Consider the following 56364-nt stretch of genomic DNA (forward strand, 5'->3'; position numbering starts at 1 on the left):
TCGTCCCGGAGTCATCCGCGCGTGCGGCGAGCGCCTCCGTGGAGTCACCGCACCCAGGAGCCACCTCCGCGACGCCGGGGGCGCCACGTCGTACCCACACCCTGGATTCAGCTCCCAGGGCCATCCCGGAAGCCTCCACACGTGCGGCGAGCGCGCCCACGGAGTTGCTCCACTCCGACTCCGTTACCTCGCTGCCGCCACGTCGCACGCACACCCTGGGCCCGGCGCCGATGGGGGCTCCAGCGGCCGCGCCACGCGCCGCGAGCGCGCCCACGGAGGTGCTTCGCTCGGACGCCGTGCCGACCCCGCCTTTCCCCGCGTCGCCGCCTCCGCGTCGCACGCTGCCCGCGGGGATGGCGCCCATGTCGAATCAGGAGGCCTCGGCGCGCGCCGCGAACGCGCCCACCGTGGTGCTGAACTCGGTTCCCGCCGGGAGCGCGCCCACGGTCCGGCTCGCCTCCATCTCCATCCCGAGGCGTCATCGTCGAACCCTCATCGCCGCGGGCGCCGCCCTGCTGCTGCTCTCCGCGGTGGCCATCCCCTTCCTCGTATCGAGGCGGTCCGAGCCCGGGGAGATCTCCCCGACCCAGCCCATTCCCGCTCCGAAGGAAGCCGGTGGGGCGAGCCCCCTCCGTCCGCGGGCGCGACCCCAGCCAGCCCCCGATGGACCGACCGCCGCGTCCCCGGACGCACGGCCGCCCGTGGTCGTCGCGCCCCACGGTTCGCCAGGAGCCGACGGCACCGAGCCCACCGATGAGCCCGAGTCCGTGGGCGAGTACCCGAAGGAGACGGCCTTCGTGCTCGACTCGAAGCGCCACGTCCTGCGCGTGCCGCTCGACCTGGTCGCCTTCTCCCGCCTCGATGCCTCGGCCAGCTACAGCTTCTGGGGGATGACGCAGGCGAAGTGGATGGCCGACCCGCTCATCCAGGAGCCCACGCCGCGCAGGGAGCCCCTCGTCTTCTTCCTGCTCTCCGGAGACGCGGTCCGTCCCGAGGTCCGCGAGGGCATCGTGTCCCGCCACCCCATCACCCTCCAGGGCGTCCGCGCCATCTCGCTGTTCACCCTCGGCGAGCCCACGCGAGAGGACCTCTCGCCCCAGTCCGTCTACCTCCGCAAGGTCAACACCGAGGACCAACAGCGCTTCACCTTCCACCCCGAGCCCATGCGCCTCTCCGCTCGCAAGGGCTTCCTCATCAAGGGGCTCGACGTCCGGCAGACCTATGCCCTCTCACTCGTGCCCCGAGGGGAGGGCGTGTTCCTCCGAGGCCGCGCGCACGGCCCGGCCGCCCAGGTGGCCTGCCTCGAATGGTCCCCCCACGAGTCCGCCCCGGGCCCCCGCGAGCCGGGTGCCCATGCCGAGCAGCCCCTGCAGGTCCTCATCTCCGAGTGGCGAGAGGCCCGCGTCCGCGGCATCCAGGGCCTGCGCTGCGCCTTCATCGACGACGCCAGCTTCGACAACGAGGGCGAGGCCGAGGTCCACGTCACCCCATGGGAGAAGGCGCGCCGGCCCTCCACTCCGAATCACGAGGAGGCCGAGCGTCTGGCCCTCCAGGCGCAACGGCTGGCGCGCTCCGGTCAGCACCACGACGCCTTCCTGCTCGCCGAGGACTGTCTGCGCATGGCTCCCGAGCAGCCCGACTGCCTCGTCCTCTCCGGCGCCATGCAGCTCTTGCTCGGGAGGACCGAGGGCGCCCTCGAGCGCTACCGGACCTTCGTCAAGCGCCACCCCCACCACCCCGAGGCGCGCTCGGTGAATGGCATCCTCCAGACGTATGGCCAGACAAATTCAGGGAAAACGCCCCCGCCCCTCGGGAGATGAGAGGTCACGGGTATTCCCTGACGACCCTTTTTGAACGGGATGCCCCGGGATACCCTACGCCGCAATGGCGAATCCGCAGCACGAACAGTTTGGCCGGTACGAGCTCCAGTCGCGAATCGGCCGCGGGGGGATGGCGGAGACCTGGAGGGCCCAGCTGTTGGGGGCCGCGGGGGTCACCAAGCCCGTCCTCATCAAGAAGGTGTTGCCGGAGTACGCCAACGACGAGGCGTTCGTCTCCATGTTCATCAGCGAGGCGCGCATCTCCGCCTCGCTGTCGCACGGCGCCATCGCCCAGGTCTTCGACTTCGGGCAGGTGGATGGCGAGTACTTCCTGGCCATGGAGTTCGTGGACGGGCAGCCGCTCAACAAGGTGATGAAGCGCGCGCTGCGCTCGCAGTTCGCCAGCCTTCCGGTGCCCATCGCCACGTACATCGCCCTGGAGATGTGCCGGGGGCTGCACTACGCGCACACGCGCACGGACGACAAGGGTGAGCTGCTGCACATCGTGCACCGGGACATCTCCCCGGACAACGTGCTCATCAGCTACGAGGGCCAGGTCAAGATCGTCGACTTCGGCATCGCCAAGGCGCGCTCGCTGCGCAGCTTCGACACCGCGCCCGGCGTGGTGAAGGGCAAGTACCTGTTCTTCTCCCCCGAGCAGGCCCGGGGCGAGGAGGTGGACGCGCGCACGGACGTGTGGGCCACGGCGGTGGTGTTGTTCGAGATGGTGTGCGGCCGGCTGCCCCTGGAGGGGCCCGAGTACGCGGTGCTGCACAAGCTGCACACGCGCCAGCCGATGCCTCGCGCGCGGGACGTGCGGCCGGACGTGCCGGTGCGCCTGGACGCCATCCTCCACAAGGCGCTCGCGGTGCGGAAGGAGGACCGCTTCGAGTCCGCGCATGCCTTCGGCGACGCGCTCGCGGGGTTCCTCTTCAAGGCCGCGCCACGCTTCTCCGCGATGTCCGCCGCCTACCTGCTGCGCGAGCTGTTCCGTCCCGACATGACGGAGCTGGGCAAGGACACCAAGGTCCCCGCCTCGTTCGTGGAGGAGCTGTCCGTCTGGCGCGCCACCACCAACCTGCTGCCCCGGCCCACGGAGCTGTCGGCCCCGGAGCTGCGCACCGAGCCCGCGACGCAGGAGAGCCACCCGAGCGAGCTGCCCGACGGCGGTCAGAGCCTGGCGGAGGACGAGGACGACACGGACGGCAACTCGCCGGACCGGGGCGGCTTCTTCGAGAACGGCTTCCGCATCTCCACGCACCACGTCGTGGTGGGCACGGGGCTGCTCATCCTGCTGGCGCTCCTGTGGTCGTCCTTCGACCGGCTCAAGGCGGACTGGATGCCGCCGGAAAAGCCCGCGAGCGCGGGGCCGGCGAGGCCCCCGCTGCCCGGCCCGCAGCTCAAGGACGCGGACGCGCCGCGCGTGGCGCCGGGGCCGCCCGTCGTGAAGCCGGCGCAGCAGGCGGTGGTGACGCCCAGGAAGGAGGGCGTGGACTCCGCCCGGATGCCCGTCGCCTCGTTCCGGCTGGACGCGGCCCGGCACCTGTTCGCGGTGTCCTCCGGGCGCGCGGCGCTGGGCGCGATGGATCCGGCGCACACCTACCGCGTCACGGAGTCGACGTCGCTGACCGCGGCGGACCGGGCCAAGCCCCTGCCGAGCCTCTTCTACCTGCTGACGGGCAAGAACGTCGCGGCGGACGCGGCGGTGGGCATGGTCGGTCGCGACACGCCGCCGGCGGGCGCCGCGTCGGTGATGGTCTTCACGGTGGGTGGGCCCACGCCCCAGGACGACCTTCCCGAGCGCATCGTCTCCGTGGTGAACACCCGCACCCATCAGGAGCGCAAGCTGCTCATCCACCCGGAGTGGATGGTCACCGACGTGGGCCGCAGCTTCCTGCTCGACGGGATGGACCCCTCGGACAGCTACACGCTGTCGCTGTCGTCGGTGGGCACGGGCGCCTTCACCCGCGGCCCGGAGCAGGGGCCGGTGGTGACGGTGGCCTGTGTCCAGCAGGTCTCCCTGGAGCGCGACGGCCCCGGGACGCCTCCGGCCCGCGCCAGGCGCTTCCTCCTGTCCCAGGGCGCGGACGTCCCGCTCACCGGCGTCCACGGGCTCCACTGCGGCTTCGTGGACGATGACCCCTCGGACAACCAGGGCCAGGTGGAGGTCCGAATCACGTCCGCCAAGGGCGCGCTGGACCAGGACTTCGCCGACTCGGCCCGCGCGACGGAGCCTCCTCCGCCGCCCCAGCGCCAGGGGACCGCGAAGGCTCCCTCCGGGCCCCGGCCGGCGGCTTCGCTGGTCATCGACGAGACGCCCGAGGCCGAGACCCCGGGCCAGAAGCTGCTGACCGAGGTGCGTGAGCTGCTCAGGTCGAAGCAGTACGAGCCGGCCAGGGCGAAGGCCCGCGAGTGCATCTCCGTGGAGTCTGGGAACTACGAGTGCCACCTGCTGCTGGGCTCGGTGGAGGCCCGGCTCGGGCGCAAGGAGGAGGGGGCGAAGCACTACCGCCTCTTCCTGGACCTGGCGCCCAGCAGCCACCCCCAGGCGAGCAAGGTGCTGCGCGCGCTGCAGGAGTACGAGGGCGTGACGGGCGCCTCCCAGCAATAGGAAGGCCCGAGACGGCCGGGTGTCCGGTGCCGGTCAATCCCGGGGCGTGATGCGGCGAGTCAAAAAGGCGCCGGGTGGGGGCTTGGAAAACCGAGCGGGCCTCCCGTAGAAAGGCGCTCGCATGACGCACTCCCGCATGGTCCGTTCGCTCGCGCTGCCGGTGTTGCTCCTCTCCGCGGCTTGTGGTGACTCCGAAGACTCCATCCCCGTCCGGACCTGCGAGGTGGTGCTGACGTACGCGCCGCAGCAGTCGCTCGTGGGCGCGGTGTCGGTCGCGGGGGAATGGAATGGCTTCTCCTCCTCCGCGCTGCGCATGGCGGACCGGGGTGACGGGGTCTACACCGCGCGCCTGGAGGGGCTGGAGCCGCGCGACTACGGCTACCGCTTCGTCATCGGCCAGCAGCAGGTGATGGACCCGCAGAACCCGTACTCCCGCTGGGTGCGCGCGGAGGAGTACTCGCGCCTGACGGTGCCCGACTGCCGGCAGCCCATGCTGGAGCTGCGCCGCTTCACCGCGACACCCGAGGGCGTGCTGGACGTGGAGGTCGCGTACGTCGACGGCACCGACGAGGCCGGCCCCGACACGGGCAAGGTGGTGGTGACGCTGGATGGCCAGCCGCGCCCCGACGCGTTCGACGCGAAGACGGGCCGCATCACCCTGCGCGAGGAGGCGCTGGGGCAGGGCAAGCACCACGTGAAGGTGGTGGCCACGGACAAGGCGGGCCGCTCGGCCGAGCCGCTCTACCTGCCGTTCTGGGTGGAGCCCCAGAAGTTCCGGTGGGAGTCCGGGCTGATGTACTTCGCGTTCACGGACCGCTTCCTCAACGCCCGCCCGGACAATGACGGGCCGGTGGCGGACGTGGACCCCATCGCCAACTACCAGGGCGGCGACTTCGCCGGCATCACCCGCAAGCTGGAGGACGGCTACTTCGACTCGCTGGGCGTCAAGGTGCTGTGGATCTCGCCGGTGGACCAGAACCCCGAGGGCCGCTTCATCGGCACGGGCGGCAAGTACTACTCGGGCTACCACGGCTACTGGCCCACCCGGCCGCGCACCACGCAGCACCGCTTCGGCTCGCTCGAGGAGCTGCGCGCGCTCACCGCCGCGGCCCACAAGAAGGGCATCCGCGTCATCGCCGACCTGGTGCTCAACCACGTGCACCAGGAGCACCCGTACTGGGTCACCCACCGCGAGGACGACTGGTTCAACACCTCCGCCAGCTGCGTGTGCGGCAGCCAGGACTGCGATTGGGAGGAGAAGCGGCTGACGTGCAAGTTCACCGACTACCTGCCCGACTTCAACTGGCGCTCGTCGAACATGGTGGACCAGTTCATCGCGGACACGCTGTGGTGGCTGGAGGAGGCGGACTTCGACGGCTTCCGCATGGACGCGGTGAAGCACATGGACCAGGTGGCGGGCCGCACCCTGCGCGGGCGCCTGCGCGACCTCACCGCGATGACGGGCACCGAGTTCTACCTGGTGGGTGAGACCTTCGTGGGCGCGGATGGCCGCTCGCAGATCGCCCGCTACATCAGCCCCCGCGAGCTGGATGGCCAGTTCGACTTCCCGCTGTACTGGCCGGTGCGCGAGGCCTTCGCGGACGGCCAGAGCCTGGAGCGCGTGGACCAGGCCGTGCGCGAGAACGAGGTCTACTACGCGCCCGGCACGCTCAACTCGCCCTTCCTGGGCAACCACGACGTGGCCCGCTTCATGTCCCAGGCCGCGAAGCAGCTGGACGGGGAGGGCGGAGACCCCTGGAGCAGCGCGCGCCCGGCGGCCACGGTGACGGACGCGGCCGCGTTCGAGAAGGCGAAGTACGGCTTCACCTTCGTGCTCACCCAGCCCGGCGTGCCGCTCATCTACTACGGCGACGAGGTGGGACTGCCCGGCGCGGGAGACCCGGACAACCGCCGGCTGATGCGCTTCGATTCCACGCTCACCGCGCTGGAGGCGGACCTGCTCGAGCACGTGCGCAAGCTGGGTCAGGCGCGGCGGGCGTCACCGGCGCTGCAGACGGGCTCGCGGAACACCCTGCGCGTGGAGAAGGACCTGTACGTGTACCAGCGCTCGCTGCCGGACGGGCAGGGCGCGGTGGTGGCCATCAACCGGAGCGACGTGGAGCGCCCGCTGGTGGTGGAGCCCCTGGGGAGCCTGGCGGCCAGCGCCGCGACGTACGTGGACGTCTTCAGCGGAAGGACGCTCCAGCTCGCCGGCACGGAGACCCAGCTGGTCGTCCCCGCGCGCAGCGTCGCCGTGTACGTGCCTCGCGCCGAATAGGCCGCTCGGGATGAGGGAGGAGGGGGGCCGCCCCCTTCCGGACCGCGGACCCGGCAAGGGCCGCGGGGACTGCCTGAGACTACGGCTGCGACGGCTGCTGCTGCTTCCCGTGCCGGTAGAAGAGCACGAGGGTGTAGCAGTGGAATTCGTTATCGGACGACTGGCACACCACGCGATCCACGATCTCCAGATCGGAGTTGCTCTTCATCCAACGGGTGACGTTCTCACCCAGCTCCTCGCGCTCCTTCGCCTTGGTGGCGGAGAAGACCTTCACGCCCGTGAACATCGCCTGCCACTCCTTGTGCGGTCCCGACACAGGACAAGGGGGCTTTATCGCACGGGGTGTTCAGAGGTGTCAAAAACCCGGCTTCCTGGCGGGGGGTGTGGGGGTGGCCTCGTGGCGGGGGTTTGCAGCGCGGGGGACATGCCTAGATTGTCCTGGTCGCACCCGGTTGGGGGCGCTCGCGGCAGGGGCCACGAGTGGCGGCGTGTTGGGGAAGGGGGCAGGCCCGTGGACGTGAAGACCAAGAAGGATCTGGCGGTTGATTTCATCAACACCATCCGGACGATGGAGCCCACCGCGCTGAACGCGCTCATCGTCAAGGAGGCGGGGGAGGAACTGGCGCAGTTCTTCCTCAACTACAGCGCCAATCTCATCTCGAAGGACCCGTCCCGGGTGCTGGAGAACACGTCCTCGCTGATGCTGATGGGCTACCTCATCCGCACCTACGAGGAGAAGAACACGCAGGCCAAGCAGGGGACCTTCCAGTCCTACGCCTTCGCCTGAGAGGGGCGGGGCGGGCAGCACGGGCTCGACAGCCCCGGGGGAGCCTGTTAGGGAGCGGCGCCCATGCTCATCGACCTGCACGCCCATTCCCACCTGTCCAAGGGGTGCGAGCTGGACCCTCGCGCCGTGCTGGAACGGGCCGCGATGTTCGGCCTGGACGGGGTGGCCTTCACCGAGACGAACACCCAGGACGGCTGCGACGAGCTGTTCGAGATTGGTGCGAAGGCGAAGGTGAAGGTCTTCGTCGGGCTGGAGCTGGTCACGGACCGAGGCCAATACCTGTGCTTCTTCCCGAAGCCGGAGCTGGCCCCGGAGCCCGTGCAGATGTGGGGCAGCAACCGCGAGAAGCCCTGGAGCGCCGCGGAGTGTCTGCCCAAGGTGAAGGCCCTGGGTGCGGCCATTGTCGCCGCCCGGCCCTTCGACAGGGATTCTCCGAACCCGGCCATGGATTACGTCCGCTCGCTCAACGTGCTGTGCGCGGTGGAGGGCTACAACGCCCGGGTGAAGCAGACGTCCAATGATCTGGCCGTGGAGGCCGCCGAGGCGCTCAAGCTGCCGTGCACCGGTGGCAGCGACGCGCGGGGCTCGCTGGACGAGGTGGGCCGGGGCGCCACGTTCTTCAAGAACCCGGTGACGTCGCAGGCCCAGTTGATCACCGAGCTGCTCAAGGGCGAGTTCTGGCCGGTGATGGCCGGCGAGCTGCCCCGGCTGACGCGCCCGGGGGAGGCCCAGGCGGCCCGCAAGCAGGGCGGCGGTGGGGGTGGCAAGCGCCGCCGCGGTGGTGGCGGCGGTCGCCGGTAGGGCCTCGGCGGCTCAGGGCGGCACGCAGGCCCCGGCCTCGTCTCAAGGCAGAACGGAGGCCCCGGCCTCCTCGGCGCGAGCGAGCCGGCCGTCCGACAGGAAGGCCTTGCGGCGCCCGCCCGGGTACGTCCACTCCTCGTTCTTGGCGGCGCCCTCCAGCGAGCGGCGCACCAGCTCCGGCGGGCCCCAGGCCATGCGCACCGCGTCCGCCGACATGTTGGCGACCAGGCGCTTCTCCCGGATGGCGTCGCGCACGGGGGCGGCGAACGCCTCCATCAGGGCCTTGGGGTTCTGCGGGGAGAGGTACTTCTCCAGCTCCGCGCGGAAGTCGTTGGGCTGATCCAGGTTGGGCGGCAGCACGAGGATGAGGGGCGGGGCGTCGGGCTTCGCGCCGTCCTCGGCCAGGTACACCCAGGGCCAGGTGCGCGGGGTGTAGAGGACGCGCTCGGCCACCACCCACGCGGTGGGGAACTCCACCTTGGTGATGCGCAGCTTCGTGCCCACCGGCAGGGTGCGCTCCACCGCGCCGGGGGAGATGGGCTTGCCGCTGCTGTCGTCCAGGAGGCGCACGTCCTCGGGCGCGTAGGGCGTCAGCAGGCGCTTGGAGCCGTCGCCGAAGAAGGGCGTGACGTTGCCGGACAGGCGCAGGTACTGCTCCGCGTCGGGGCCGGTGAGGGTCCGATGGAGGGACGTGCGGGCGTCCGGCGCCATGCGGGTGTAGTTGCCGCAGCCGGCCGCGAGCGCGGTCAGCACGAGGACTGTCAGGAGGGAGTGGGGGCGTCGAGCGAGCATCGGGGCACCTTCCGCGACAGGGCGCGCGGGAGGTCCCGGTTTAGCTCAGCGCGAGGCCTGCGTCAGCGTGGACTCGGCCGCGCTGTCCCGCTTGCCGCCACGGCAGCCGCGCTGCGACGGACACACGGGGCCTCGGCCATGCGGGTCCGGAACGAGCAGGAAGCGGCCGAGCCCGCGCGTATCCGTGAGCTCCGGATGGCCACACAGGGCGCAGCGACGGGGAGGACGCTTGGAGGGAGGGAAGGGCACGGGGAGCGAGTGTGCGTCGCTCCCGGACCCCGCGCGAATTTTCAGCCCCTCCCGCCCGGGCGGCTACTTCTTGTCGCTGGAGGCCGCCGCCGGCGTGGAGGCGGCGGGACTCGACGCGGCGGGCGTGCTGCTCGACGACGAGCTGCTGCTGGACGACGCGCTGCTCGACGAGGACGAGCTGCTGCTCGAGGACGAGCTGGAGGAGGACGACGAGTCGCCGTCCTTCTTCGTGGAGCTGTACAGGTCCGAGTACCAGCCTCCGCCCTTGAGGACGAAGCTGGAGCGGCTGACCACCTTGGTCAGCGAGCCTTCCGCGCCGCAGGCGGTGCAGGCCGCGGGCGTCGGGTCGGAGATCTTCTGCAGCACGTCGATGATCTTTCCACAGCTCTGGCAGGCGTACTCGTAGATGGGCATGGGTGGTTTGCCTCTTCAGGGTGTTGAGGAAGGGCCACCGGAGTGCAGCTGCTTGCGCAGCCCCTCCGCCAGCCCCAGGCGCTCGATGGCGCGGAAGACCAGCTCACCGGGCGAGCCATACTTGCGGCCCACGGCCTCGGCCAGGCCGTGCAGGTCCGAGGCGGTGGGGACCTCGTCCTTCAGCAGCCGCTCCAGCTCCTTGCGGAGCGAGTCGTTGAACTTGCGCTGGATGCCCAGGTCCGCGAGGTACTTCTCGCGCCCCAGCAGATCCAACCGGTGCGTCAGGTGGGACGTGGCCAGCGCCTCGCGGCGGAAGCGCTCGCGCAGGGCCTCGACCTCCTCGGTCAGCCCCACCGCGGACACCAGCCGCTGCAGCTCCGGCGGGCTCACGCCCAGCGCCCAGCCCACCCGGCCCGTGGCGCCACGCTGCTGCGTGTAGGCGTCCAGGAGCTGGAGTCGCTCCTTCTCCTGCAGCGCCTCCAGCAGGCCGTGATCGCGCAGCACCGTCTCCAGATCCACCAGGGACAGGTCTCCACGCGAGCCATTGAAGCGGTGCGAGAGGTTTCGCAGCAGGGCGAAGCGGTGCTCGGAGCCCTCCAGCGAGGCCTCCAGGACGTCCTTGCCGCTCTGGCGCGTCAGCTCCACGAACGGGCTGCGAGGCGCCTCCACGCGGGTGAACCGGCCGCGGGGGCGGGGCAGGTCGCGGCGCAGGAAGCTGTGCCCCTCGTCCTGATCCATGGGCGAGGTCGTCTCCTCGTCCACGGCGACGCGCTTCTTGGGGGCGATGCGCTCGAGGATGGAGGGCTCCTCGGCCCTGGCGCCCTTCTTCGCCGCCTTGCTGGCGCCGTCGCCCGAGGGCTGGGGGGCCGGGGTGGCGAAGGAGGGGATGGCCGGGCTGGCGGCGGGCGCGGGCTTGGGCGTCTTCTGCTCGCGCACGTAGGCCAGCTCCCGCGCCACGTCGTAGAAGCCGCAGGACTGACGCTGCGCGGCGACGGCGGGGGCGGTGCCCTGGAGGATGTCCACCACGGCGAAGGGGCCGAGGGGGGAGGTCTCCGGCTCACCGTCGGCGAGGGCTCGGACCCGGAAGTCGTCGTCCTCGGCCAACAAGGCGAGTGCTTCCCGGACCTCCGGGGCGGGTGCCGGCGACTTCGCGCGCCGGCAGAAATCCGAGACGGCAACCGCCACGGGGGTGGGAACGTCGTCGGGCTGTCGTCTTCTCTGCCAGGGGCTGGTCATGGAAAGGTGCGGAAAAATGCTCGTTTACGAGGGCGGATGCCTCTATCTTCGCGGCCAGACAGGTGTCAATGAGCCAGTCCGACTCCATTCTAAACAGCCTGTGGCGGTTGCAAGTCGCGATGGGGGGCGAGCGGAGGGGGGAGGGCTTGCTGGCACCGGCTGCCGGACGTTGCCGGCGGGGTGGGCTGGAGGTATCAGATGCCCCACGTCCGGAGACCAACAGTCGTCGCTGACGCTTTACTTCGAGGATGACCGGAGCCTGGGGCGGGGCGGGAAGCGCGCGATTCGCTCGGCGCGGTTACAACAAGGATGAGGAGGGGCGCCGCAAGGCCGGCCTCCTACCGAGGGATTTCCATGCAGGGCCACGAAGAAATCAAGGACAAGGACGAGGTGCTCGCCCGCTACATGGCCCAACACGGCCTCAAGAGCACGCGGCAGCGCAGCCTCATCATCGACACCTTCTTCGCCGTCGGCGGCCACCTGTCGGTGGAGGAGCTGTGGAACAAGGTTCGCTCACAGGACGCGAAGGTCTCCGTGGCCACCGTGTATCGGACCATGAAGCTGCTCAACGAGTGCGGCCTGGCCCACGCTCGCAACTTCGGTGACGGCCAGACGCGCTACGAGGCGGCGGCGGGGAGGGACCATCATGACCACCTCATCTGCACCCGCTGCGGCACCATCGTCGAGTTCGAGAACGACCGCATCGAGACGCTCCAGGACGCGGTGGCCCGCAAGCACGGCTTCACGGTGACGTCGCACAAGATGGAACTGTACGGCTTGTGTCGTGACTGCCAGCGCGGTGGCGGCCCACCCTCGGAAGCGTGACATGCGGGCCGTCCTCCGGGTCGCGGCCTGTGCCGTCCTGCTGACCGTCGCGTCGGCGGGCTGCGCCGGGTCGCGGCCGGTGGACGCGGGGCCGGCCTTCCTGCACGCGCTGGCCCTGCCGTCGGTGGGGCCCACGCGGCACGACGTGGGCAAGCTGTCCGGCAAGGTCGTCCTGGTCTCCTTCTTCGCCACGTGGTGCTTCCCGTGCCTGGCGGAGATGCCGACGCTGGAGGCGCTCCAGCGCGAGTACGGCGCCCAGGGCTTCCAGGTGGTGGCCGTGGGCATGGACCTGGAGGGCGCCCGCGTGCTCCAGCCCTTCGCGGACCACTACGCGTCGCCGTACCCGGTGCTGCTCGCCTCCGAGCGCATCATCGACGGCCGCAGTCCCTTCGGCCCCATCAAGGGGCTGCCCACCACGGTGCTGCTCGACAGGCGTGGCCGCGCGGTGGCCGGGTGGCAGGGCGTGGAGGGGCACGCGGACGTGGCGGAGGCGATCGAGAAGCTCCTGAAGCAGGACTGACGGCTCCGAGTCGCGCGGCTTGCGTCGCGCGCGCGTGAGGCCGCGTCGACTGCTACAGGGCTGGAGCGGATTACTTGCGGGGGCAAGGCTCGCTGGTACCGTCCGTGGCGTTCATGACGGCACGCGGAAAGCTCCTGGGTGTGGCGGTGGGTGTGGCGGGGGCCTTGAGCCTGCTGTCGGTGGCGGACGCCAAGGGCTTCCGGCGCTACCTCTCCCTGCGTCAGGACGTGAGCGCGCTGCAGCAGCGCAACGCCGCCCTGGACGCGCAGAACGAGGCGCTGCGTCAGGAGATCGCCGCCCTGCGCAAGGACCCCGCGGCGCTGGAGCGGGCCGTCCGTGAAGAGCTTGGCTACGTGAAGCCGGGCGAACTCGTCTTCCACCTGGAGTCCCCATGACGTCGCTGAGCACGTTTCCGTCGCCCGGGAAGTTGCTGCGTCACGTCGTGCGGCTCATCCCCGCCGCGGCGGGCCTGTCCACCTTCGTGCACCTGGCGCGCGGGGGCTTCCGGGGGCTGCACACCCTGGAGTGGACCGAGGCCGGGCTGGTGCTGTTCCTGTTGGTGGGCATCGCCGTGGCGGCGTGGCGCCGGGCCATGCGCGGCTCAGTGGGCGCGGTCATCGACCTGCGCGACGACCTGGAGCTGGGCGGCGGGTTGATCGCCGCGGCGTTCATCGTCGTGGCCATCGGCGGCGGCGAGCTGTTCCCCATCGTCTATCTGTTGATGGCGTTCCTGGTCGCCTTCCTGCCGCGCAACGCGGGGCTGACGCTCTTGGGCGTGGCGCTGGTGTTCGACGGGCTGGTGACGCTGGGCGGCCCGTGGCCGAACCCGGCCAGCTTCGCGACGCACTCGGCGTTCCTCGTGCTCTTCGCGGGCCTGTATCACCTGGTGCTCGCCTCGCGCATCGCGGTGGCGCGCCGGGCGGAGAGCGACGCGGTGCAGAAGCGCATCCGCGAGGTGGAGGAGCGCGCGCGCACCTTCCGCCTGGTGAGCTCCGGCACGCAGGACAGCTTCAGCGGCATGAGCTCCGACGAGAAGTGGCTCGTCGCCTCGGTGAAGGAGATTGAGGGCGCGGTGCACGCCGCGCTGGAGATCGCCGAGACGGGGCTGCGCACGCACACCTGCGCGGCGTTCCTGCTCACGTCGGATGACCGGAGCCTGAAGCTCTATGACTGCCGCTCGGGCTCGGACCGGGTGCAGCGGGATCGCTTCGGGGCAGGGGAGGGCATCATCGGCGGCGTGCTCAAGCGCCGCGCGCCGGTGCGGATGAACTCGCCCCAGGGCCTGAAGGGCGTCTCGTACTACGACGGCGGTGGCCCGGGCGTGCAGGCGCTGTTGGCGGTGCCCATCATCGAGGGCGGCGGACTGGTGCGCGGCGTGCTCGTGGCGGACCGGCTGGGCAACGAGCCGTTCAGCGACCAGGACGAGAAGCTCTTGTCCACCATCGCCGGCGAGGTGCTGCGCTCCATCGAGGTCGAGCGGGTGATGAGCTACATCCGCAAGACGCGCGACGAGAAGGACCGGTTCTTCCGCGCCATCGAGGAGCTCAACCGCGCGGGCAGCCCCGAGCAGGTCTTCGTCGCGGTGCTGGAGAGCACCCGGCAGCTGGCGGGCCTGGACTTCTGCGCGGTGACGCTGGTGTCGGAAGTGGAAGGCAAGCGCATGCACCGCGTGGCGCGGATGACGGGCGTCACGGCGCAGGGCAAGGCGCTGGAGGGGCGCTCGTTCCAGGACAACAACGGCCTGGTCGCCAACGTGGTGCGCTACGGCGCGCCGCTGCCGGGGCGTGACCTGAAGGCGATGGACCGCCAGGTCATCTTCGACGACGAGACGCAGATTCGCGGCCTGGGCGCGCTGAAGATCTTCCCGCTGGTGGCGGGTGACCGCATCCTGGGCACGCTGGTGGCGGGCTCGCGCAAGAAGGCGAACTTCGAGCAGGACGTGCTGCGGATGATCGAGGTCATCGCCATCCAGGCCGCGCAGGCGGTGCTGCGCGCGCAGCTCTACGAGCAGATGGAGCGGATGGCGACCACGGACGGCCTCACCGGCCTGTTCAACCACCGCACCTTCCAGACGAAGGCGGACGAAATCCTCGCGCAGGCGCGGCGCTACCAGCGCAAGTGCTCCGTCATCCTCACGGACGTGGACCACTTCAAGAGCGTCAACGACACCTACGGCCACCCGACGGGAGACCAGGTGCTCAAGGGCGTGGCGCGCATCATCAAGTCCATGGCGCGCGACACGGACATCGTCGCCCGCTACGGCGGCGAGGAGTTCGTCATCATCATGCCGGAGACGGACGCCAAGGGCGCGTACACCATCTCCGAGCGCATCCGCGAGGCGGTGAAGGCGGAGGTCTTCCAGACCGAGATGGGCCCGCTGCGCATCACCATGTCGCTGGGCATCGCCACCTTCCCGGACAACGGGATGGAGAAGCAGCAGCTCATCGACCTGGCCGACCAGTGCCTCTACCACTCCAAGCGCAACGGCCGGAACCAGTCGGTCACCGTGGCCATCATGCAGGGCGGTCGGAAGCTGCAGGCCGTCAACGAGGCTTGAGTCCTCCGAGCCCGGGGAGCCCGCGTGTGGCGGACTCCCCGAGCCCGGGATGAGGCTTCGGTTACAGCGTCTGGAGGAAGCGCAGCAGGGCGGCGCGGTCCGCGGCGTTCATGCCGGCGAACGCGTTGCGAGCGGCCTGACCCTCACCGCCGTGCCAGAGGATGGCCTCGGTGAGCGAGCGGGCGCGGCCGTCGTGCAGGTACGCCTCGCCGCCGCTGACGCCCGCCGTGAGGCCGATGCCCCAGAGCGGAGGCGTGCGCCACTCGGCGCCGCTGGCGATGCCCTCGGGCAGGTTGTCCGCGAGCCCCGCGCCCATGTCGTGCAGGAGCAGGTCCGTGTACGGGCGGATTGTCTGGCCGCGCAGCTCCGCGTTCGGGTGGAAGGCGCTGGTGGTGAAGCTGGTCGCGTGGCACTTCGCGCAGCCGGCGTTCTGGAAGAGCGTCTCGCCGCGCTGGGCCTGGGTGTCGCGCAGGTCGCGCCGCGCGGGCACGCCGAGCAGCGCCACGTAGCGGACCATCTTGTCCAGGTCCGTGGCGTTCAGCTCCTGGCTTGTGCCCGAGCACCCCTGCTGCGAGGAGCCGCAGTCCAGGGAGGGGAACACGGCGCTGGTGACGCCGATGTCCCGGTTGAGGGCCTCGGCCACCTGGTGCTTGAGCCGCGCGATGCCCGCCTTCCAGCCGAAGCGCCCCAGCCGCGTCTGGCCCGTCTCCGGGTCGACGACGGCCTGCATGCGGCCGGAGATGCCATCGCCGTTGCTGTCGTTCGGGTCCGCGAGCGCGGCCACGGACGTCTCCGGGATGGCCTCCAGCAGGCCCAGGCCCACCAGCTGCGGGGTGATGCGGGCCGAGTGGTTCGTCGGGATGACGTTGAGGAAGCTGTAGTTGGGCTTGCGCAGCTCGTACGGCGTGCCGTCCGCGAAGGTGCCGGTGCTCGTCGTCCAGCTGGCGATGCGCACGTCCGCCTCGGGCGTGCCGCTGGTGCTGCGCGGCTGGAGGCGGAAGCCGAGGAACGGGTCCGCCGTCACCGTGGTGCCGCTGACGCGCCCCACCTTCACCACGTAGTTGCCCAGCGTGGTGTTGACCGCGGGCGGCAGGCCCCGGCCGTTCTGGGTGTGGCACGCGATGCAGGAGCGGGAGATGTAGTTCGGCCCCAGCTTGTTCGCGTGCGCGGTGAAGAGCGGGTTGCCCGGCTCCGAGTGGCTGCCGTCGCTGAAGTCCGTGTGGTGCAGGCGCCGGCCCTCGACGAAGGGCTGCGCGTTCACGGGCGCGATGTTGAGCGCCATCTGGAGGAACCGGTTTCGCGGCTCGTTGGAGTAGGGGTAGTTCAGCGTGGTGCGGCCGCCGAGCCAGGCCGTCTCCGGCAGGGGGAACGAGTCCAGGATGGCGCCCTGGCCCTCGAAGGGGACGATGCCGGCGGTGCCGACGATGTAGAGCAGGGCGCGGCCGTAGTAGTTGAAGCGGCCTTCCACCGGTTGTCGAAGGAAGACGCCGGCTTCGATCTCCATCCGGTCGCCCACGCGGATGGCGCGGCCCTCCTTGGCGTTGAAGTTGACGCTGGCGGTGTAGAGGTAGTCGTTCACCCGCTCGAAGGTGCCGTTGTGGAAGTACTCCGCCACGGTGTTGAGGCCGCGGAAGAAGGCGCGGAAGTTGGTGCCGTCATGGGGATAGACGGTGTGCAGGTTCACCTTGATCTGACTGCCGCCCTTGGCCACCTCGTCGATGATCTCGAGCCAGAAGGTGCGGTTCTCGAAGTAGCGCGCCAGGTAGTGGTCGTACGCCTGGTACTGCGACTCGCGCGCGTGCCTGTCACGGACGCGATCTCCCACGCGGGTGATGAGCGCGGACGTCGTGTTCTGCGTGGTGGCGGGCTCCTGCGCGGTGCCGCTGTTGAAGAGCGGCACGATGTTGCCCACGTCGGGGGCAGGGCCGGCGTCTTGAGTCCCGGGGCCCGCGTCCGGTGTCCCGGAGCCCGCGTCCGGCGTCTGCGTGCCGGCGTGCGTGTAGCGCGCCCAGGCGGTGTCGTAGGCGCAGTTGCACGCCACGTCCCAGTACGTGAACGAATAGTCGACGACGTCGCCGGTGTTCAGCCCGCTCACCGTGTACTGGTTGCGGCCGTTCGTCACGGCCATCCGGATGTTGAGCTGCCCACCGTTGTTCACCTTGTAGTGGATGTCGGCCCACGACGTGGTGTCGATGAAGAAGATGGCGGACGAGCCAGACGGCTGAGCGCCATAGGTGGCGGCGCTCGCGGTGCTCGCCGCGAGGCCCGCCAACAGCAATGCCACGGCCATTCCTGTTGCTCTGTTACGCATGCGCGTTCTCCAGGGGGAACCTCCGCATGGTGGCCTCGGCTTTCTCCACCATCCGAAGGAAGTAGAGGTTTAGGCTGGGCAGACAAGAATTCCTATGATGTTCGGAAATTTTAGCTACTAGGGTCTAAATCCCGACATTCGTGAGAGGACGGACTTGCGTCCTGATGCGTTGCGTTGAGGTGGGCCTGGGGCAGGATGCGCGGCGTTCATGCAACCGGTGCCCTTGGCGGTGACGACGAGCAGCAAGGCGGACGAGGCCCAGCGAGAGGAGGCCCGGGCGGTGGCCGCGCGTTGGGGGCTGCCGTGGATGTCGCGCAAGCCGAAGGAGGGCATCGCCCCGTGGCTGGGCATCAAGGCCGAGGCCCTGCTGGTGGTGGGGGATGACGGCGTGACGCTGTGGGCGCCAGGCGGTTCCTTCGGGTTCCATGCGGGCATGGCGCACTTGAGGCGGCTGCGGCTGGCGGCGGGGGAGCCGGACACCTTCGTCCGGGTGGCGGAGCTGCGCGCCGGAGACGCGGTGCTGGACTGCACGCTGGGCCTGGCGCAGGACGCGCTGGTGGCCTCGCTGGCGGTGGGGCCCGCCGGGCGCGTGGTGGGCGTGGAGAAGAGCCTCCCGTTGTGCGCGGTGGCGTCGGAGGGCCTGCGGCACTTCGAGCTCGGGCCGGACTCGTGCGCCATCGAGGTACACCACGCGGACGCGCACGCGTATCTGAAGGGGTTGGCTTCCGCGTCGTTCGACGTGGTGTTCTTCGACCCGATGTTCGGCAAGCCGAAGAAGGCGCAGGCCGCGTTCGAGGTGCTGCGGCTCTTCGCTGAGCACGCGCCGCTGACGGCGGAGGCGCTGCGGGAGGCCCGACGCGTGGCGCGCCGCTGGGTGGTGGTGAAGGGCGCGCGCTACTCGGATGACCTGCGCAAGCTGGGGATTGCTCCGGAGCCGACCTCGCGCTTCTCGGACGTCACCTGGGGCAGGGTGGCCGCGCTGCCCCAGGCACCGTGAGCGTCAGTCCTTCCCCGCGCCCTTCGGAGGTCCTTCGCCGCCCATGGGCGACAGGCGCGCGGAGAGCGCTCCGGCCTGCTCGTGGGGCATCTGGTCTCTTGGGGAGCGGTAGTACTGCATGGGTGAGTGGTGCAGGAAGTTCGACACGCGGCTGGTGTACAGACACGCGTACTGCTCCACCTGGTAGCCGAAGCGGCTGTTCTCGTTGCCCTCCTTGAACAGCAGGCCCCAGTACGGGTTGAAGCCCTCCTCGACGTCCTCCTCCAGCGTGTCCGCGATGTCCGTCGCCTCCTTCAGCGCGCGGCGCATCTTGTCCAGCTCCGACTTGAGCTGACGGCGCTGCTCCTCCGTCGCCTCGCGCTCCTCCGGCGTCAGCGGCTCGCGGTCCAACCGACGCTCCAGCAGGTTCAAGAGCGTCTTGTGGTGGTTGACCTCGTCGTCCAGGCGCTCGCGGAGGATCTCCATCTGCGTGAGCGTGCCGATCTCCTCCTGGCGCGTGGCCGTGTACGTGATCTCGTCCTCGATCTCCTGGACGATCATGCACGTGCGCCACAGCGACGACTTCTTCGACTTGAGGATGTCGCCGTAGATGTGGTCGCCCACGTAGAGGATGTTCTCCCCACGGTAACCGGTCAGCTCCTCGAAGCGCGCCAGGTTGCCGCCCGAGTACACCTTGCCGCGGTCCAAGGTCGTGGCCTCGCCGATGACGCGCCCCTCCTCGGTGGACGGATCCAGCTCGAGGAACGGCCGGCCGTCGGTGAAGAAGCCCGGCTTGCCCGCCGCCGTCACCACCACGTCGAAGTAGTTGCGCCAGCTCGGGTACTCCGGAAGCTGCCCGTCCAGCAGGTACTTCATCAGCGCGTCCGTGTAGTCCCACGCGGAGTTCGTCAGCAGGAACAGCCGCTTCCCACCCGAGCGCAGCTTGTGCAGCGCGGGCCCCAGCTCCGGGTCCAGGAACACGTAGCGCCCCAGGTCCTTGCGCACCTCGCGCTTGAGCGAGTTGTCCCGGTGCACCGCGTCGATGGCCTCGCGGATGTCGTCGTAGAGCTTGCCGTAGTCCACCTTCTGGCCCAGCGACTCCAGCAGCTCGATGATGCCCGCGAACAGGCACGTCTCCGGCAGCGCGAAGAGCGTGTCGTTCCACGCGAACTGCGGGTTGCGCAGCCGCACGCGCTTGTTGCGGTACAGCTCCCGCGAGACCTCCGACTTGAGCGGCCGCAGCCCGTGGTACGCGCGGCCCACGTGGCCGAAGCGGTCCATCTTCAGGATGTTGCCGTTCACCCGGTCCACCGCCAGCCCACGCATCACGAAGTGATGGTCGTAGAGCAGGTGCCCCACGACGGCGGGGTAGTGGTACTCGCAGATGAGCTTGGCGAGCGTCATGTCGAACGACAACTGCTCGAGCCGGCGCATGTGGTAGATGGCCAGCGTGTAGTCCATGTCGAAGCCGATCAGCTCGACGCCGGACATGCGCAGGTTGCGGTTGACGAACACCTCCCGCGCCCTCGGAACCGAGTCCCTCGGCTCGCGCCGGGTGGTGAGCAGCCGCGTCAGCGTCTCGTCTTCGAGCAGCTGCTGGGCATGGCGCTCGGCGGCCTCGGCGCGCGCGCGGTTGAGTGGAGAACGAAAGCTCCCGTGAAGCGGGTCCGGCGAGGGCCCGCCCGGGATCGGACGGAAGGGTGACAGGGTTGGAGCCACGGGACGTCGACACATAACACGCGTACGGGCCCACGGCTCGGTCCTTGAGGGCACCGCTGGGCCATGGCACGCTGACGGACCGCGATGCGTTCGCCCGCCCGACGTCAGCCCTCGAAAGCGCCCGAGGACCTCCATGCGCGCCTGGCCCACCGGGTCGCCGCGCTCGAGGACCGGGTGCGTCGGCTGGAGGCCCGCCTGCGCGCCGCGTCTGCCCCGCCCGCGCCCCGTGCGTCGCCCCGACGGGCGACCGAGCCCTCGGCGCCCGCGTCCCGGCGCGCGCGTCCCCGCTGTCCGGGTTGTACCCTGGAGCTGCCCCCGGGCCGACGCGGCGAGTCGTGCGTCTGGTGTGGCTTCGTCTTTTCCGCCGTGAGTCGGCGCCGCCCGGCACGAAAGAAGCGATGAGCGCCACCTACCGTCTGACGGGACGCATCGAGTCCGGAGAGCTCGCGGAGCTCTACGAGGCCGTCCAGGCTCCCTCGGGCGAAGTGGTGGTCAAGCTCTTCCACCCCAAGACGTCGGACCCCGCCTACGCGCTGGACCTGGCGGAGACGACGCGCCTGCTCCAGCCCGTGCGCCACCCGGGCATCCTCCACGTGGTGGACATGGGCGTCGTGCGCCAGCGGCTCGCCGTGGTGCGCGAGGACATGGACGGCTACCTCCTGGGCACCGCGCTCCAGCGGCTGCACACCAAGGAGGTCGTCCTCCCGTACACGGTGGCGCTCTACATCGTCATCCAGCTCCTGGACGCGGTGCAGAAGGCGCACGAGGCGGGCGTCGTCCACGGCGCGCTCACGCCCGGCAACGTGGTGCTGGGGCGCAACGGCACGCCCGCCGTCTGTGACTTCGGCGCCATGCGCGCGCTGCTCGCGGTGCCCCAGCTGCGCAAGTCCTTCGCGGGCCGCGGTCGAGGCACCTACCGCGCGCCCGAGGTGACGCGAGGGGAGGCCGCCACCGAGGTGGCGGATGTGTATTCGCTGGGCGCCATCGCCTACGAGCTGCTCACCCAGCGCGAGCCGGTGGTGCCGGGCAGCGGCGGCGTCTCCACGCGGCGCAGCGAGTCGCTGCCTCCGCCCAGCCGGTTGGACCGGCGCATCAACAGCCGGTTGGATCCGCTCATCCTCCGCGCGCTGGAGCCCAACGCCGGGCGGCGCTTCCGCTCGTGCGGCGAGTTCTCCAACGCGCTCCGCAACTTCCTCTCGGCCAGCGGCGGCATGCCGGGCATCGAGGACGTGCGCCGCTTCGTCAACGAGCTGTTCCCCAACGAGGTCAGCGTCGCCAGCACGGCCCCGCCGTTCAAGGAGCCGTTCCAGCTGGAGCCCATCTCCGGCGCGGAGATGGACGACCTGGGCGCCGAGGAGCCCGAGGCCTCCATCGTCCAGCGCGCTCCCTACAGTCGGGCGCTCACGGAGGCGGAGGCCGGCGCGGAGACCCAGGAGTCCGTTCCCGGCTTCGACGAGTACCGGCCCGAGGAGTACGAGCAGGACATCGCCTCCACGCAGACCCGCGTGAAGGACGCCCCCGCGCCCCAGGCCCCCGCTCACGGAGAGGACTGGACGGAGGGGACGCACACGGCGGCGGTCGAGCAGGACTGGGATGCGCCTCCGGGCGCCGCGCCGCCCAAGCCGCGGCGTCAGCAGGGACAGCAGGGGACGGGAATGGCGGCCCCCGGTGCGCGTCCGCCGGCGCGCAACGCTCGCATGCGCGTGGTGGAGGACTTCTCCGCGCCGTCTCCGCTGTCGGATGACGACGAGGAGTTCTCCGTCGCCGGCCGTCGCGCCGCGGCCCGCGCGAAGCGTCCGCCGCCGCCCGTGGAGAAGGGCCCGCAGACGCTGCCGGACCCCATGCCCGCGGTGGTTCGCCCGGGCCATCGCGCCGACATGGCGGTGCCGGCGTCGACCTCCCAGGACATCCCCGTGAGCTCCGCGGCGCCCGCCCGCCCGAGCACCCGCGCGCGGCTCATCCTCGCGACGGAGGCGCGTCGGGGCCGCTGGCTCGCCATCGCCGGCGTGCTGGCACTGGTGGGGTTCGCGACGTTCCTGGTCGCCGCGTGGCGGCTGGGTGATTCCGAGGCGCCCGCCGAGGAGGAGGTCGAGCCCCTCGGCACGGGCCCGTCGCCCGCCATCCCCATCCCCAGGCCCGCGCCTGCGCCGAAGGCCGCGGTGGTGGAGCGGGAGCCGGAGCCGCGCGCGGAGGAGCCCGAGGAGGAGGTCGTCCCCGCGAAGGCGATTCCGGCCTCGCAGCGCGGCTACCTGACGCTCACGACCAACGAGCCCGCCAAGGTGTATCTGGACGGAAAGCTCATCAGCAGGACCACGCCCCTCAAGCGCTATCCCATGCGCGTCGGCGCGCACGAGCTGGAGCTGGTCGCGCGCACCACCGGCGAGCGCATGCCCCTGTCCGTTCAGATCCGACGAGGGAAGTTGACCGCCTCGATCGTGGTCGACTTCCGCCCCGCTCCCCGACGGTGACTGACTCCATGGACCGCACCCGCATCTTCGTCGTCGAGGACCAGCCGCAGCTGCTCAAGAACCTGCTCAAGGTGCTGAGCACCTTCGACGAGCTGGAGGTGGTGGGCAGCAGCCAGGAAGGGGAGGCCGCCGTCGAGGACATCGTCCGCGTCCGGCCGCAGCTGGTCCTGTTGGACCTGGAGCTGCCGGGCATCAACGGCATCCAGGTGACGCAGAAGGTGAAGCGCCAGGCGCCCGAGGTGGAGATCCTCATCCTCACGTCCTTCGACGACGAGCAGAAGGTCTACGAGGCCATCCAGGCGGGCGCGTCCGGCTACCTGGTCAAGCGCGTGGGCCCGGAGAAGATCCGCTCCGGCATCCACGAGGTCATGGGCGGCGGCACCGTGCTGGAGCCCATCATCGCCCGGCGCTTCTGGAACTACTTCCAGTCCATCCAGGGCAAGCCCGCCACGCCGGAGAAGAAGGCGGACAACCCCTGGAAGCTGACGCCCACCGAGTTCGAGGTGCTGCGCTACGTGGCCAAGGGCCTGTCCAACGCGGAGGTGGGGCAGGTGATGACGCTGGAGCGGCGCACGGTGCGCACGCACCTGTCTCATATCTACCGGAAGATGGGGGTCAACTCCCACGTGGAGGCGGTGGTGATGGCCCTGCGTGAAGGGGTCGTGGACCTGTAGCCGCGCCCTGTATACGGTGGGGGTCTATGCGCAAGGCCCCCTCGAAGACGTCGGCTCCCGCCCGCGCCGCGGACCCCTCCCTCCAGTCGCTGTTCGACGTGCATGAGGCCACGCTGCCCAATGGCCTCCAGGTGCGCCTGCTGGCCAACCACCTGGCCCCCGTCGTCAGCCTCTACACCTTCTTCAACGTGGGCAGCCGCAACGAGCGCCCCGGCATCACCGGCATCAGCCACCTGTTCGAGCACATGATGTTCAACGGGGCCAAGAAGTACGGCCCCAAGATGTTCGACAAGACGCTCGAGTCCAACGGCGGCAGCTCCAACGCGTACACGTCCCACGACATGACGGTGTACTACGACGACTTCTCGTCGGACGCGCTGGAGACGGTGCTGGACCTGGAGTCGGACCGGATGCGCTCCCTGCGCATCTCCCAGGAGATGCTCACCAGCGAGCGCGAGGTGGTGAAGGAGGAGCGCCGCGTCCGCATGGACAACGACATCGGCGGGATGATGGACGAGGAGCTCGGCTCGCTCGTCTACAAGGCCCACGCGTACCGCTGGCCCGTCATCGGCTGGATGGCGGACATCGAGGCGATCACTCGCGAGGACTGCCAGAACTACTTCCGCACCTACTACGCGCCCAACAACGCCATCCTCTACATCGCAGGGGACATCGACCCGAAGAAGACGCTGGCGCTGGTGCGCCGCTACTACGGCGACATCCCCCGGGGCCCCGCGCCCCAGCCCGTCATCAACGCGGAGCCCGAGCAGCGCGGCGAGCGCCGCTCCACGGTGCGCCACCCCGCGCAGTCGCCCGCCGTCGTCATCGGCTACAAGGGCCCCCCGGCCCGGGACGAGGACACGCTGGCGCTGGACGTGGCGCAGTACGTGCTCACCAAGGGCGAGGGGAGCCGGCTGACGCGCTCGCTCTTGTACGAGCAGAAGGTGGTGGTGGGCGTGGGCCTGGACTGGTCCTGGCGCATCGACCCGGGCACCATCCTCTTCTTCCTGGAGCTGATGCCGGACTCCGATCCGCAGAAGGCGGAGGCCGCGCTGTACGCCGAGCTGGAGAAGCTGGCGCGCGACGGAATCACCGAGCGCGAGCTGCAGAAGGCCCTCAACAACCTGCGCTCGGACCACCTGCGCGAGCTGGGCACGAACAACGGCCGCGCCCACGCCATGGGCAACTACGAGGCGCTGCTGGGTGACTGGCGCCATGTGCTCACGCTGCCGTCCGCCTACGCGTCCATCACCCGCGAGCAGGTGCAGGCCGCTGTCAGGAAGTACCTCATCCCCGAGCGCCGCTCCGTCGTGACGCTGCTGCCCGCGCCCTCCGAGGCGTGAGCCCGGACCGACTCCAGAAAGACTCCATGGCCTCTCGCAAGAGCCGAACCTCGAAGAAGTCCGCCGCCCCCCGCCGCGCCGTGAAGAAGGCCCCGGCCCGGGCGGCGAAGAAGAAGTCCTCCTCCCGGAAGACCGCGTCCGCCGTCGCCACGACGAGCCGGGAGCTGGTGTTCCCCACGCTGCACGAGAGCACCACGTCCAGCGGCCTGAAGGTCATCGCCGCCGAGCGTGGACCGCTGCCGCTGGTGTCCATGCGGCTGGTGATTCGCGCCGGCAGCTCCACGGACCCCGAGGGCAAGCACGGCATCGCGGACTTCGCGGGCCAGCTGCTGCGCCGGGGCACGCGGAGGCTGAACGCGCAGGCCATCGACGAGGCCGTGGAGTTCGTCGGCGCCAGCCTGGGCGTGGGCGTGGGCGAGGACACGCTGTCCGTCGCCATCACCACCCCGGCCGAGCACTTCGCGCAGATGCTGGGCGTCATGGGCCAGCTGGTGATGGAGCCCACGTTCCCGGAGTCCGAGGTCGCCGATGCGCGCGAGCGCGCGCTGGCCCAGTTCGCGAACGACCTGGATGAGCCGTCCGTCATCGCCGACCGCGCCCTGGTGCGTGCGCTCTGGGGCAAGCACCCCTACGGGCACAACGTGAGCGGCTCGGTGAAGACGGTGAGCACCTTCACCCGCGACGACGTGGTGCGCTTCCACCAGGAGCGGCTGGGGCCCAAGGTCGCCATGCTGGTCGTGGTCGGCTCGGTGGACCCGGGCCGGGTGGCCGCGGCGGCCGAGGAGGCCTTCGCCGGTTGGACGGGCGGGCCGGACAAGGCGCCCGTCATTCCTCCGCTGGAGAAGGTGGCCAAGGCGGGGCGGGTCATCGTGGTGGACAAGCCGGACCAGACGCAGTCGCAGGTGCGCATGGGCGGCCCGGGCTATCGCACGGGGCACGAGGACTACTTCCCGGCGGCGGTGATGAACACCGCGCTGGGTGGCGGCTTCACGTCGCGCCTGATGAACGAGGTCCGCGTCAACCGGGGCCTCACGTATGGCATCGGCTGCTGGTTCGACGCGATGCACGCGGCCGGCATCTTCGCGCTGTCCACCTTCACGAAGACGGAGTCGACGCGGGAGATCATCGACGTGTCGCTCGGGGAGATCGCCAAGGTGCGCGACTCCGGTCTCAAGCCGACCGAGCTGCGCGACGCGCAGGCGTACATGGGCGGGCTGTATCCGCTGCGCACGGAGACGAACGAGTCCATCGCGAGCGCCATCTCCGACATCCGGTTGAACGGGTTGGGGGATGACTGGGTGTTGCGCTTCCGAGACAGGCTCAAGGCGGTGACGCCGCGGCAGGTGGCGGCGGTGGCGAAGAAGTACTGCTTCGCGGAGCCGCCCACGATTGTCGTGCTGGGCAACGCGGCCGCGGTGAAGAAGCAGCTGAAGGGCCTGGGGCCCATCACCGTCGTGCCGGCGTCGGAGTACGAGTGACCGAGCCTCGCATCCTCTTCGAAGGGGGAGGGGTGCTGGTGGTGGACAAGCCGCCCGGGGTGCCCGTCATCCCCGGGCGGGACGGCGGGTCCTCGCTGCGCGATGCCTTGGAGACGCAGCGCGGGCGGAAGATCTTCGTGGTGCACCGGTTGGATCGGGACACGTCGGGGGCGCTCGTGTTCGCGCTCGACGCGGCCGTGCACCGCGCGCTGTCCATCGCGTTCGAGTCCGGCAAGGTGCGCAAGCGCTACCTCGCGCTGGTGGAGGGCCGCATCGACGCGCCGTCGCTCGTCGATGTGCCGCTCATCGCCGCGCGAAAGGGCCGCATGCGGGTGGCGAGGCCGGGCGAGGCGGAGGCGAAGCCGTCACGGACGCGGGTGCGTCCGGTGGAGAGCTTCGACAAGGCCACGCTCGTGGAGGCCGAGCCGCTCACGGGCCGCACGCACCAGATTCGCGTGCACCTGCTGTCGCTGGGGCATCCGCTGCTGATGGACCACCAGTACGGCCGCGACACGGCGTTGACGGAGAAGGACCTGGGAGGGCAGGGCGACGGCGTGGTCCTCGAGCGCACGCCCCTGCATGCCGCGCGCGTCGAGTGGCCCGCGCTGCCAGGCGTGGAGGCTGGCGGAGTGGATGCGCCGCTGCCGGAGGACATGGTGCGCGCGCGTGACCTGCTCCGGCGCACGCTGGGTTGAGCGGGTGGCGCCGAGGTGGGGGGCACTGCCGGAGGATGCGCGCGCCTGCGCCGGTGAAGCCGTGTGAGGTGCCTGCGCCGCTGCTGGCGACATGGCGCACGCATGCTGCTTCGGCCCGCGCCCTGTCGAGCCGAACGGGCTACTTCACCTTGAAGGCGTTGGACGACGCCTGCACGCCGAAGCGGTCCGTCACGGTCAGCACCACGTTGGCGCCCTGCGCGTCGATGGCGATGTTCTGCACGCAGATGCCCCCGACGAACTTGTCCAGTGAGGTGGGGCTCACGTTGCCGTTGTTCTTGCTGATGGACAGGTCGACCTTGTCCGTGAAGTCCGCGGCGCGCGGGCCCACGGCGCGGACCGTGATGGTGAAGGGCTGGCCGATGTCCTGGTCCGAGATGGGCTCGAACTCGTAGCCGGTGATGTCTCCCTCGCCCATCGGTCGGGTCGGATCCTGCCCCGCGTCGGGCTCCGGGCCTCCATCCGCGACGTAGACGCCTCCGTCGGGGATGCCATCGGGCCCCGCGTCCGGCGTTCCCGCGTCCTGATTCCAGAGCGTGAATCCCTGGGGGCTCGTGGTCTCACGCCCATCGTCCAGCGCCACGCGCACGTCATAGGCCGCGGCGCCGAGGTTCGCGGGGAGGTCCACCGCGAAGAGGCTCTGCGCGTTCAGCGCGAACACCCTGGCCTCCTGATCTCCGATCCACACCCGCGTGCGGCCTTGGAGCTGCGCCTCTCCCTCGGCGTAGTCCAGGCGGACGGGGAACGCCGCATCGATCTCCAGGAGGATGGGGTCGGTGCGGCCGACGGTGTCCGAGGCGGGCCTGACGGAGACGATGCGTGGCGCGGGGAGCGATGTGCTCGAGCCACAGGCGGACAACACCAGCATCGCCAGGAGCACGAGCGCGCGGGTCATGGCTCGAACCTCATCCCCAGCAGCACCGAAACACCGCCGAGCTGGGCGTCCAACCACGGCGTGCTCGCCGGAGCCCACGCACCGCGCAGCTCTCCCAACGCGCTCCAGCGCCCGAATCGGTACGCGCCCTGGATGGCCAGCAACCCCATGCCGGAAAGCTTGCTCTCTTTCACCTCCGCCGGGAAGTCGGTCTGGAGTCGGTGACGGAAAGGCGCCACTCCTCCTCCTGCTCGGCCGTACAGGGACAGCGCCGCGCCGCGCAACAACTCGACGCGCGCCGATACGAGCACCGGCACCGCGAACACCTGCGAGCGCACCGCGCCGAGCGCGCCCACCGTTCCCCGGAAGGACGCGGCCCGCACGCCCACCTCCAGCTCCCCCGCCAATCGTCGCTCCCACCAGGGCGTGGTGAACGCCACCCCCAGCGCACCGAAGGGACCCGAGTTGTCGCCCCGCGCGAACACGCCCCCCGCGAGCACCTGGACCGCCGGGCGCCACGGTGCATCGCCCACGAGGGCAGGGGGCGGTTTGGCCGCGGGAGGCTTCGTCACGACGACGACGCGGAAGACCTCCGCGTGCGCGCGCACGTCGTCTCCAGCGCCGTCGGCCTGGACGACGGCCGTCACCGAGGCCGCGTCCTCCTCCGGCGTCACCCGGAAGCGGGCGATGTCACCGACCTCGATGGGCTCGGCCCGTCCCCCATCGACGTGCAATTTCAACCGCGCCACATCCAGCGGCCCCTCGCCCGCCACGAGCAACCACCCGCCCCGGGCAGGCAGCGGTGCGGGCGTGAGGGCCGCGACATGGGGACTCACCCTCGGGACATCCAACGGCGCGGAGGCATCCGTGCGCAGCTCCCCGCGCGTGGCGAGCACCCGCGCCGAAGCGACCCCCGGAGGCACCTCGAGAGGGACACGCGCCTTGCCCTTCCCATCCGCCTGGACCGGGCCGAAGTGCGTCTCACCCACGAGCACCGTGACGGAGGCCCCGGGCGAGGTCGCCACGTCGAGCGTCGTCTGCCCCAGCAGGGCGAGCCGCAGCACGGTGACCTCGGGCGGGCCGTCGGCGGCCTCCACCCAGAACAGGAACACCGCCACCAGCGGATGCCGGACGGGCGGCGGCGTCCACTGGAACGTCCGCACCGCGCCGTGCGCCAGGCGCTCCTCGGCGAAGTGTCCGGAGGAGGCGGCCACCCGCAGCGCCCCCGTCTCCGGAGGCACGCGGACCTGGAGGGACACCGTCTTGTCCCTCCCGAGGACGACCCGGGTGGGGGAGGCGAGCACCTCCAACCCGGGCCCTCCCGAAACCGGGACCGCCATGGCCGACGACGCGGCCACGGCGAAGACTAGAAAAGCCAGGAAGGGCGGTAAGCGGGTGCGCACGAGCGATTCCGCCGAACTTCGCCCTCCAGGCTCTTTCCGGTCAACCCTCGCTGACGGGGGCGTCCTCGGCGGGGGTGTCCAGCGCGGCGGCCTGCGGCTTGTCCGCGGGGCCGGTGGCCTGCCGGACGGGCGGGCTGAAGGCGGGCTTCTCGGTGGGAGCGCCGCCCCGACCGTGCACCAGCGTCTTGGTGTCGGTGCGGAAGGTGATGTCGAACTTGTCGCCCCGCACGGCCGTCACGAAGCCCACGCCGAACGTCGGGTGCTGGAGGACCTGATCCACCGCGTAGGTGTCCTTCGGGCTGTAGCGGGGCGCGTTGGCCACGTCCTTGCCCGCCAGCTGCTCCTCGAAGGAGATGATGATCTTCTCCGCCTTGGTGGTGCCGCTGGACGACGCCCGGCTCGCGCGCGGGGTGCTGCTGCTGCTGGTGGAGGTGGGGCGGTCCGTGGTGCCAGGAGCCCCGCGGTAGGCGTGGTCCCCGTTGCACGTGTTGCAGCGCACCCGAGCAATCTTCGTCCCCACCATCGCCAGGATGGTGTGCGCGAGGGTGAGCTTGCAGCGGGTACAGTACGCGTCCACCTCGCCGCCGACCTTTTGAGTTGCCATGTTCGTCTGAGTTCTCGGCCCGGCGCGCCTGTGACGGGGAGCCGGGCATGAAGGAAAGGGGCGCGGAACATAAACGCAACGCTTCGAAGTGAGGTAGTCCCTTCGTCGTCCGCTCGCACGGGAACACTTCGCTTGTGCCCCCCTTCGCACCACGTAAGAGTAGGCGCCTGAACGCATGACCACGCAGACCCCCAGCAAGCCGGCTCGCGAGCCCGGGATGCTCACCCAGACGGTGAGCAGCTTCGGCAAGGGCCTCATCGACGTCGTCAGCTCCATTGGTGGCGTGGTGACGCTGGCCTTCGACGTGGCCCGGTGGAGCGTCCGACCTCCCTACCGGCTCCACAACCTGTTCGCCCAGCTGGACTTCGTGGGGGTGGGCTCCATCTTCATCGTCGGGCTGACCGGCCTCTTCACGGGCATGGTGTTCGCCCTGCAGACCTCCGAGGCCTTCCGCATGTTCGACGCGGAGAGCCTGGTGGGCCCCACGGTGGCGCTGACGCTGACGCGGGAGCTGGCAGCGGTGTTCTCCGCGCTGATGGTCACCATGCGGGCGGGCTCCGCCATGTGCACGGAGCTGGGCACCATGCGCGTCACCGAGCAGGTGGACGCCCTGGAGACCATGGCCGTCAACCCGGTGCAGTACCTGCTGGTCCCCCGGGTGCTGGCGGGCCTGTTCATGGTCCCCATGCTGACCATGCTGTTCAACACCACGGGCATGTCCGGCGCCTACTTCGTCGCGGTGGGCGGGCTGGGCATCTCCCCGGGCACGTTCCTCACGCGCACCCAGGCGTGGCTGGAGCCGGCGGACGTCTACGAGGGCGTCATCAAGGGCGCGGTCTTCGGCCTCTCCGTGGCGCTCATCTGCTGCTACAAGGGCTTCAACGCCTCGGGCGGCGCCAAGGGCGTCGGTCAGGCGACGACGGAGGCGATGGTGGCCAGCGCGCTGTCCATCTTCATCCTCGATTTCCTCGTGGGCATCGTGATGCACTGATGGCTGCCTCCGGTCCTCCTCCGCGTCCCGAAGCCGGCGCGTCCACGAAGCCGATGATTCAAATCGTGGACCTGCAGAAGACGTTCGGTGAGAACAAGGTGCTCACCGGCATCAACCTCTCCGTGCCCCAGGGCAGCACGTGCGTCATCCTCGGGGGCTCCGGCTCCGGGAAGACGGTGCTGATGAAGCACATGATCGGCCTGCTCCGCCCGGACAGCGGCCAGGTCAACATCGATGGGGAGGACATCGTCCCCATGGGCGTCGAGGACCTGCAGCGGGTGCGCAACAAGTTCGGCATGGTGTTCCAGGCCGCGGCCCTGTTCGACTCGATGACGGTGTTCGAGAACGTGGCCTTCCCGCTGCGCGAGCACACGAAGCTGTCGGAGGACGAGCTGTACGCCAAGGTCCGCGCCAAGCTGGACCTGATGGACCTGAAGCGGGAGGTGGAGTCGAAGTTCCCCTCGGACCTGTCGGGCGGCATGCGCAAGCGCGTGGGCCTGGCGCGGGCGGTGGTGCTGGACCCGAAGATCGTCCTCTACGACGAGCCGACCACCGGCCTGGACCCCATCACCACGGACTCCGTGGACGAGATGATCCTCGCGGCTCAAAAGGGGCTGGGGGTCACCAGCGTGGTCATCAGCCACGACATCTCCTCGGCCTTCAACGTGGCGGACCAGATCGCCTTCCTGTCCAAGGGCGTCATCGTGGAGAACGGCACCCCGGAGCAGCTGCGCATGTCCCAGCACCCCGCGGTGAAGGTGTTCCTGGAGACGTGGTTCGGGAAGAATTGACAGGGTCTGCGCCCGCCGGGTCCGGTTTCAGGAAAATGTGGCACTCCGGATGCAAAACGTTAGAGTCGCGCCCGGCCGGTAGCCCTCGGAGTCACATCAGGTGAAGAAGCTCGTTACGCCTTTCCGTGTTGGCCTGCTGGTCATCGCCGCGGGGGCCTTTTTCGTCGGCTTCGTGCTGTTCGCGCGCGAGGGCGGCCTGAGCGACAGTGACTCCACGCGTGTCTGGGCCTACTTCCGGGATGCGTCCGGCCTGGCGGTGCGCGGGCGGGTGCAGATCGCCGGCATCCGGGTGGGAGAGATCGACGACATCGTCCTGGAGGGCACGCGGGCGCGGGTGTTCCTGAAGATCCGCAACGACGTGGACCTGCGCGAGGACGCGGTCCTCACCAAGCGCTCGGAGTCGCTCCTGGGCGACTACCTGCTGGACCTGAACCCGGGCACGGAGAACGCCCCCAAGCTGGAGACCAACGGGCAGATCCGCCGCGTCATCGACAGCCAGGGCATGGAGGCCATCTTCGAGTCGCTGTCGCAGATCACCTCCGACATCCAGCAGGTGACGGGCGCGCTGCGAGAGGTGCTCGGCGGCGAGCGCGGGGCGGGCTCGCTCCAGCGCATCGTCGAGAACCTGGTGCGGCTGTCGGACTCGGTGGACGCCACCGTGCGCCGCAACGCGGACCGCCTGGACGTCATCCTGGCCAACTTCGAGGGAGTGTCGTCCGACGTGCGGACCATCACCCAGAGCAACCAGGCCGACGTGGGCCGCATCGTCGACAACATCGAGTTCATCACCCGCGACGTGCGCGAGGTGCTCGCCAGCGTCAAGAACATCGTCGGCAGCGGGGAAGGGGACTTCAAGGAGAGCGTCGCCAGCCTCAAGCAGACGCTCACCAAGCTGGACAACTCCCTGGGCAACCTGGAGGAGATCACCCGCAAGGTGAAGGACGGCGAGAGCACCGCCGGCATGCTGCTCACCGACGAGAGCGTGGGCCGCGAGGTGCGCGAGACGGTGCGCGACGTGTCCAGCCTGGTCTCCCGCCTCACGGAACTGCAGACGGAGGTGGGCATCCAGAGCACCTACCTGGCCGCGCAGGGCCGCTCGAAGAACATGCTGTCCCTGCGCCTCATCCCCCGGCCGGACAAGTACTACCTGCTGGAGATCGTCGACGACCCGCGCGGCACCGTCACCACCCAGGTGGTGCAGACCAACCCGCCGTCGGAAGGCGACCCGGTCATCCAGACGCAGAAGGTGACCAAGGAGAGCCTGAAGATCAGCGCGCAGTTCGCCAAGCGCTGGTACTTCACCACCCTGCGGGTGGGCCTCATCGAGTCCACCGGCGGCGTGGGCGCGGACCTGCACCTGTTCGACGACGCGCTGACCCTGAAGATGGACGCGTTCAACTTCGCGGCGGACGAGCTGCGCTACCCCCGGCTGCGCGCCACGCTGCGGGCCCAGGCCTTCGACCACCTGTTCGTCGTCGCGGGCATGGACGACATGCTCAACGCGCAGCAGCGCGACGTCGTCACCCAGCGGCTCATCGCCGGCCGCGACTTCTTCGTGGGCGGCGGCCTGTTCTTCACCGACGACGACCTCAAGGCCATCATCACGGCCACCGGCATCCCCTCGCCCTGAGCGTCGCCGGAGCGCGGCGAGCTTGACGCCGGCCGTGAAACCGCGTACCCGGCACGGGCACGGGGTCCTGGTAGGAAGCCGTGCTTTCTCGGCCATTTCCAGGAAGCTCGCATGTCCCTGCTCGTCGTCGGCTCCGTCGCATTGGACTCGGTGGAAACCCCCTTCGGACAGAAGGAGGACGTCCTCGGCGGGTCCGCCACGTTCTTCTCCACGTCGGCGTCGTTCTTCTCCCCCGTGCGCGTCGTCGCCGTGGTGGGGGAGGACTTCCCCGAGGCCCATGTCAGCTTCCTGAAGGGCCGGGGCATCGACCTGGAGGGCCTCACCCGCGAGTCCGGCCGCACGTTCCGCTGGAAGGGCCGCTACGGCTACGAGCTGAACGAGGCGAAGACGCTCGACACCCAGCTCAACGTCTTCCAGGCGTTCTCGCCGGACCTGCCCGCGTCCTACCGCGACACGCCCTACGTCTTCCTGGGCAACATCCACCCGGAGCTCCAGGCACGCGTGGTGGACCAGGTCCGCAACCCCAAGCTGGTGGCCGCGGACACCATGAACTTCTGGATCCAGGGCAGCCGCGACGCGCTGCTCAAAACGCTCCAGCGGGTCAACCTGCTCTTCGTGAACGACGCGGAGGCGCGGCAGCTGGCCGGCGAGCACAACGTGGTGAAGGCCGCCCGCGCCATCCTCGGCATGGGGCCCCAGCGCGTGGTGGTCAAGCGCGGTGAGTACGGCGCGCTCCTCTTCGAGAAGGACCACATCTTCGCCTGCCCGGCCTTCCCCCTGGCCGAGGTCTTCGACCCCACGGGCGCCGGAGACACCTTCGCGGGTGGCTTCATGGGCACCGTGGCCACCGCGGCGTCCGGGGTGGACTCGGCCGTCCTGCGCCGCGCCATGGTCATGGGCAGCGTCATGGCCTCCTTCACCGTGGAGAAGTTCAGCCTGGAGCGCCTGCGCGAGGTGACGCGCCCGGAGATCCACGCCCGCTTCGCGGAATTCAAGAAGCTGACCCACTTCGAGGACCTGGGGCCGCTGGAGCGCTGAGTGCCGGGCGGGCAGGGTGGGGTCCGGCCCCACCCATGAACTTGACGGTGGATTCAGGCCGTCCCTAGGCTTTCCTCCTTTTGGGTGCTCGGGGAAGGAAGAGGGTTGAGCGATAACCGAAAGTCCGCGCGGGTGCCGACCTTGCTTCGCTGTTGGTGCGAGACCGACAATGTCACCCTGTACGCGCGCATCACCAACCTGAGCGAGGGCGGCCTGTTCCTGCGGACGAGCACGCCGCTGAAGCGAGGGGCGAAGGCGGTGCTCCGGCTGACCCCGGGGGATGATCCCGAGGTGCAGACCGCGGCCACGGTGGTATGGCTGCGGGAGGAGGAGGACCGGGCCTATCCGCCGGGGATGGGGCTGCGGTTCGAGTCGCTGGACGCGGAAACCCTGGGGCGGCTCCGGCGGATTATCTCTCAGCAGCAGAAGAACCCCGTGAAGGCGGTCTGGGCCGGCTGAGCGCCGGGCTCCCACCAGCCGAGGCATCCATGCGCATCGCCGTCATCTCCGACATCCACTCCAACATCGAGGCGCTCACCGAGGTGCTGCGGGTCTGCGAGCAGCAGAAGGTGGACCGCATCGTCTCCCTGGGTGACATCGTCGGGTACGGCGCGTCGCCGAATCCCTGCTGTGAGCTGGTGCGCTCGGTGGCGGAGGTGACGCTCTTGGGCAACCACGACGCCGCGGTGGCGGGGCGGATGGACTACTCGTACTACTACGACGCCGCCCGGCACGCGCTGGACTGGTCCGCCAACGTCCTCACGGACGAGAACATGGCGTGGCTGCGCAGCCTGCCGTACACGTACCGCATCGGCGAGGTGGGCTTCTGCCACGGCTCGCCCATCGACCCGAAGGCGTACGAGTACATCTTCGCGCTCGAGCAGGCGCGGGAGCTGACGCCGTACGTGGAGGAGCTGCCCGAGGTGACGTTCATCGGGCACAGCCACCTGTGCCGCGCGTTCGCCATCGGCAATGGCGAGGTGAACGACGTGGTGGCCCAGAAGTTCGGCATCCGCCGGGGCTACAAGTACATCATCTCCGTGGGCAGCGTGGGCCAGCCGCGCGACTACGACAACCGGGCCTGCTTCGTCATCTGCGACACGGACGCTCGCACGGTGGAGTACCTGCGGGTGGAGTACGACATCGAGACGGCGGCGCAGAAGATCTTCGACGCGGACCTGGCGCTCAACTTCGGCAAGCGACTGTTCCTCGGGGTTTGACGCGCCGCCTTCGGAAAACTGTGCACGGGCCGGGGGACATGAAATAAACCGGGTCCGTGCGCCCCCAGGTCCTCCGAGTGTCCCTCCGGCCCTTCGCGGCCCTGCTGTCCTCCCTGTTGCTGCTGCTGTCGGCCTGCCGCCGCGAGCCGCAACCGTCGTCGCCGGAGTACCAGCAGGCCACGCGCCAGTTCCGCGAGCTGTACGCGCAGAAGCTGGATGAGGCCTACCTGGACCCGAAGATGGGCCCCATCGAGGCGCAGCTCCAGCGGGTGCCGCAGGACAGCCTGGATGCCCCTTCCGCGCAGGAGCTGCTCCAGCGCATCCAGCGCGAGCGCACGCGCATGCAGTCGGAGCTCGCCGCGCGCCAGAAGGCCGTGGCCAGCGCCCGCGAGATTCCGCCCGGCGCGCCCTCCACCACGCTCGCGCCCCCGCCGCCTCCTCCTCGCGCCGAGCCCGTGGACGCGGGGCCTCCGGACGCGGGCCCCATCAACGGTCCCCAGGTCGGTTCTCCGGCGAGCGAGCTGGTGGCCGGCTTCCGCGGCTGCTTCAAGCGCGGCACGCCCATCGACGTGGAGGGGCGGGGCATCCGGGACGCGTGGGAGATGACCGACAGCACGGCCTGCCGCCTGGAGTACCCGGGCCACGTGGGCACGGTGCTGCTGACCGAACAAGGCCGGGTCCTGATGTTGTTGCCCAAGAGCTCCGTGACGACGGTGACGCGGACGCTGGATGCTGGGACGACGCCCCCCGCGGCGACGGACGCCGGCCGTTAATCAAAGACGCCCCATGAACGACCAGACCTTCATGAAGTTGATGCGCCTGTTGCCCAAGTCGGCCCTGTCGACGGTGGTGGGCATGGCCACTCGAGCCCCGCTGCCCGCGCCCGTGCACCAGGCGGCCATGCGCGCGTTCGCCCGCTCCTACAACGTGGACATGACGGAGGCCGAGCACCCCATCGAGCACTACCCGACGTTCGCCCAGTTCTTCACGCGCGGCCTGAAGACGGGCCTGCGTCCCATCGACGCGGACGCGAAGTCCGTGGTGTCGCCGGTGGACGGGCGTGTGTCGCAGGTGGGCTACTCCGACCTGGGGCGGTGCCTGCAGGCCAAGGGCATCGAGTACACGGTGGACGAGCTGCTGGGGGACGCGGAGGCGGCGAAGCCGTTTCACGGTGGCGCCTGGACGACCATCTACCTGTCGCCCAGGGACTATCACCGCATCCACTCGCCGCTGGCGGGCACCATCACCGGCTACGCGTACATCCCCGGTGAGTTCTGGCCGGTGAACCCGGCGTCGGTGCTCAACAAGCAGTCCCTGTTCTGCGTCAACGAGCGGCTGGTGACGTACCTGGAGACGGCCGCGGGCAAGTGCGCCGTGGTGAAGGTGGGCGCCACCTGCGTGTCGCGCATCAAGGCGGCGTACGACGACGTCACCACGCACACGGGCCAGCCGGGCAAGGTGCACCGGTATCAAGAGGGCTACAAGGTGGAGAAGGGCGGCGAGCTGGGCCGCTTCGAGATGGGCTCCACCGTCATCCTGCTGTTCGAGCCGGGCCGCGTGAAGTGGGACCCGGTGCTGCAGGAGGACGCGGTGCTGCGGCTGGGGCAGCGCATCGGAGTGGTGCCGTGAGCCAGACGCTCGCCGCCGTCAAGGGCATGAATGATCTCCTGCCAGGGGAGATTGAAATCTGGCAGCACGTGGAGGGGCTGGCCCGGGAGCTGTTCGGGCGCTTCGGCTACGGGGAGATCCGCACGCCCATGGTGGAGGACACCGCGCTCTTCGTGCGCAGCGTGGGCGAGGAGACGGACATCGTCGGCAAGGAGATGTACACCTTCGACGACAAGGGTGGCCGCAGCCTGTCCTTGCGTCCCGAGGGCACGGCGCCCGCGGCGCGCGCGTACATCGAGCACTCCATCCTGAACCAGGAGCCGCTGACGCGCTGGTTCTACACGGGGCCGATGTTCCGGTACGAGCGGATGAAGACGGGCCGCTACCGGCAGTTCTATCAAGTCGGCGCGGAGGCCTACGGCTCGAAGGAGCCGGCCCAGGACGTCGAGGTGATGGACATGGTGGCCCAGTTCCTCCAGGCGCTGGGGCTCCAGGACATCGCGCTCAACCTCAACTCGCTCGGCGACGAGGCCTGCCGGCCCGCGTACCACGCGAAGCTGGTGGAGTACCTCAAGGCGCACATCGACGAGCTGTGCGGCGACTGTCACCGCCGCATGGAGACGAACCCGCTGCGCGTGCTCGACTGCAAGAACCCCAAGTGCCAGGAGGTCGCCGGCAAGGGGCCCAACGTGCTCGAGTTCCTGTGCGAGCCGTGCAAGGCGCACTTCGACGACGTGCAGCGCAAGCTGACGGCGCTGGACATCAAGTACGTCGTCAACCCGCGCATGGTGCGCGGCCTGGACTACTACACGCGCACCGTCTTCGAGTTCATCGCCTCGCACCCGGCGCTCGGCACCGCGAGCACGGTGGGCGGCGGTGGGCGCTACGACAAGCTGGTGAAGAGCCTGGGTGGGCCGGACGTGCCCGCCGTGGGCTTCGCGTGTGGTCTGGACCGGCTGGTGCTGCTCTTGAAGGAGGGCACCCGGAAGTTCGGTGCGTCGCCGGACCTGTTCATCGCGGTGGCGGATCCGGGCTCGCAGGACACGGCCTTCACCCTGGCCAGCAAGCTGCGGCGCGAGGGCCTGCGCGTCGACTTCGACACCCGGGGTGGCAGCCTCAAGAGCCAGATGAAGCGCTCCGACAAGAGCGGGGCCCGCTTCACGCTGGTGCTCGGTGAGCAGGAGCGCACCTCGGGAGAGGCGAAGCTCAAGCGGATGGCGGATGGCTCGCTGATCCCCGTGAGCCTGAGCGGCCTCGCCGCCGCGGTGCGTGAGCATTCGGCGGCGACCGAGGTTGCGCAGCGCGGCAACGCGACCTGATGTCTCAGTCAGGGATTGTGTTGAATCCCTGATATTTCCATGAATCCCGGAGGTGGTCTGTAACCTCCGGGAAATTCAGGGAGAACTCCGGGCGACTCAGTCGCGTGACCTTGGCCGGTGCGGTAGACTTCCGCCGTCAATGTCGAGTGAGTCCCCCAGCTCTGCTCCGTCCCAGGCCTTGCGCTGGATTCCCGTTCGGGGAGACAGCATGTGGCCGTCGTTGCGGGATGGAGACGTGGCGGGTGTCGAGCCGCTGTCTCGCGAGCCCCGCCCTGGTGAGGTCGTGCTGGCGCGGTTCAACGATGCGCTGGTGCTCCATCGGGTGTGCGCGGTGCGCGAGGGCGTGCTGTCGCTGCGCGGTGACAACGCGGCGGGAGAGGACCCTCCCATCGCCGCGTCGCGGATCCTCGGGTGCGTGGCGCGCGTGCGCAGGAGGGGCGTGGAGCTGGGCTCTGCGTGGGATGGTGGGCCGTCGCGCCTGGGACGGCTGCGCGCGCTGGTGCGCGGGCGGGTGGCGCGGTGGCTGGGGCGGCGCTCATGAGCGGCGACTTCGGGGGGGACAGTCATCCCCGGCGGCGCGCGGGGGCGGAGGGGCAGCGCTTCGGCGCGGACTTCCTGCTGCTGGACGCGGAGGGCCGCACGCTGCGGGGCCTCAACGCGACGGCGGTGCGAATCTGGGAGCTCAGCGACGGGACGCGCTCGGCGCGCTCGGTGGCCGAGGTGGTGGCCCGTGAGTTCTCCATGGACGTGGGCGCGGTGCTCGCGGACACGTTGCGATTTCTGACGGAACTGGCCCGCTTGGGCCTCATCGAAGAGCTTCAGGAGGTGCGGTGATGCGAGCGCGCATTGCGGGCTTCTCGGCGGCGGCGCTGCTGCTGGCGGCCTGTACGGAGGGCGGCGTGGCGCCCAAGGTGTCGGAGTGGACGGACGCGCCTTCCCGGGAGGTGCCGCCGGTGTCCCCGACGGACGTGTTGGGCGAGGAGGACGTGGCGGCCCGGCCTCCCGCGGCGGAGGTGCCCGTCGTCGGCGAGCCGATGCCCGCGCCCCTGACGGGGCACGCCGAGGTGGTGGAGTCCGGCTCGCGAGGCCTGTCCGACGTGTCCCAGGTGGACGTGGACCTGACGCTCACGGGCGTGCGCGGCAAGGGCACGGTGGAGGTGGAGTTCGTGTCGCCCGCCGGCCACCCGTATGAGCGGCGGACGAGCGTGGTGGTGGCGAAGCCGGACATGACGCGGACCTTGCGCTTCTCGCTGCCCGTGGCCGGGACGACGGTGGCCACCTCCGCCATGAGCGGCACCTGGCAGGTGCGCTTCCTCTTCGACGGGGCGCCGCTGACCACGGCCGCCTTCACCCTGGAGCCGTGACGTGAGCCCCGCCCCCCTGAAGTCCGTCAACGCCCGCCTCGCCGCGCTCGTCGCCGCGCTTGTGCTGCCCTCGGCCGCGCTGGCGCAGAGCACCACGCGCGCCGCCGTCTTCACCACGCTCCCTGGACCCGGGGAGACGGTGGCCACCGTGGTGATGGACGAGGTGTCCGAGCTGCGCGTCCGGGTGCGCAACAACACGCGCGCCAACTCGCCGCAGTTCCGTCCCATCAACCAGGTCAACTTCGTGCTGCCCACGGGCTACACGCTGTTGGAGAGCCCCGCGCCCGCCGGATGGGTCGCCACCCACAACGTGGCGACGCGCAGCGTCCGCTACAACCTCCCGGTGAACTGCGCGGGCGCGGATGCCGGGCTGATGTTCGACGAGTCCGCGACGTTCACGCTGCGGATGATCCCGAACATCAGCGCGACGAACGCCACTGGCCAGCAGTTCACGACACAGCTCTCCGCGCACGAGGCCTGCGGCAACCTGTCGTTCGGCACCAATCGCACGCAGGACGAGGCCGAGTGGCAGCGCGTGAGCCTGGCGACGCGCGTGGACATCTCCCCGCGCGCCGTGGGCGTGGGGGACGACATCACCGCGCGGCTGGTCATCGAGAACCGCTCCTCCACCGCGAACCAGACCAACATCACGGCCGAGGGTCCGAGCACGGGCGCCGGTGGCGTGACGTTCCAGGTCGTCGAGGTGCAGCCCGCCAACTTCGCGGTGACCATCCCCCAGCGTGGCGCGGGCATCCTCTCCGCCCGGGCCACGACGCAGACGGGGGGAACCATGGTGGCCAGCGTGCGGGGACGCAACGGCTCGGCCTCCGTCACGTCGAACGTCGCGGACACGCCCATGGTGAACGTGGGGCCGCTGGCCGCCGCGGGCGACGTGGACAGCACGCAGGCCTTCACGGGCGAGACGGTCAAGGTGCGCCTGAGCGTCACCAACACGTCCCCCACCAGCTCGTATCTGAACGTGACGCCTCGGGCGCCCGTGCTGGTCGGCTCGGCGCAGGTGGCGCTGGCGTCGGGGCCCAGCCCGGCCAGCGTGGCGCGGCTGGCGCCGGGAGCGTCCGCGCACTTCATCTGGAGCTACACCGTCACCGGCGCGGAGCTCTCGACCTATGCGTTCGATGTCCAGGCGGATGCGACGCTGAATGGCGCCACCGTCTCGACGCCGGTGGTGCGCTCGGCCGAGGGCCGCGTCGTCGCGCACCGGGTGAAGGTCAGCCCGTCGGTGCTGGTGCCGGGGCAGGGCAATCAGACGGTGACGTACACGGTGCAGAACCGCGGCACGGTGCCGCTCGATGAGGTCAAGCTGCTCCGGCCGCCGGTGAACTTCTTCGGCATCACCGGCAACCCGCCCGCGCCCACCGGATGGATGTCCTATTACGACACGGCGACGGCGAGCTACACGTGGCTGGCGAACACCAACGCGGTGCGCATCATGCCCAACCAGGAGCGCACCTTCACGGTGACGTACGCCTCCGTGGCCAACGTCAACGCGCCCACCGTGTTCCGACACCGCGTGCACCTCCCTCTGGCCTACGCGTCGGATGCTGCTGCCCGCATCGAGACGCCGCTGGTGCTCGCCACGGGCCTGGCGCCGGAGGTCGAGCGCCTCACCGCGGTGGCTCGCGATGCCAGCGTGACGGTGACGTGGGACAACCCCTCGGTGCACAACGGGGTGCTCATCCTCCGCTCCGCCGGTGCCGCGCCGAACGCGGCGCCCGTCGCGGGCCAGACGTACGCGGCCGGTGCGACGCTGGGCAACGCCACCGTCGTCCTGTCGGAGTCGTTCAGCTCGGCGACATCCTTCGAGGACACGGGCGTCGTCAACGGCACGACGTACTACTACCGCGTCTACAACACGGATGACGTGGGGTTGTACTCGGCGGGCAATCGTCCCACGGCCTCGGTGGCGCTGATGGCCACGCCTCGGGCGCGCGTGGGCTCGGCGCCGCTGTGGTGCTACTCGGTGGGTCTGGACGCGCGGCTGCAGCCCATCACCGAGCTGGGCGTGGGCATCTTCAGCTCCTTCAATGACTCGGTGGTCGCCAACCTGACGAACGTCACCCACCCCTCCGCGGATGGCGCGGAGCGCTGGCGTCCGCTGCCGCTGTCGGGGCTCATCGGCAGCCGCTTCCCGGTGGTGCCGCTCAATGGCCTGCCGGGCCAGTACATCCTCACGGCGGACCAGAGTGGCGTGGCGTATGCGCTCAACGCGACCACGGGCACGGTGCTGTGGCGCTGGAACAACAACGGCGCGCCCATCGGCACCATCCAGTCGTTCCCGGTGACGCAGCTCCACGACTACGCGAACGCGGCGTACAAGGCCGCGCGTCCGAACACGGACCTGGTGTTCTTCGCGACGCGGCTGGCGAACGCCGCGCAGAACCGCGTGGTGGCGCTCAATGCGCGCACGGGTGCGCCCGTCTTCACTTACCAGCCCGGGGACCTGGGCATGGTGAGCGGCGGCATGGTGGTCGACTACACCACCAACCGGCTGTTCATCGGCGCGAAGGCGAACGGGTCAGCGGCCACGTTCCGTGTGCTCAACACGCTCAACGGCGCCGAGGTGGGGCGCCTGTCACTGGGGGATCTGGAGCACAGCCTGGTGCGCAACGGCGTGGCGAATCAGATCTTCGCGACGAACAGCGACGGCGTGGTGCACGCCGTCGACGGCAACACGATGCAGGCCGTGTGGAGCGTGAACGTGGGGACCCGGCCCTCGCCGAGCACGCCCGCCTTCACCAGCTTCGTGCGCCCGCTCGGCGGCGGCTTCGTGGCGAGCCTGGCCAGCGGCGCCGTGGAGTTCTGGGACTACTCGGCGCCCGGCGCGACGGCGCCCACGCGTGTGTGGACCACGCCCATCGCGAACCCGTCCGGTACGTTCACCCTCAACCAGGCCGGCGTGGTCCGCATCTACGCGGGCAGCTCCGATGGCAACGTGCACCAGCTCGAGATGATCGGCGGCGTGGACTCCGGCCAGGTCGCCATCGGTGGTACGCAGCTCATCGGCACGCCGACCATCGACACCACTGTCTCCCGACTGCACGTCGGCTCTCAGGACGGCCGCATCTGCGCCTTCCCGGTACCGTTCCCGTGAACCCTCCCTCGACCCCCTCGGCCCCGCAGTCCCCGGCGGTGGAGACGTCTCCGTCGTCCGTTGTCACGCCTCGCTACGAGGCGCCCGCCATCCTGTGGGAGCAGCCCTTCGTCGCGCTCGCGGCGATGTCGCAGTGCAACATCCCTGGCGAGTCGGAGTGCACGCCCTGAGCTCGTCGGGAGCCGGCCCGTCCGGTCCCCGTCGCTCGGGCCGCCTCGATGATTCGCAGGAGACGTCCGGCCCCTGGCTCACGCTGGCGGGCTGGACGGTGGGGCTTCATGTGCCGGAAGCCCGCGTCCAGGAGCTGCTCCGGCGCTCGCTCGCGGGCTTCATCGTCGACGCGCCTCCGGCGGGTGCTCGCGTCTCACGGTTGGAGGTGCGTCCGCCCGAGGTGCCGCGCGCGGAGCCGGCGACGCGAGCGCTTCCCCGTCCCTGGCGCGCGGAGGATGGCGCGCTCGTCCTCGAGGGGGAGGACTACTCGGCGCGCATCGAGGCGGGTGGTGCGCGGGGCGCGGTGGTCGGCGCGGGGCGCTTCCCGGTGGAGGTGGTCCTTCGCGTGATGCTGGCGGCGGAGCTGGCGCGGCGCGGTGGGCTGTTGGTGCACGGCGTGGCGCTCGTGCATGACGGGGCCGCGGCGCTGTTCACGGGGCACTCGGGCGCTGGCAAGAGCACGCTGGGCGGACTGTGGATGGGGGCGGGGGAGTCACTGCTCTCGGACGAGCTGGTCGCGATATGGCCGGAGGCACCGGGCCTGTGGCGCGCCTCGGGGACGCCGTGGAACGTGGGCTTTCCTCGGGAGGCGCGACTGGGGGCGGTGGGGACGCTGGCGTGGGATTCGAGCTCGCGCTGGGAGCGTCAGGGTGGGGGAGAGACGGGGCGGATGCTGGTGCACAATGTGCTGTTGCCCGAGGCGTCCCCAGCGGGCAGGGCCGCGATGCTGGCGTCCGCGGGTCGACTGTTGTCCGAGGTGGAGTCGGCGCGGTTGGTGTTCTCTCGGGATGAGTCCGCCGTCACGGTGGTGAGGGCTGCGTTGGGAGCGTCGCGACATGGGTGAGGGGCCGGTGTTGACGGTGGTCGCGGGGCCGACGGCCTCCGGGAAGACGGCGCTGGGCATCGAGCTGGCGCGTCGCCTGGGCGGAGAGATCGTCAGCGCGGACTCGCAGCAGGTGTATCGGCACTTCGACATCGGTACCGCGAAGCCGTCCGCGGAGGAGCTCGCGGCGGTGCCGCACCACCTGCTGTCCGTGGTGGACCCGCTGGAGACGTTCTCGGCCGCCGAGTACCAGCGTCGCGCGGACGCAGCCATCGCGGACATCACCGGCCGCGGTCGGCCTGTCATCGTCGTGGGCGGGACGGGGCTCTACCTGCGCATCCTGCTGCACGGCGTGGTGGAGGCTCCAGGCGCGCTCCCCGCGCTGCGCGCCGAGATGGAGGCGGTCGCGGCCGAGCAGGGACGTGAGGCCGTCCACCGTCGACTGGCCGCCGTGGATCCCGAGACGGCCGCGAAGCTGCCGGTCCAGGACCTGGTGCGTGTCGTCAGGGCGCTGGAGATCCACGCGCAGACGGGCGTGCCCGCCTCGGAGTTCCGCAAGGCCCATGCGTTCCTCCCGGACCGCTATCCCTTCCGCCTCTTCGTCCTGGAGCCGGCTCGCGAGGACCTGTACGCGCGCATCAACGCGCGCACCGAGGCCATGTTCGCCGCGGGCCTCGTGGACGAGACACGCGCGTTGATGGAGCGGGGGTACGCGGACGCGGCCCCCATGCGTAGCGTGGGCTACGTGCAGGCGCGCGCGGTGGTGGACGGACGCATGAGCCTCTCGGAGGCCATCCAGGACACGGCGCAGGAGACACGCCGGTACGCCAAGCGTCAGCTCACCTGGTTCCGCAAGGAGGCGGGCGCCGTCTTCGTCCAGCCTCCGTACGCCGCGCTCCGCGAGCACTCACCGCAATCCCCCGGGTGAGGCCTTGGTGCCTCGCCCCCCCGTGGGTGAGGCCTGCCCCCGAGGGAGGGGCGAGGAGGGGAGGGACCGGGAAGGCGCGACGTTGTCCCCGCGACCCGAGGCACCCATGTTCGCCGCTGAATCCTTTCTCGACGCAGGAGCGGAGCGACATGGATACACAGTTCAGACGTGACCCCATCTCGACCGAAGGAGGAAGAGCCACCTCGGCGGCCTGGGGACCTCTCTTCGTCCTCGGCGTGCTGATGGCGATCCTGGGCCTGGTGGCGTTGGGCTCCTCGTTCATCACGAGCATGGTCTCCGTCATCCTCTTCGGCGCGCTGCTCGCGGGGACGGGCATCGCGGAGATCGTCTCCTCCTTCCGCGTGCGGAAGTCCGGAGGCCCGTTCTGGCTCTACCTGCTCAACGGCGTGCTCTCCACCGTGGTCGGCATCTTCGTCCTGATGAACCCCGCGGCGGGCCTGGGCGCATTGACGCTCCTGCTCGCGGGCTACTTCTTCGCGAGCGGCCTCTTCCACGTGGTGACGTCGCTGATGGACCGCTATCCGAAGTGGGGCTGGGACTTCGCCTACGGCGCCATCTCCATCGCGCTGGGCGTCATCGTCATGGCCCAGTGGCCCATCTCCGCGGTGTGGCTGGTGGGCACCCTGGTGGGCATCTCCATCCTCATGCGCGGCATCGCCCTCATGGCGGGCTCCCTGGAGCTGCGTCGCGCGATGCGGAGCGTCTCCGTGTCGCCCTGACCCCAGGCCGCTGATTCCAGATTGAAAGGGCACGGTGACCGTCTGGCCACCGTGCCCTTGTTCTTCGCGCAGACGCCTCGCGTGACTAATAGGCGGCGTAGCGGTCCGATGCGCCCGTCTCGCTCGGGGGCGGGGGCGCGACCCGCTCGTTCGTGCCGCCGGACGACGTCAGTCGGCCCGTGAGGATGCGCATCAGCAGCTCCGGGTCCACGGGCTTGGGCAGGAAGGCCTCCGCCCCCGCGTCGAGCGCGCGCTGACGCACGTGTGGCCGGTTCAGCCCGCTCATCACCACCACCCGCGTGTTGCGCGTGAGGGGATGCTGCTTCAAGCCCTCGCACAGCCGCAGCCCATCCACCCAGTGCAGCACGACGTCGAGGACGATGGCCGTCGGAGGTCTGCGCGCCACCGCGCAGAACAGCGCGAGCTCGTCCGCGAAGGCGACGACCTTGGCCCCCGTGCTCTCCAGGAGCGCCGTGAGCGCCTCGCGGGCATCGGCGTCGTCATCCACCACGTAGTACAGGTCCGGCTCCAGCTCCGGGATGGCCAGGGGCACCGGCTCCAGCGACATCCGCAGCCAGTTGCTCATCGTCTCGCGCAGGCCCGCCCAGCGCACGGCCCCCAGCAGGGCCAGCGGCGTGGGAGCGTTCAACCCGAGCACACCACCGCCATGGACGCCCACGGACGTGCGCCGCCCCTTCGCCGCGACGAAGGCGGAGGGCGCCCGCTTGCCGGCGCGCCGCAACCAGCCCACCGCCCGGGCGCCGGCCGACGCGTCCTCCATCAGCTCGCACAGGCCCTCGCGCACATACCGGCGCTCCAGGGCCCCCGCGTCCAATCCCCCATCCAGGAGCGCCACCGCCGCCCGGCTGCACGACGCCAGCGTCTCCGACAGCCCCACCTGCAGCGGATGTCCGAAGGCCGCCGGACCCACGGCAATCTGCCCCGGAGCCACCAGCGTGCGCCCGGGCCCGAAGGGCAGCCGCGTGGTCTCCAGCGCCGCCAGCTCGAAGCCCTCCTCCAGCAGCCCATCCCGCGAGGCCATCATCAGCGCCTGGCACAGGTCGGCCGGCGTCACCGCGGGCCCGAAGGCCAGCGCGTAGACGGAGTCCGCGCCCGGCAGGAGGAACAAGCCATCCACCGTGGGAAGCGGCGCGACCCAGAGCCGCGCCACCGGCGCGATCTCCAGCCGCGACGACGCATGACGCAGCCGAGCCTGCACCGCGGGCATCGTCGGCGCGGGCCGGAAGCCCGGGAAGAAGTTGTCGCCCATGAGGGGTCCCGCGCCCCCCGCCAGGGCCACCGCGTGGAAGCGCTCGCCGCCTCCCTGGGCGCGGACCACCAGGGGGCCCGCGCCTCGCACGGACGCCGGCGCATCGGGGGCCGCGGGCTGCCGCTCCACCCGGTCCACGTGCCGCTCGAGGAAGCGCGCGCCCTGGGCGCTGGCCGCCGTGGCCAGCACGTCCCGCACCTGGGCCAGCCCGCCTTGCCCCTGGGGCCAGCCGTCCACCACCCACAGGCCACCGGGAGAGGAGGGGAGCAGCTCGCGCCGCCCCTCGGAGATGATCTCCACGCCGCGCAGCTCGTGGGCGCGCCACTCGGTGGGGATGCGACAGCCCAGCGCGGCCAGCCGCGAGCGACACTCCGGCGTCAGCACGGCGGGCGGCGCGGTGCGCTCCGACAGGCCACCCGAGTAGACGCGCACATCGAGCGTCAGCCCCCGCGCCCTGCCATTGAAGAGCAGCGAGGCCGCCAGCCCCGCACCCGCGATACCGCCTCCGACGACCGCCACCCTCGAACCGCTCGTCAGCCTGTTGCCCAGAATCATCCGCGCCCTCTTGCTTCCCGCCGTCGCCTGCTGCGTCGTGCCCGCGCTCAGTGCCGTTGCACGGAAGGCGCCATGGCCGGACGGCCGAACACCACCACCCGGTCGCGCCCCTCGCGCTTGGCCTCATAGAGGGCCGCGTCGGCGGCCTTCATCAGCCCTTCCGTGTCGCCCCGGGGTGTCTCCAATGTGTGGTCCGCGATGCCCACGCTCACGCTCAACCCGAAGGAGGCGGGGCGGCCGTCGCTCTTCTGCACGCCCACGGAGCGCAGGCCGGAGCGGATGCGCTCGGCGAACACCGCCGCCTCCAGCGCCGTCTGGTGGGGCAGGAGCGCCACGAACTCGTCGCCGCCGAAGCGCGCCGCGAAGTCCGACTCGCGCAGGTTGCCCTTGAGCTGGTTGGCCAGCGCGAGGATGGCCCGGTTGCCCACGTCGTGGCCCATGCCGTCGTTGATGGCCTTCAAGTGGTCCAGGTCGATGATCACCACGCTCAGCGGGTAGCCGTAGCGCTGGGCGCGCCGCAGCTCCTCCTCCAGCCGCACGGTGAGCGCCCGGAAGTTCGCCAGCCCCGTGAGGGCATCCGTCTGGGCGAGGATCTGCAGCCGCCGCTGCTGTTCACTCTGCCGCAGCGCCCGGTCGATCCGTGCCATGAGCTCCCTCGCGCTCGCCGGCTTGTGGATGAAGTCCACGGCGCCCATCTCCAGGCAGCGCTCCAGGGTGGCCTCGTCCGCGTCCCCGGTCAGGAAGATGACCGGCGTGGACTCCGTCCGGGAGTCCTCCTGCAGCGCCTCCAGCACCGCCAGCCCATCCCCGCTGGGCAGGAACCTGTCCAGCAGCACCAGGTCCGGCCGGTGTTCCCTCGCCAGCTCCAACCCCACGCCCGCGTCCGCCGCCCCCAGCACGTCGAAACGCGAGGCGAGCAGATCCGACAGGCTCTCCAGCACGCTCGCGTCGTCCTCGATGACCAGGAGGAGGGACCGCTCCGAGGTGCGCCCTCGCCGTTGCATGAACCTCTCCGCTTCGTTGCGCTCCTGATGATTGGCGGTCCAGAGGTCTCGGATGCCACGCCCCACCAGGTGCTCCCGCCGCCCCTGCGCCCCAGGCGCATCCGCCGCCTCCCGGTCCTGCGAGCACCCACCGCCTCCCGCAACCTTCACCCGAGACCTCCGGCCGCCAAGCCCATCGCCCTTGCCCGACGGGGAGTCACCCCCACCGACGCGCGTGGGCGTGGAGCAAGCTGCATGCCCTCGAGGAGGGCATCCGAGCGGACGTCATTTCAGGGGGTTGCACTCGCGCGCGGCGCCGCCAGCAGGAGCCAGGCGGAAGTCGTTCCAGCGTGCGTCGTGGGGAACCGGTAGGAATTCCCGGGCGGAGGAGGGCGGGGCGCCCTCCACTCCGGCCCGTCGCGGCGGATCAACGTCGGGTAACGAACTGCATGCGCCGGCCACCGCCACCGCCCATGGGGGGCATCATCGGCGGGGTCTCCAGGCCGAACTGCCACCACATGGGCTCGTACGGCTTCATCTTCAGGCGCTTGTCGTTCTGGAGCTGGCCGAGGCTGGCCTTGAGCTTCTCGTCCTTGGGGTTCTCCTCCACCCCGCGACCGAGCACCTTGAGGGCCTCGTCCTTCTCCTTCTTCTGCAGGAGGCACCAGGCGTACACCGCCCAGACGATGGCCTCCTTCTTCCCGCTCTTGGCGGCGGCCTCGAAGGCGGCCTTCATGGCCGGGGTGTCATTGCGCTGGAAGTACAGGGCGCCCTCCATGGCCTTGGCCATGTAGTTGCGCGAGCTGCCCTGCTTGAAGTGGACCAGCGCGCCATCCAGGTCCTTCACCATGTACTTCAACATTCCAATCTGCGCGTGAATCTCCGGCCCCACCATGAACTGCCACTTGTCGTAGATGAGGCCCTTCTCCAGCGTCTTCACCGCGCGCTCCACCCGGCCCTCGGCGTCCTTCTTGCTCGTGGGCTGGGACTGGAGGTCCGACTGCACCGTCGTCATGAGCGCCTGGATCTGCCCGGCGACCCGGCGGCCCAGGAAGAAGAAGGTGATGACGGCCGCGATGAGGCCCGGGACGAGCCCGGCCCAGATGGAGAAGTTGGCGAGCTTCACCAGCAGCGCGACCACGATTCCCACTGCCAGCGAGATAAGAAGGTTGTACATGCGGGGGCCCTCATAGCGATGTACGTGCAGCACCGCAATCTTCGGATGCATCCGCGCGGCCATCGCGGTATACGTCTGGCCGCTTCACCAACAAACGGCCCTCTGTCGAAATTGGTAGACGAGGCGGACTCAAAATCCGCTGCGGCTGACCCCGCGTCCCGGTTCGAGTCCGGGGAGGGCCACTTCCCACGAGGGGCGGGCTGCCAGCATCCGCTGGGCGGCCCCCCTGCCCGGGAGTGTGGAGGACGAGCTCCCGTCAGGGGCGTTGGAGATACCCCGCGATGAAGGTTCTGCTGGTCGAGGACGACGCGAGCCTCCGGGAAGGGATGGGCGAGTTGATCGCCGACCTGGCGGAGGTCCGCTCGGTGGGCGACGTGGCCCAGGCGCTGGAGGTCCTCTTTCAGGAGCGCTTCGAGCTGGTCCTCACGGACCTGCGCATCGGCGGCAGCGAGGCGGGCGGGCGGGCGGTATTGGAGGCGGCCCGGAAGGGGCGCCAGGCTGTGGCCATGGTCAGCGCGGCGTCCCCGGATGAGGTGGCGCGGGCGCTGCGTCCCCATGTCCCCGACGGCATCCTGGTGAAGCCCTTCCAGATCGAGGACATCCTCGGGCTGGTGGAGCGCTTCCTCGCCGTGCACCGGGGCGTGGAGGCGGCGTCTCGGGGGACGACGGTTCCCTCGGAGGGAGATTGGGTGGAGTGCTCGCCCGGTGTGCACCTGGCGTCGCCAGGGGGTGGGGCGGGTGGCGCCATCTGGGTGCGGCTGGTGGCGGGCGGCCAGTGGGCCTGGGCGGCGCGGCCGCGGGGACGCGAGGCGGCGCTGCTGCTCGAGGGTGAGCTGGACGTCGAGGGGACGCGCTTCGTGGCCCCGGCGTCATTCTTCGTGGGCGCGGAGGACTCTCCCGAGGTGCGTACGGCGACCGGGTGCCTGGTCATCACGCTCGGCGTGGACGGTTGAAAGGGCAGGTTGGCATCCGTGGACACTGTCTGGCCCACACATCCGCTGGAGGCGGCGCGGCTCGGTCGTCCTTCGAGGCGGGGCGCGACGGCGGCGCTCGAGGCGCACATCGCGGTGTTGCGCGGCGAACCCTTGAAGGCCGCGCTGGCCAATGCGCTGCGCGACGCGGATGGGCTCGGAGGCCAGGAGCGCCGGTTCGCCGCGCTCGTGGTGCGCGAGCTGTCCCGGCATCAGCGCCTGCTGGACCTGGCGGCGAAGCTGTTGGGGCATCCTCCGGGGAAGCTGGTGCTCACGGAGGACCAGGCGCTGGTGCGCTACGCGCTGTGGCGGCGCATCTTCTGTGGTGAGGGCTGGACGCGCATCGGCCCGGAGGTCCGGCTCCCCGGGCCGGTGAGGCCGCGCACCCTCAAGGACGAGGTGCTCCAGAAGGTGGTGGAGTCCCCGCTGCCGGAGGCGCCGCTGCCGGACACCCACGCGGAGCGGCTGGCGGTGCGCTACTCGTTCCCCAACTGGCTGGTGCAGAAGCTGGCGCAGGCCTATCCGGAGTCGGTGCTGGAGGGGCTGTTGTCCTCACTCGACGAGGAGCCCGGGCTGCACTTCCGGGTGCGGCCGCCGGGGACTCGCGACGCGGTGCTGGCCGCGCTCCAGGAGGAGGGCGTCGCCGCGGAGGCGGTGCTCGCGGCGCCGGACGCGGTGCGGGTGGTGGACGCGAGCCACCGCATCTTCGAGACGCGGGTGATGAAGACCGGGCGGCTCCAGGTCCAGGACGTGGGCAGCCAGCTGATCTCAGAGGTGTGTCGTCCGGTGGGCGGCTCGCTGCAGGGGCTCACCGTGGCGGATGTCTGCGCGGGCGCGGGCGGCAAGACGCTGGCGCTGGCGGACTTCGTCGGTCCCACGGGGAAGGTGCTCGCGGGAGATCGCTCCCGCCGCCGGCTGGCCGAGGCCCGGGAGCGCGTGCGCCACTTCTCCTTGAGACAGGTGGCCTTCCCCCATCCTCTGCCGCTGTCGGAGGCGGACGTGCTGCTGATCGACGCGCCGTGCAGCGGGACGGGCTCGCTGGCGCGCGAGCCGGATCAGAAGTGGAAGCTGAACGCGGCGGAGATCGCCAAGTACCAGACGACCCAGTCGGAGCTGCTCGACGAGGTGAGTCGTCAGGCGAAGCACGGGGCGCTGGTGGTCTACGCCACGTGCTCGGTGCTGCCGGACGAGGACGAGGCCGTCGTCGAGGGCTTCCTCGCGAAGCACCCGGAGTTCACGCTGGAGCCGGTGGCGGACGTGCTCGGAGCGGAACGGGCGGCACTCGCGACCCAGGGGCCGTACCTCAAGGCGCTGCCTCCTCGCGTGCCCGGGGGCGGCTTCTTCGCGGCGCGGCTCCGGCGGACCGGGCAGGGTTGACAGTCCACGAGGCCACACGCTACGCCAGCGTAGGTCCTTCAAGGGGTGTCACCGACGTGCCGGCCGACCCGAAGCAGTCCGAGGTGGTGAAGCAGATCAACGAGGCCTTCCAGGCGGCGCAGGCCCGACTGGCGCAGCTGCGCGAGGCGGTGGAGCGCAACTCGGACCTGGCCCGGGCGAACGCCAAGGCCACGGTGCTGAAGGACCAGAAGGAGCGCGCCTTCAAGGAACTCGGCGAGGTCGTCTACCGGCAGATCCAGAAGGGCAGGCTGGAGCTGCCGGCCGGCTTCGCGTCCGCGCTCAAGGCCATCGAGGCCGCCGAGCAGGCGGCCGAGGCGCACGCGCGCGAGCTGACGGACATCCTCCGGGAAGGGGAAGAAGTCGCTGAGCGGTTGAAGGTTGGAAAAAACGCACCGAAGCCGCAAACAGTTCTTGGCCCTGGGAACAAGAGGCGGTAGAAGGCACCCACTTTCGACGTCGGGCCGCTCCCCAAGGCGGTCGGCAGCAAAAGACGGGGCTATAGCTCAGCTGGGAGAGCGCTTGAATGGCATTCAAGAGGTCACCGGTTCGATCCCGGTTAGCTCCACTCTGAAGTAGGAAGGCCCGCCTGGGAAACCCGGCGGGCCTTTTTCTTTTCCGGTGAGTGTCGCCGGGCAGAGCGACGGTCCTCGCGCGATGGAGTCTCGTGGCACGACGCGGATCCGCGGGCCCCTCGTTCCCGAGCCACCTCGGATGTCACCGGGCCAGGTGGCTCGCGTCGGCTCGCTGCTTCGGAGTCCTCGAGAAATCGCCGCTGCGTTTCGCGTCATCACGCATCTGTTCGTGCGACGGCGTGGTGCGGGACAGGGGCGCGCGTTGACGGGCGACTCTCGACAGCGAACGAAGTTGGTCAATGACTGGGCGTCGGCGAACGAAGATGCTGCGCCGTCGCCGGGTTCTCGGATATGGGGCCCGCACGAGGCCGAGTGATGCGCAGACACCTGGATCGAGGCGTGACAGTGGCGCTGGTGCTCGCGGCCGGGATGTCGGCCGCGCAGTTCACACCGGGCTCAGCGGGGCAGGGTGGCGGTTCGACGCCAGGGACGACGGGGACGGGCACGACGTCCGGCACCTCCGGCACGGGCACCACGGGTGGCGTGTCTGGGACTCCGACGACCTCGGGCACGGGCACGGCGACACCGACTCCGGGGACTGGCTCCGCGGCGCCTGGTGTCTCGGGGCCGCAGACGCCCGCGCCGACGACGGGCGCCGGTGGCGGCACGCTTCCTCCGGGGCCTCCGACAATTGCTCCCGAGTCGGTGGACTCGGCATCGACGCCCTCCGGCGGACGGACGGTGTCTCCGGCTCCGATGAAGGAGCCCGCGCGAGAGGCCCAGCAGGTGAAGCAGGGCGTCGCCAACGTGCCCGACACACAGGCCCCGCGGAAGGCCGGTCCGTTGACGCTGGCTCAGCTGGTGGAGCGCGCGCGCACGTCTGATTTGCGGGTGGAGGAGGCCTCCGCGGAGCTGCGCAAGTTCGAGGCGCTCTACAAGCAGGCGCGGTGGGCCTGGTTCCCCAAGTTCGAAATCACCGTGGGCATGGGCGGCCCCATCCCCGAGGCGCGCAACGATGGCCTCGGCGGCCCGCCCACCACCAAGGCCTCGCTCGAGGGAGACCTCGACTTCGGCAAGGTGGGCGTGACGGTGTTCTCCAACGGCAACGCGGTGTTGCCCATCTACACCTTCGGCAAGCTGTCCGCGCTGGAGAAGGCCGGGGCCCAAGGGCCCATCCTCGGCGCGGCGCTGCGTGAGCGTGTGCGGGACGAGGTCGGCTTCCAGGCCGCGCAGGCGTACTACAGCTATCAGCTGGCGCGCGCCGGCCTCCAGCAGATGGAGGAGGTGTCCAAGCGCCTGGAGGACGCCGCCGAGAAGATCGCCGCGCTCCTGAAGGAGGAGTCGCCGCAGGTGGCCCAGGTGGACACGTACAAGGTCCGCTTCTTCCGGCAGGTGGTGGAGGCGCGCAAGGCGGACGTCATCCAGGGGCGCGCGCTCGCGATGACGGCCATCGGCCTGCTCGCCAACGCGCCGCCGGGCGAGGAGGTCGCCGTCGTCGAGGAGGACCTGCCGCTCGAGGACGAGGTTCAGCCCCCGTCGCTGGAGCGCGCGCTGGAGCTGGCCGAGCAGTACCGCCCCGAGCTCACCGCGGTCGCCGCCGGCATCGTCGCGCGCGAGTCCGAAGTGTTGATTCGCGAGCGGAGCTACTTCCCGGACTTCGGCCTCGCGGGCTTCTACGATTTGCGCTTCACGACCAGCGCGACGCGGCAGCGCAGCCCCTTCGCGTATGACCCCTACAACGACCGGACCGCGGGCGTCGGCCTGGTGATGCGGGGGACGTTCGACATCCCCATCAAGGACGCGCAGCTGGACCAGGCGCGCGCGGAGCTCGACAAGCTGCGCGCCCAGGAGAAGCAGATCCACGCCGCCATCCGCCTGGAGGTGACCAAGGTCCACGGCGAGCTGGTGGCCGCGTGGGCCAAGGCCAAGGCCTTCACGGACGCGGAGAAGAGCGCCCGTCGCTGGGTGACCTCCGCCTTCGCCGCCTTCGACCTGGGCACCGGGGAGACGAGAGACCTGGTGGACGCCTTCACCGCCTATGCGCAGGTTACAGGCGACCGGGCGAAGAGCTGGTTCGACGTCCGGTTGGGAATGGCGGCCCTCTCTCGTGTCACCGGGACGCCCCCGGCCCTGCGTGAATAATCGGGGCCACGCGCCTGTCCGCTGTTTCGACCTTCTGCACGGAGCCGAAAACCATGATTGCTTCCCTGCTCGCCGCAACCCTGCTCGCCGCGGCGCCCACGCCCCTCACCGTCGTCAAGTCCGGGAACGCGGATGTCCAGAAGGCGGCCAATGCTCCCGGCGCCACCGTCGAGTCGCTCGCCAGCGTCGTCGAGAAGTTCGTCGACTTCCAGGAACTGGCCAGGCGCGCCCTGGGTGACAAGACGTGGGACTCGCTCACGCCCGCCCAGCGCAAGGACTTCTCCGAGACGATGACGGGCCTGCTTCGCGCCTCCTACGCCCAGAAGGCCATCGGCCAGGCCCAGGCGGACGTGAAGTACGGCAAGGAGACCATCAAGGACTCCGAGGCCACCGTCGACACGACGCTCACCCTCAAGAAGGACCAGATCCCCGTCGACTATCGCCTCTACAAGGTGAAGAACGACTGGCGCATCTACGACGTCGTCACCGATGAGGTGTCCCTCGTGGACACGTACAAGGGCCAGTTCCAGAAGCTGCTGAGCACCAAGGGGTTCGACGGCCTGCTCTCCACGCTGAAGACCAAGCGGGCTCAGCTGGAGAAGGAGAACGCGGCCCAGTCCGCCAAGGGCACCGGCGGCTCCGCGGCTCCCGCGAAGTGAGCTGAACACAGCTCGCGCTGACTTCGGGCCGGGGCTCCTCGAAAGAGAGCCTCGGCCTTCGTCGTTCCAGGGCTCAGGCGTGGCCGTAGGACGCGAGCGTCCCGACGAGTCCCTGGTCCAGGGGGATGGTGGGCGCGAAGCCCAGCTCCTGGGTGGCGCGCTCGGTGGTGCACGTCCACGCGGCGCACTTCATCTCCCGAACCTTGTCGCGGTTGAGGATGGGCACGGTGCCGCGCAGGCGGGCCATGGCCTCGGAGCCCAGGCCCAGGAAATAGCCGACGGTGTCGGGCACCGGCAGCACGGTGGGGGGCCTGCGGCCCAGGGCCCGGGCCACCGCGGCGCAGACGTCCTCCCAGGTGTACTCGCGACCGTCGGACACGGTGTACACACCGCGCGCCGCGTCGGCCTTGTCGAGCGTCGGGCCGCGCTCGGCGGCCGCGAGCAGCGCGGTGTTCAGGTCATCCACGTGGATGAGCGAGTAGCGCTTGGGGCCGAAGCCGCTCTTCAGCGCGAAGCCGCTCTTCGCCATGGGGATGACGGAGGGGATGAACTCCACGTCGCCCGGCCCGTAGACCATGGGCGGACGGACGATGACGGACGGCACCTTGTCCGCCAGCTCGCGCACGGCCTCCTCGCCCCCCAGCTTGCTGCGGCCGTAGGTGGAGACGGGGGCCGGCGGGTCCTCCTCGCGGCGAGGGCGCTCGGGGGTGGACGGGCCCGCCGCGGCGAGCGACGAGCAGTAGACGAGCCGGGGCGGGTGGGGCAGGGCGGCCATGGCCTCGGCGAGGCGGCGGGTGCCGTTGGCGTTGCCCTCGAAGTAGCCCGCGGGCTCCCGGGCCTTGGTGACGCCGGCCAGGTGCAGCACGCAGTCCACGTCGCGCACGGCCTCGGTGAGGCCCTCTCCCGTGGTCAGATCCCCCACGGCGAACCGGGCGCCGAGCGCCGCCAGCGCGTCGCGACGCGAGCTGGGACGCACGAGCACGGTGAGCGAGTCGCCTCGCTCGACGATGCGGCTCGCGAGCCGCTGGCCGATGAAGCCGGTGCCACCGGTGAGCAGGAAACGCACGGCGAGGACTCCCTGGGGTTACAGCGAACGCTGGTAGAGGCGGTACGTCTTCGAGCGCTTGCCGCCCATCGACTCGATGGCGCGGTTGACGAGGTGGTTGTCCTCGAGCGTCCAGGAGATCTCCCCGCCCGAGTAGCCCAGACGGTGCGCGGTGCGCAGCGTGTCCAGGTACAGGATGGCGTCCAGGCCCCGGCGCCGGTAGCCCTCCTTGATGCCGAGGGTGATGAGGCGCAGCCGGTGGATGCGGCGCGAGGCCAGCAGCATCTTCGTCAGGCCGATGGGCAGCCCGAAGGTGGTCAGGCGCCCGTTGGCGGCCTTGAGGGCCACGTTGGCGTCCGGCAGCG

51 protein-coding genes and 2 tRNA genes (2 of these 53 running past the window's edge) are annotated in these 56364 nt (G+C 70.3%); 39 read left to right on the forward strand and 14 right to left on the reverse strand.

From position 1 onward, the window contains the following. From VZQ01_RS40610 to VZQ01_RS40620, 3 genes are all read left to right on the forward strand, one after another. Positions 1-1820, forward strand: the 3' end of a protein-coding gene (locus VZQ01_RS40610) for a serine/threonine-protein kinase (RefSeq protein WP_426746333.1). Its footprint begins 2464 nt before the window's first position; only the last 1820 of its 4284 coding nucleotides appear in the window; its start codon lies off the left edge, out of view; its stop codon occupies positions 1818-1820. 64 nt (positions 1821-1884) lie between these two features. Beyond that, positions 1885-4431: a protein kinase domain-containing protein gene (locus tag VZQ01_RS40615; RefSeq protein ID WP_426746334.1), complete on the forward strand. Its 2547-nt coding sequence runs from the start codon at positions 1885-1887 to the stop codon at positions 4429-4431. A gap of 121 nt (positions 4432-4552) precedes the next feature. Beyond that, complete coding sequence (locus tag VZQ01_RS40620; protein ID WP_426746335.1) at positions 4553-6709, forward strand: alpha-amylase family glycosyl hydrolase; 2157 nt, start codon at positions 4553-4555, stop codon at positions 6707-6709. A gap of 79 nt (positions 6710-6788) precedes the next feature. On the opposite strand, the gene VZQ01_RS40625 is transcribed toward VZQ01_RS40620, so the two are convergent. Next, entirely contained in the window at positions 6789-6995 is a 207-nt protein-coding gene (locus VZQ01_RS40625) for a hypothetical protein (protein ID WP_141330411.1), read from the reverse strand. A gap of 225 nt (positions 6996-7220) precedes the next feature. On the opposite strand from VZQ01_RS40625, the gene VZQ01_RS40630 reads away from it, so the two are divergent. Both VZQ01_RS40630 and VZQ01_RS40635 read left to right on the forward strand, forming a co-directional pair. Further along, entirely contained in the window at positions 7221-7496 is a 276-nt protein-coding gene (locus VZQ01_RS40630) for a hypothetical protein (RefSeq protein WP_046713894.1), read from the forward strand. A 63-nt stretch (positions 7497-7559) separates the two neighbouring features. Next, positions 7560-8297, forward strand: coding sequence for a PHP-associated domain-containing protein (locus VZQ01_RS40635; RefSeq protein WP_141333218.1), 738 nt, complete (start codon positions 7560-7562; stop codon positions 8295-8297). A 42-nt stretch (positions 8298-8339) separates the two neighbouring features. Here the strand turns inward: VZQ01_RS40635 and VZQ01_RS40640 are convergent, their stop codons facing one another. The 3 genes from VZQ01_RS40640 to VZQ01_RS40650 form a co-directional block, all read right to left on the reverse strand. Continuing rightward, positions 8340-9089 carry a hypothetical protein gene (locus VZQ01_RS40640; protein ID WP_223783342.1) on the reverse strand — a complete coding sequence of 250 codons (750 nt, stop codon included), beginning with the start codon at positions 9087-9089 and terminating at the stop codon, positions 8340-8342. Between the two features lie 312 nt (positions 9090-9401). After that, complete coding sequence (locus VZQ01_RS40645) at positions 9402-9752, reverse strand: FmdB family zinc ribbon protein (protein ID WP_267700903.1); 351 nt, start codon at positions 9750-9752, stop codon at positions 9402-9404. 15 nt (positions 9753-9767) lie between these two features. Further along, entirely contained in the window at positions 9768-10859 is a 1092-nt protein-coding gene (locus VZQ01_RS40650) for a hypothetical protein (protein ID WP_426746336.1), read from the reverse strand. A 483-nt stretch (positions 10860-11342) separates the two neighbouring features. Between VZQ01_RS40650 and VZQ01_RS40655 the strand changes: the two genes are divergently transcribed. From VZQ01_RS40655 to VZQ01_RS40670, 4 genes are all read left to right on the forward strand, one after another. After that, entirely contained in the window at positions 11343-11813 is a 471-nt protein-coding gene (locus VZQ01_RS40655; RefSeq protein WP_194869482.1) for a Fur family transcriptional regulator, read from the forward strand. A 1-nt stretch (position 11814) separates the two neighbouring features. Then, positions 11815-12333: a TlpA family protein disulfide reductase gene (locus VZQ01_RS40660; RefSeq protein ID WP_426746337.1), complete on the forward strand. Its 519-nt coding sequence runs from the start codon at positions 11815-11817 to the stop codon at positions 12331-12333. Positions 12334-12446: 113 nt separating this feature from the next. Next, a complete protein-coding gene (locus VZQ01_RS40665) occupies positions 12447-12728 on the forward strand; it encodes an FtsB family cell division protein (RefSeq protein WP_046718030.1) in 282 nt (93 codons plus the stop codon). Next, entirely contained in the window at positions 12725-14890 is a 2166-nt protein-coding gene (locus VZQ01_RS40670) for a sensor domain-containing diguanylate cyclase (protein ID WP_223749036.1), read from the forward strand. Before VZQ01_RS40665 ends, VZQ01_RS40670 begins: the two co-directional genes overlap by 4 nt. Before the next feature lie 61 nt (positions 14891-14951). Here the strand turns inward: VZQ01_RS40670 and VZQ01_RS40675 are convergent, their stop codons facing one another. After that, positions 14952-17180, reverse strand: coding sequence for a di-heme oxidoreductase family protein (locus VZQ01_RS40675; RefSeq protein ID WP_426746338.1), 2229 nt, complete (start codon positions 17178-17180; stop codon positions 14952-14954). A gap of 229 nt (positions 17181-17409) precedes the next feature. Here VZQ01_RS40675 and VZQ01_RS40680 point away from each other — a divergent pair, with 229 nt between their 5' ends. Then, positions 17410-18198 (forward strand): class I SAM-dependent methyltransferase, encoded by a 789-nt coding sequence (locus VZQ01_RS40680; RefSeq protein WP_408890352.1) that lies wholly within the window; start codon positions 17410-17412, stop codon positions 18196-18198. A 3-nt stretch (positions 18199-18201) separates the two neighbouring features. Here VZQ01_RS40680 and VZQ01_RS40685 read toward each other — a convergent pair whose 3' ends face one another. Continuing rightward, positions 18202-19911, reverse strand: a complete 1710-nt coding sequence (locus VZQ01_RS40685) for an HAD-IG family 5'-nucleotidase (RefSeq protein ID WP_223749033.1) — start codon at positions 19909-19911, stop codon at positions 18202-18204. Between the two features lie 383 nt (positions 19912-20294). Between VZQ01_RS40685 and VZQ01_RS40690 the strand changes: the two genes are divergently transcribed. From VZQ01_RS40690 to VZQ01_RS40710, 5 genes are read left to right on the forward strand one after another with little or no spacing between them, the layout of a single operon-like run. Further along, positions 20295-22364, forward strand: coding sequence for a serine/threonine protein kinase (locus VZQ01_RS40690; RefSeq protein WP_426746339.1), 2070 nt, complete (start codon positions 20295-20297; stop codon positions 22362-22364). Between the two features lie 8 nt (positions 22365-22372). Further along, the gene (locus tag VZQ01_RS40695; RefSeq protein WP_223749031.1) at positions 22373-23038 is read left to right on the forward strand and encodes a response regulator; all 666 of its coding nucleotides are present in this window, start codon (positions 22373-22375) and stop codon (positions 23036-23038) included. Between the two features lie 26 nt (positions 23039-23064). Beyond that, on the forward strand, positions 23065-24381 hold the full coding sequence (locus tag VZQ01_RS40700; protein WP_223749030.1) for a M16 family metallopeptidase: 1317 nt from the start codon (positions 23065-23067) through the stop codon (positions 24379-24381). Positions 24382-24407: 26 nt separating this feature from the next. Next, on the forward strand, positions 24408-25859 hold the full coding sequence (locus VZQ01_RS40705; protein ID WP_267700906.1) for a M16 family metallopeptidase: 1452 nt from the start codon (positions 24408-24410) through the stop codon (positions 25857-25859). Beyond that, positions 25856-26554 (forward strand): RluA family pseudouridine synthase, encoded by a 699-nt coding sequence (locus VZQ01_RS40710; RefSeq protein ID WP_426746340.1) that lies wholly within the window; start codon positions 25856-25858, stop codon positions 26552-26554. The genes VZQ01_RS40705 and VZQ01_RS40710 overlap by 4 nt, the downstream gene beginning before the upstream one ends. Positions 26555-26693: 139 nt before the next feature. Here VZQ01_RS40710 and VZQ01_RS40715 read toward each other — a convergent pair whose 3' ends face one another. The 3 genes from VZQ01_RS40715 to VZQ01_RS40725 form a co-directional block, all read right to left on the reverse strand. Beyond that, positions 26694-27467 carry a hypothetical protein gene (locus VZQ01_RS40715; protein WP_426746342.1) on the reverse strand — a complete coding sequence of 258 codons (774 nt, stop codon included), beginning with the start codon at positions 27465-27467 and terminating at the stop codon, positions 26694-26696. Beyond that, positions 27464-28786, reverse strand: coding sequence for a hypothetical protein (locus VZQ01_RS40720; RefSeq protein ID WP_267700908.1), 1323 nt, complete (start codon positions 28784-28786; stop codon positions 27464-27466). Before VZQ01_RS40720 ends, VZQ01_RS40715 begins: the two co-directional genes overlap by 4 nt. Positions 28787-28889: 103 nt before the next feature. Next, the gene (locus tag VZQ01_RS40725) at positions 28890-29453 is read right to left on the reverse strand and encodes a hypothetical protein (protein ID WP_426746343.1); all 564 of its coding nucleotides are present in this window, start codon (positions 29451-29453) and stop codon (positions 28890-28892) included. Positions 29454-29628: 175 nt separating this feature from the next. On the opposite strand from VZQ01_RS40725, the gene VZQ01_RS40730 reads away from it, so the two are divergent. The 17 genes from VZQ01_RS40730 to VZQ01_RS40810 all read left to right on the forward strand — a co-directional run bounded on the left by VZQ01_RS40730 (position 29629) and on the right by VZQ01_RS40810 (position 45227). Then, positions 29629-30444, forward strand: a complete 816-nt coding sequence (locus tag VZQ01_RS40730; protein ID WP_223749024.1) for an MlaE family ABC transporter permease — start codon at positions 29629-29631, stop codon at positions 30442-30444. Continuing rightward, the gene (locus VZQ01_RS40735; RefSeq protein ID WP_370640380.1) at positions 30444-31235 is read left to right on the forward strand and encodes an ABC transporter ATP-binding protein; all 792 of its coding nucleotides are present in this window, start codon (positions 30444-30446) and stop codon (positions 31233-31235) included. The genes VZQ01_RS40730 and VZQ01_RS40735 overlap by 1 nt, the downstream gene beginning before the upstream one ends. Before the next feature lie 100 nt (positions 31236-31335). Further along, positions 31336-32865 carry an MlaD family protein gene (locus VZQ01_RS40740; RefSeq protein ID WP_046713871.1) on the forward strand — a complete coding sequence of 510 codons (1530 nt, stop codon included), beginning with the start codon at positions 31336-31338 and terminating at the stop codon, positions 32863-32865. A gap of 111 nt (positions 32866-32976) precedes the next feature. Beyond that, positions 32977-33903, forward strand: coding sequence for a PfkB family carbohydrate kinase (locus tag VZQ01_RS40745; RefSeq protein ID WP_223749023.1), 927 nt, complete (start codon positions 32977-32979; stop codon positions 33901-33903). Between the two features lie 105 nt (positions 33904-34008). Then, a complete protein-coding gene (locus tag VZQ01_RS40750) occupies positions 34009-34362 on the forward strand; it encodes a TIGR02266 family protein (protein ID WP_223749022.1) in 354 nt (117 codons plus the stop codon). Between the two features lie 29 nt (positions 34363-34391). After that, a complete protein-coding gene (locus tag VZQ01_RS40755) occupies positions 34392-35123 on the forward strand; it encodes a metallophosphoesterase family protein (RefSeq protein WP_141330841.1) in 732 nt (243 codons plus the stop codon). A 77-nt stretch (positions 35124-35200) separates the two neighbouring features. Continuing rightward, positions 35201-35896, forward strand: a complete 696-nt coding sequence (locus VZQ01_RS40760) for a hypothetical protein (protein ID WP_267700909.1) — start codon at positions 35201-35203, stop codon at positions 35894-35896. Between the two features lie 13 nt (positions 35897-35909). Further along, complete coding sequence (asd, locus tag VZQ01_RS40765) at positions 35910-36752, forward strand: archaetidylserine decarboxylase (protein WP_426746344.1); 843 nt, start codon at positions 35910-35912, stop codon at positions 36750-36752. A 26-nt stretch (positions 36753-36778) separates the two neighbouring features. Then, positions 36779-38050: a histidine--tRNA ligase gene (gene hisS, locus VZQ01_RS40770; RefSeq protein WP_223749138.1), complete on the forward strand. Its 1272-nt coding sequence runs from the start codon at positions 36779-36781 to the stop codon at positions 38048-38050. A 208-nt stretch (positions 38051-38258) separates the two neighbouring features. After that, positions 38259-38591, forward strand: coding sequence for a S24/S26 family peptidase (locus tag VZQ01_RS40775; protein ID WP_426746345.1), 333 nt, complete (start codon positions 38259-38261; stop codon positions 38589-38591). Continuing rightward, on the forward strand, positions 38588-38884 hold the full coding sequence (locus VZQ01_RS40780) for a PqqD family protein (RefSeq protein WP_046713863.1): 297 nt from the start codon (positions 38588-38590) through the stop codon (positions 38882-38884). The genes VZQ01_RS40775 and VZQ01_RS40780 overlap by 4 nt, the downstream gene beginning before the upstream one ends. Next, complete coding sequence (locus VZQ01_RS40785; RefSeq protein ID WP_267700911.1) at positions 38884-39414, forward strand: hypothetical protein; 531 nt, start codon at positions 38884-38886, stop codon at positions 39412-39414. Before VZQ01_RS40780 ends, VZQ01_RS40785 begins: the two co-directional genes overlap by 1 nt. Position 39415: 1 nt before the next feature. Next, positions 39416-42526 carry a PQQ-binding-like beta-propeller repeat protein gene (locus VZQ01_RS40790; protein ID WP_426746346.1) on the forward strand — a complete coding sequence of 1037 codons (3111 nt, stop codon included), beginning with the start codon at positions 39416-39418 and terminating at the stop codon, positions 42524-42526. Continuing rightward, entirely contained in the window at positions 42523-42696 is a 174-nt protein-coding gene (locus tag VZQ01_RS40795) for a hypothetical protein (protein ID WP_223749016.1), read from the forward strand. Before VZQ01_RS40790 ends, VZQ01_RS40795 begins: the two co-directional genes overlap by 4 nt. Continuing rightward, positions 42684-43580, forward strand: coding sequence for a hypothetical protein (locus VZQ01_RS40800; protein WP_267700913.1), 897 nt, complete (start codon positions 42684-42686; stop codon positions 43578-43580). Before VZQ01_RS40795 ends, VZQ01_RS40800 begins: the two co-directional genes overlap by 13 nt. Next, positions 43573-44487: a tRNA (adenosine(37)-N6)-dimethylallyltransferase MiaA gene (miaA, locus tag VZQ01_RS40805; protein WP_426746347.1), complete on the forward strand. Its 915-nt coding sequence runs from the start codon at positions 43573-43575 to the stop codon at positions 44485-44487. The genes VZQ01_RS40800 and miaA overlap by 8 nt, the downstream gene beginning before the upstream one ends. 149 nt (positions 44488-44636) lie before the next feature. Beyond that, positions 44637-45227 (forward strand): HdeD family acid-resistance protein, encoded by a 591-nt coding sequence (locus VZQ01_RS40810; RefSeq protein ID WP_141330825.1) that lies wholly within the window; start codon positions 44637-44639, stop codon positions 45225-45227. Between the two features lie 85 nt (positions 45228-45312). Here VZQ01_RS40810 and VZQ01_RS40815 read toward each other — a convergent pair whose 3' ends face one another. The 3 genes from VZQ01_RS40815 to VZQ01_RS40825 all read right to left on the reverse strand — a co-directional run bounded on the left by VZQ01_RS40815 (position 45313) and on the right by VZQ01_RS40825 (position 49212). Next, the gene (locus VZQ01_RS40815) at positions 45313-47052 is read right to left on the reverse strand and encodes a response regulator (RefSeq protein ID WP_426746348.1); all 1740 of its coding nucleotides are present in this window, start codon (positions 47050-47052) and stop codon (positions 45313-45315) included. A gap of 47 nt (positions 47053-47099) precedes the next feature. Beyond that, positions 47100-48056, reverse strand: a complete 957-nt coding sequence (locus VZQ01_RS40820; protein ID WP_255653393.1) for a diguanylate cyclase — start codon at positions 48054-48056, stop codon at positions 47100-47102. Positions 48057-48462: 406 nt separating this feature from the next. Next, positions 48463-49212 carry a tetratricopeptide repeat protein gene (locus VZQ01_RS40825; protein WP_426746349.1) on the reverse strand — a complete coding sequence of 250 codons (750 nt, stop codon included), beginning with the start codon at positions 49210-49212 and terminating at the stop codon, positions 48463-48465. A 96-nt stretch (positions 49213-49308) separates the two neighbouring features. On the opposite strand from VZQ01_RS40825, the gene VZQ01_RS40830 reads away from it, so the two are divergent. From VZQ01_RS40830 to VZQ01_RS40860, 7 genes are all read left to right on the forward strand, one after another. Then, positions 49309-49394: transfer RNA gene (locus VZQ01_RS40830), tRNA-Leu, on the forward strand. A gap of 99 nt (positions 49395-49493) precedes the next feature. Continuing rightward, complete coding sequence (locus VZQ01_RS40835) at positions 49494-50165, forward strand: response regulator (protein ID WP_426746350.1); 672 nt, start codon at positions 49494-49496, stop codon at positions 50163-50165. A gap of 114 nt (positions 50166-50279) precedes the next feature. Continuing rightward, positions 50280-51560, forward strand: a complete 1281-nt coding sequence (locus tag VZQ01_RS40840) for an RsmB/NOP family class I SAM-dependent RNA methyltransferase (RefSeq protein WP_426749032.1) — start codon at positions 50280-50282, stop codon at positions 51558-51560. A 56-nt stretch (positions 51561-51616) separates the two neighbouring features. Continuing rightward, the gene (locus tag VZQ01_RS40845; protein WP_223749008.1) at positions 51617-52018 is read left to right on the forward strand and encodes a hypothetical protein; all 402 of its coding nucleotides are present in this window, start codon (positions 51617-51619) and stop codon (positions 52016-52018) included. A gap of 55 nt (positions 52019-52073) precedes the next feature. Next, positions 52074-52146, forward strand: a tRNA-Ala gene (locus VZQ01_RS40850). A 382-nt stretch (positions 52147-52528) separates the two neighbouring features. Beyond that, entirely contained in the window at positions 52529-54295 is a 1767-nt protein-coding gene (locus tag VZQ01_RS40855) for a TolC family protein (RefSeq protein ID WP_426746352.1), read from the forward strand. A 53-nt stretch (positions 54296-54348) separates the two neighbouring features. Beyond that, positions 54349-54954 (forward strand): MlaC/ttg2D family ABC transporter substrate-binding protein, encoded by a 606-nt coding sequence (locus tag VZQ01_RS40860; protein ID WP_223749006.1) that lies wholly within the window; start codon positions 54349-54351, stop codon positions 54952-54954. Positions 54955-55027: 73 nt separating this feature from the next. Here VZQ01_RS40860 and VZQ01_RS40865 read toward each other — a convergent pair whose 3' ends face one another. Together VZQ01_RS40865 and VZQ01_RS40870 are read right to left on the reverse strand one after the other, a co-directional pair. Continuing rightward, the gene (locus VZQ01_RS40865; protein WP_223783324.1) at positions 55028-56020 is read right to left on the reverse strand and encodes an NAD-dependent epimerase/dehydratase family protein; all 993 of its coding nucleotides are present in this window, start codon (positions 56018-56020) and stop codon (positions 55028-55030) included. A gap of 18 nt (positions 56021-56038) precedes the next feature. Then, positions 56039-56364, reverse strand: partial view of a GNAT family N-acetyltransferase gene (locus VZQ01_RS40870; RefSeq protein WP_223749004.1) — the 3' end only. The gene runs 856 nt beyond the window's last position; 326 of the gene's 1182 nt are visible here — the last part of the coding sequence; its start codon lies beyond the right edge, outside the window — the gene reads right to left on this strand; its stop codon occupies positions 56039-56041.

Origin of the sequence: Myxococcus faecalis (genome assembly GCF_050039385.1) — a bacterium.
Classification (GTDB): Bacteria; Myxococcota; Myxococcia; order Myxococcales; family Myxococcaceae; genus Myxococcus; species Myxococcus fulvus.

Bases quoted from the DNA above. Each gene is read 5' to 3' on its own strand.
- VZQ01_RS40615 (WP_426746334.1), top strand. From the start codon at position 1,885: ATGGCGAATCCGCAGCACGAACAGTTTGGCCGGTACGAGCTCCAGTCG.
- VZQ01_RS40620 (WP_426746335.1), top strand. From the start codon at position 4,553: ATGACGCACTCCCGCATGGTCCGTTCGCTCGCGCTGCCGGTGTTGCTC.
- VZQ01_RS40625 (WP_141330411.1), bottom strand. From the start codon at position 6,995: ATGTTCACGGGCGTGAAGGTCTTCTCCGCCACCAAGGCGAAGGAGCGC.
- VZQ01_RS40635 (WP_141333218.1), top strand. From the start codon at position 7,560: ATGCTCATCGACCTGCACGCCCATTCCCACCTGTCCAAGGGGTGCGAG.
- VZQ01_RS40640 (WP_223783342.1), bottom strand. From the start codon at position 9,089: ATGCTCGCTCGACGCCCCCACTCCCTCCTGACAGTCCTCGTGCTGACC.
- VZQ01_RS40645 (WP_267700903.1), bottom strand. From the start codon at position 9,752: ATGCCCATCTACGAGTACGCCTGCCAGAGCTGTGGAAAGATCATCGAC.
- VZQ01_RS40655 (WP_194869482.1), top strand. From the start codon at position 11,343: ATGCAGGGCCACGAAGAAATCAAGGACAAGGACGAGGTGCTCGCCCGC.
- VZQ01_RS40660 (WP_426746337.1), top strand. From the start codon at position 11,815: ATGCGGGCCGTCCTCCGGGTCGCGGCCTGTGCCGTCCTGCTGACCGTC.
- VZQ01_RS40665 (WP_046718030.1), top strand. From the start codon at position 12,447: ATGACGGCACGCGGAAAGCTCCTGGGTGTGGCGGTGGGTGTGGCGGGG.
- VZQ01_RS40670 (WP_223749036.1), top strand. From the start codon at position 12,725: ATGACGTCGCTGAGCACGTTTCCGTCGCCCGGGAAGTTGCTGCGTCAC.
- VZQ01_RS40675 (WP_426746338.1), bottom strand. From the start codon at position 17,180: ATGGCCGTGGCATTGCTGTTGGCGGGCCTCGCGGCGAGCACCGCGAGC.
- VZQ01_RS40680 (WP_408890352.1), top strand. From the start codon at position 17,410: ATGCAACCGGTGCCCTTGGCGGTGACGACGAGCAGCAAGGCGGACGAG.
- VZQ01_RS40685 (WP_223749033.1), bottom strand. From the start codon at position 19,911: ATGTGTCGACGTCCCGTGGCTCCAACCCTGTCACCCTTCCGTCCGATC.
- VZQ01_RS40690 (WP_426746339.1), top strand. From the start codon at position 20,295: ATGAGCGCCACCTACCGTCTGACGGGACGCATCGAGTCCGGAGAGCTC.
- VZQ01_RS40695 (WP_223749031.1), top strand. From the start codon at position 22,373: ATGGACCGCACCCGCATCTTCGTCGTCGAGGACCAGCCGCAGCTGCTC.
- VZQ01_RS40700 (WP_223749030.1), top strand. From the start codon at position 23,065: ATGCGCAAGGCCCCCTCGAAGACGTCGGCTCCCGCCCGCGCCGCGGAC.
- VZQ01_RS40705 (WP_267700906.1), top strand. From the start codon at position 24,408: ATGGCCTCTCGCAAGAGCCGAACCTCGAAGAAGTCCGCCGCCCCCCGC.
- VZQ01_RS40715 (WP_426746342.1), bottom strand. From the start codon at position 27,467: ATGACCCGCGCGCTCGTGCTCCTGGCGATGCTGGTGTTGTCCGCCTGT.
- VZQ01_RS40720 (WP_267700908.1), bottom strand. From the start codon at position 28,786: ATGGCGGTCCCGGTTTCGGGAGGGCCCGGGTTGGAGGTGCTCGCCTCC.
- VZQ01_RS40725 (WP_426746343.1), bottom strand. From the start codon at position 29,453: ATGGCAACTCAAAAGGTCGGCGGCGAGGTGGACGCGTACTGTACCCGC.
- VZQ01_RS40730 (WP_223749024.1), top strand. From the start codon at position 29,629: ATGACCACGCAGACCCCCAGCAAGCCGGCTCGCGAGCCCGGGATGCTC.
- VZQ01_RS40735 (WP_370640380.1), top strand. From the start codon at position 30,444: ATGGCTGCCTCCGGTCCTCCTCCGCGTCCCGAAGCCGGCGCGTCCACG.
- VZQ01_RS40745 (WP_223749023.1), top strand. From the start codon at position 32,977: ATGTCCCTGCTCGTCGTCGGCTCCGTCGCATTGGACTCGGTGGAAACC.
- VZQ01_RS40755 (WP_141330841.1), top strand. From the start codon at position 34,392: ATGCGCATCGCCGTCATCTCCGACATCCACTCCAACATCGAGGCGCTC.
- asd (WP_426746344.1), top strand. From the start codon at position 35,910: ATGAACGACCAGACCTTCATGAAGTTGATGCGCCTGTTGCCCAAGTCG.
- hisS (WP_223749138.1), top strand. From the start codon at position 36,779: ATGAATGATCTCCTGCCAGGGGAGATTGAAATCTGGCAGCACGTGGAG.
- VZQ01_RS40775 (WP_426746345.1), top strand. From the start codon at position 38,259: ATGTGGCCGTCGTTGCGGGATGGAGACGTGGCGGGTGTCGAGCCGCTG.
- VZQ01_RS40780 (WP_046713863.1), top strand. From the start codon at position 38,588: ATGAGCGGCGACTTCGGGGGGGACAGTCATCCCCGGCGGCGCGCGGGG.
- VZQ01_RS40785 (WP_267700911.1), top strand. From the start codon at position 38,884: ATGCGAGCGCGCATTGCGGGCTTCTCGGCGGCGGCGCTGCTGCTGGCG.
- miaA (WP_426746347.1), top strand. From the start codon at position 43,573: ATGGGTGAGGGGCCGGTGTTGACGGTGGTCGCGGGGCCGACGGCCTCC.
- VZQ01_RS40810 (WP_141330825.1), top strand. From the start codon at position 44,637: ATGGATACACAGTTCAGACGTGACCCCATCTCGACCGAAGGAGGAAGA.
- VZQ01_RS40815 (WP_426746348.1), bottom strand. From the start codon at position 47,052: ATGATTCTGGGCAACAGGCTGACGAGCGGTTCGAGGGTGGCGGTCGTC.
- VZQ01_RS40820 (WP_255653393.1), bottom strand. From the start codon at position 48,056: ATGCAACGGCGAGGGCGCACCTCGGAGCGGTCCCTCCTCCTGGTCATC.
- VZQ01_RS40825 (WP_426746349.1), bottom strand. From the start codon at position 49,212: ATGTACAACCTTCTTATCTCGCTGGCAGTGGGAATCGTGGTCGCGCTG.
- VZQ01_RS40835 (WP_426746350.1), top strand. From the start codon at position 49,494: ATGAAGGTTCTGCTGGTCGAGGACGACGCGAGCCTCCGGGAAGGGATG.
- VZQ01_RS40855 (WP_426746352.1), top strand. From the start codon at position 52,529: ATGCGCAGACACCTGGATCGAGGCGTGACAGTGGCGCTGGTGCTCGCG.
- VZQ01_RS40860 (WP_223749006.1), top strand. From the start codon at position 54,349: ATGATTGCTTCCCTGCTCGCCGCAACCCTGCTCGCCGCGGCGCCCACG.